This is a genomic window from Butyrivibrio sp. AE2032 (assembly GCF_000702965.1).
The window spans coordinates 288,357-346,027 of the sequence record NZ_JNLF01000002.1 but is presented as its reverse complement, the minus strand read 5'-3'; the positions used below and the strand labels follow the sequence as shown (position 1 = coordinate 346,027).

Below are 57,671 nucleotides of genomic sequence, written 5' to 3'. Positions count from 1 at the left end.
GATCGTCGAAGCATCTTACGACGTGGACTATCGCGTCACACTCTCTGATGTTCGAAAGGAATTTGTTGCCAAGACCTTCGCCTTTTGAAGCACCGGCAACAAGTCCTGCGATATCAACGAATTCGACTACTGCGGGAGTATATTTCTCGGGGTTATAGATCTCTGCGAGTTTATCAAGTCTCTTGTCGGGAACGGAGACGACGCCTACGTTGGGTTCGATCGTGCAGAACGGGTAATTGGCGGCTTCTGCGCCTGCTCTGGTGATGGCATTGAAAAGCGTGCTCTTGCCGACATTGGGAAGTCCTACGATACCAAGCTTCATAAAAACACCTCATAATTCGATTTTTGCCCCAATATTTTAGCACATTCAAATGCTATTGCTCTGTCGGTTCTTTGTCGGTTTTTGTATGGTCATTGAATGCTTCTTTGTAGGTTTTTGTAATATTCTGTCGGAATTGTCGGTTTTTGCGGGAAATCTTGTCGGAAAACGTGTCGGTTTCCTGCGATGATTTCGCCCTGATAATCCGGTTTTCAACAGTGTATCCTCACTTTATGAGGAGGTGATCAGCATGGCATCAAGACCAAATGTTGCACGGCTATATTCGTGCTTTGCCACGGGTACCGACGCGGTCCTGACACTGATAGAAGTATCGATATCTCCGGGTATCCCGACGTTCTCGGTAATAGGGCTTTGCGATTCAACAATAAGGGAATCCCAGGGAAGGCTGAGGTCTGCTTTTAAGTCAGCGGGATTTAACATGCCGAAAGGACATATCACGATAGGAATAAGTCCCGCTTACATGAGAAAAGCCGGTTCGGGCTTTGATCTTCCGATGGCTCTTGGGATACTGTTTGCTTCAGGTCAGCTCTATCTTCCTCCTGAAGCAAGGATATATGCGGAAGGTGAGCTTACCCTGGGCGGAGAACTCAAGGGAACACCGGGTTCCTGCATAAGGTTAAAGACAGTTAGGGATATGGATTTCGATTACAGGATAATACCCAACGGGGAAGCGGCGAGTGCAGGAGTCGCCGGATTTATTGGCCAGGGTGTTACGAGTCTTAATGAACTAAGCTCTATCTTTGACGGGAATCATTATATAGAGAGCAGGTTCCAGTTTTCGCGCGGAATTGGATCTGACGACCGGATCGACATCTCGATGCTCAAGGGGCAGGAGAAGACTAAACGCGCACTGCTCATCAGTGCCGCGGGGTTCCATAACATACTTCTGATGGGAAGCCCCGGCTGCGGGAAGACGATGGCGGGAAAGATCCTTTCCGGCATTCTTCCTCCGCTTAATGAGTCGGAACTTGCCGATGTTTATTCTCTGGCTGAACTTTCTGACGGGGAAACGCCTGAAGTCAGTTGTGACAGACCGGTAAGGATAATAGGACCGGGCATCACTGTCGGAAAACTTACCGGAAATCAGGTGTCATTACTGCCTGGGGAACTTGCGCTTGCAAATCACGGGATACTCTTTGCGGATGAACTTCCATTGTATAAGACGGAAGTTATAGATTTTCTTAGAAAGCCTTTGGAAGACCGTAAGATCAATCTCTTAAGACACGGTAATCTGTATTCTTATGACTGCAATTTTATATTTCTCGGTACCGGTAATCCCTGCAGATGCGGGATGCTCTATGAGAAAGGAAACAAGTGCAGGTGCTCGGGACCTGACATCAAAAGATACCTTTCGAAGATAAGCGGTCCGTTCCTTGAAAGGATAGACTTATTCAGCGAGATGCGGTCTATATCGGGAGATGACATGTCTGAGATCTACATTGGAGACAAAGGCAGTGAGAGCCTTGAATACCGCAATGCAGTTGAACGTTGCTGGCAGATGGAGCGTGAAAGATACGGCGGAGGATATCTCAACGGCACATTTCCTGACGGTGACATCAGGAATTCGATGAGGATACCATCAAGTGTAATAAGGTTTGCAACTGATATGTGCGAGAAAGGATTCTTTTCGGCAAGAGGATTCACAAAAATACTTAGAGTCGCAAGGACAGTCGCCGATCTGGATGATTCTGCTGATGTAACGGAAGCGCATGTTTCTGAAGCTGTCGCATTCAGGATGAAAGGTGTTTAGGTATTGAATATGGGAAATGCTTCTAATCAATATAACGATTGCTTTTACATAGCGGTAAAGATGAATACCGGGATCGATTACAGATGTTTTAACGATCTTATGGAGCATAAAGCTTTAAGGACATACAGGGACATTGCCGATAAAGAGATCCTTGAGAGGATTTCGAAAGAGGAAATGGAGCTGAGCCAGAATACTGTCGGCAAGGTCAGAAAACTTCTGGATTCATTCGGCGAGGTCGGACGCAAAGCCAAAGAATACTTAAAACTTGCCGAACAGAACGGTATCAGGGTCGTATCTTGCCTTGATGTTGATTATCCGTATAACTGGCGGGTTCTCGGTGGAATGCCTAAAGTCTTCTTTGCAAAGGGGCGGTATTCGCTCATAGATCAGATGACTTTGCACGGGGCAGCAGCCGTTGTAGGGTCCCGTAATCCGAGTAAGTATTCACAGTATGCGACTGACCGGATGTGCAGGGAACTTGGAGAAAAGGGCATTGCGATCGTGTCGGGAATGGCTTACGGCATCGACCGGCAGGCCCACCTGTCGTCAGTTGATACCAAGGGAGGGACCATAGCGATACTTGCAGGAGGAGCAGATAATATATATCCCCCTGCAAATAAGGATATCTATGACCTTATCAGTGCAAAGGGACTGATAATATCAGAGATGCCGCCCGGCCAGACCCCGCTCAGACAGTACTTTCCGTCACGTAACAGGCTTATCGCCGGACTTTCCGACTGCACGCTCGTCATGGAGGCTGGTACGGTATCGGGAACTTTGCATACGGCTTCATATTCCGCGGCTCAGGGCAAGGAGGTCTTTGTTCTGCCGAACAGCATCTACTATGAGAATGCCATGGGCGGACTGAAGCTCCTCGAGGACGGCGGGAATATACTTCTCGGCACGGACAATGTGATTGACAGCATTTCCCGTGCCATAATGTATAAGCGTATGGGACTTGCCTGTCCCGGTGAGATCAGATTTCACGATGACTGCAATGGGGAAGTAAGGAGCTCTGATATCGCGGTATTAAGGGAACTTGCGAAGGTCAGACCCGAAGAACTCACTGATGATAACTGGAAGTCTCTGCTTCTCGATGCGCTTACTCTGAAACCATTATGTGCGGATGAGCTTTGCAAAGCCACGATGCTCCCGTTTTATAAGGTTTCGGGCCTTTTGACCGAGCTGGAACTGAAAGGTTCGGTCTGTCAGGAGAAGGGAAAGTACTCGTTGACATTTGTATAATGATGATATATTTTTTATTAAAAATATATTAAAGGGGTACTTCATGAGTAAGAAACTGGTTATCGTTGAGTCTCCTGCCAAGTCAAAGACCATCGGCAGATATCTCGGAAGTGATTATATCATTACCGCTTCTCTGGGACACATAAGAGATCTTCCTTCAAGCAATCTCGGAGTTGACGTAAAGCATAATTACAAGCCGTTATACATAACTATGAAAGGAAAGGAGAAGGTCGTAAGAGATCTTAAGCTCATGGCTCAGGAAGCAGATGAGATACTGCTCGCGACCGACCCTGACCGCGAAGGTGAAGCTATCGCATGGCATCTTGCCAAGGTCCTGAAGATCGATCCCGATTCAAAGTGCAGGATCACATTTAACGAGATCACGAAGTCTGCAGTTCAGGAAGCCATCAAGAATCCAAGGGCCATCAATATGAATCTTGCCAACGCACAGCAGGCAAGAAGGATCCTGGACAGACTTGTCGGTTATGAGCTGAGCCCTCTGCTCTGGAAAAAGATCAGAAAGGGGCTTTCCGCAGGACGGGTACAGTCAGTTGCCACAAAGATCGTAATGGACAGGGATGCAGAGATCGATGCTTTCAATCCTGAGGAATACTGGCTCATCAAGGCTGTCGTTACACCCGGAAAGAATACCGATAAGTTCGTTCTCGGATATTACGGCACGGTTGACGGCAGCGGTAAAGTTAAGAAGGATGACTTGAAGTGTCTTGAAGACGCCCAGGTCGTTCTTGATGCTGTCGGAACAGGTCCTCTGACTGTTGATTCAATAAAGAAGGGTACAAAGGAGCGCAATCCTTATCCGCCGTTCACGACTTCCACGCTTCAGCAGGAAGCTTCAAAGAGACTCGGATTCTCTTCTAAAAAGACGATGTCCATCGCCCAGCAGCTCTACGAAGGTGTTGAGATCGCAGGTGCCGGCCAGACAGCTCTCGTTTCTTATATCAGAACAGACTCAGTACGTATCTCTGAGGAAGCCGTTGAAGCAGCAAAGAAGATCATCAAGGAAAGATTCGGCAGCGAATACTGTACATCTTTCAAGAGACAGTATAAGAACAAGAATTCAGCCCAGGATGCTCACGAAGCCATCAGGCCTACTCATTTCGATCTTGATCCCAGAGCAATCAGGTCATCACTTACGACCGATCAGTATAAGCTCTATCAGCTCATCTGGGACAGGTTTCTTGCAACACAGATGGCATCCTGCAAGCTCGACACGGTTACATGCCAGGCTTCCTGCAACGGCAGGGTTTTCAGAGCATCAGGCGAGACCGTTACTTTCAAGGGCTTCCTTGTGCTTTACGATGATGTTGCCGAAGATCAGAACAAGACAGACGATCAGGACGGCAAGGCTTCGATCCCGCCCCTCGAAGACGGCATGAAGCTCGAGCTCCTTGACATCAAGTCACTCCAGAAATTCACGACGCCTCCTCCGCATTACACGGAAGCTACGCTCATCAAGGCTCTTGAAGAATACGGAATCGGAAGACCTTCCACATATGCACCGACTATCTCAACGATACTCGAGCGTAAATACATAGAAAAGGACGGAAGACTCCTTCTGATAACCGATCTCGGAAAGATCGTTACAAACATGCTCTCCGAGAACTTCAGCGAGATCGTTGACCTGTCATTCACGGCTGAGATGGAGACAAAGCTCGACGAGGTCGAAGAAGGCAAGGAAGAGTGGGAGCATGTCCTGGACGGTTTCTATCCCGGATTCAATTCACAGGTCAAGGCTGCTCAGGAATCCATCGATAAGATCACGTTTGAGCCCGAGAAGACCGGTGAAGTATGCCCCCAGTGCGGCGGAGAACTTCTTTATAAAGAAGGAAGATACGGCAAGTTTATTGCATGCACCAATTTCCCTGAGTGCAACTACACCCAAAATATCGTTGTATATGCCAAGGGTACCTGCCCGAGATGCGGTTCCGGACTTCTTGTACACAGATCGAAGAAGTACAGAAACAAGACATTCTATACTTGCGATAAGAAAGGTGCGGATCCGAACTGCGATTTCATTTCCTGGGATCTTCCCATCGAGGGCAAGTTCTGCCCCGAGTGCGGCAGCTACATGGTATTAAAGCACTTCGGCAAGAAGGCTTATCCCAGATGTTCGAATAAGGACTGCACAACGAATGTAAGGAAGAGCAAGAAGTCTTCTTCCGGCAACAAGAAAGACAATGATGAAGAGTGATCCTGTAGTTACCATAATAGGTGCAGGTCTGGCGGGTTCGGAAGCCGCTTATATCTGTGCCAGAGCAGGCGTGTCCGTAAAGCTTTATGAGATGAAGCCGGTTAAGTACAGCCCTGCCCATCATTCGGAGAAATTTGCCGAACTTGTATGCAGCAATTCGTTAAGAGCTGCCGCCAGAGAGAATGCCATCGGACTTCTTAAAGAAGAACTGAGGCATTTAGGTTCGCTGATAATGGAATCTGCCGACAAGAGCAGCATCCCTGCAGGCGGCGCGCTTGCCGTGGACAGGGAAGAGTTCTCCGGATACATCACCGAAAAGATAAGGAATAACCCGCTGATCGAAGTCATACCCGGAGAAGTGACGAAGATACCTGAAGAGGGTATTGTCATCGTTGCCACGGGACCTCTTACCGAAGGTGAGCTTTTCGAGGATATCCTTAAGGTAACAGGCGATACTTCAGGCCTTCATTTCTTTGACAGTGCCGCACCTATCGTAACGGGCGATTCCATAGACATGACTAAAGCTTTCAGGGCTTCGAGATACGGCAAGGGCGGAGACGATTACATCAACTGTCCCATGAACAAGGAAGAGTATCTTGCATTCAGGGAAGCTCTGGTCAATGCCGAGAGGGCTGAGGTCAAGAATTTCGACAGGGAGATTGTCTTTGAAGGCTGCATGCCTATTGAAGTAATGGCACAAAGAGGCGTTGATACGATGCGTTTCGGACCTCTTAAGGGTGTCGGTCTGACCGATCCGAAGACCGGCAGGGAACCTTATGCAAATCTTCAGCTTAGACAGGATGACCGTGCCAAGACCATGTATAACCTCGTCGGTTTCCAGACCAGGCTCAAATGGCCTGAGCAAAAGCGTGTCTTCGGCATGATCCCCGGACTTGAGAATGCGGAATATACCAGATACGGCGTCATGCACCGCAATACGTTCCTAAATTCTCCTTTGTATCTTTCTTCGCATTACAGCTTAAGGGCAAAGCCTGATATCTTCTTTGCCGGTCAGATCACCGGTGTTGAAGGCTATATCGAATCGACGGCGTCCGGATTCCTGGCAGGTTTCTATGCCGCGCAGCGAGCTTTGGGAATAGACCTTTCATATGAACCCGATCCCTGCACGGTTATCGGTTCTATGGCTCTTTATGTTTCCGATCCGCACATAAAGAAATTCCAGCCGATGAATGCGAATTTCGGCATAGTAAGTCCGATCGAGGGCAGATTCAAAGGGAAGACCGGAAAGAAAGACAAGAATAACGCGATCGCGGACAGGGCTCTTGAACATCTTCAGCTTTTCGAAGCAAGCGTAAAAAGACTTACTGCCGGGTGATCTTATAAGATATGGATCCGGATAATTCAAACGTTGAGGAAATAAAAAGGCCCAGAGGTCCCGTCGCACGATTTTTCATGTCTGGCTGGACCAATATCGTAAGGCTTATGGCGGTGAACGTTCTGTTCATCGTCTTTAACATTCCTGCCATCATCATCTCATATTTCTATTCAATATTCGTGATACCGGCACTGTGGCCTTCTTTTAATCTGGGAAGCCTTCTTACCGTTACCGCCGAAGACGGCACGCAGGCTGTCTCATATCAGATGTTTATGCTGCTCATGGTGTTTTTCATAACGCTCATGGTCTCAAGTCTTTTGGTATGCGTCGGACCGTTTCAGGCAGGGTTTTCACAGGTATATAAGGATATGCGGAACGGAAGCATAGTCTCGGTTTTCTCGAGCTTTAAACAGGGACTTAAGGCTAACTGGAAAAAGGGCCTTATCGTTATGATCAACGGCATGCTCGTTTCAGCGGTAATGCTTCTGTCGATAAACTTCTATCTCCGTCTCGAACTGACGGTCGCAGTTATGATCGGCGGCCTTTTCATGCTGCTGTTAATTATGTTTATCCTTATACAGAATTATGTATACCAGCTTATGGTATCGACCGATCTCAGCGTCGGCAAACTTTATAAAAATGCCATACTGCTGGTACTGATAAAGTTCGGTAACAGCCTGGGATTTTTCATCATTATTACTTTGTTATACGTTTTAGTGCCGTTTTATCTTTTAATGTCGGCATCTTATCTGACTTTAGGCATCTTTTTGTTTTTCTATTCATTTCTCGTTATCGCGTGGGTACAGTATATGCTCTCATATTACTCCGGCTATCTTATCGATAAGTATGTTGCCGAAGATAATGCTGATCCCGAAGGACCATTTGTCCACAGGCATGACGATGAATACGAATTCTATATAGAGGATGAGAATGACTATACAAAAGAGGATAGTGCGATAGAATTAGATAGAGACAACGAAAACGATGAAGAGGATAATCCCTCAGATCCTGAACAATAACGATGTACGATTATAGTCTGTTATCCGATGAAACCGTCCGTGCACTCATCATCGCGCTGGTGCTTTTTTTGTTTGCCTTTATATCTTTCGTCGTTGTCGCTCTCTATGCGCTGATAAAGACAAACGCATACAGTAAAAAACATAAAGAGAAGTTAAAGCTCATATGTGATGTGGCATATTTCCATGAACGCGGAAAAAGAGAGAACCAGGAAGACTCACTCTACATCTCGCCTATGGACAAACTTGATGAATCAGGCCTCGTTGCAGCCTGTTCTGACGGCATGGGAGGTCTTCTTAACGGTGAGGTCGTTTCAAAGTTCGTTACCGATTCACTGAGTGAGAATTATCCGTACAGATTTGATGCCCAGCAGGAGAACAGCAGGATAATAACGGGGATATCCGATAAGATCTACGAACAATATCACCTCAGCGCTGGCGCGACTCTTGTCATGGTCCATATCTTCGATGACTACATGAATTTCTACAGCCTCGGCGACAGCAACATCATACTTATCCGCAATAACCGGGCCACCCTCCTTAATCACAAACAGAATTACATCACTCTTATGATAAAGAAACTTGCTGACGGCGGTCTTGATACCACTGATGCTTACAGGGATACAAGGGCGAAGGGGCTTATCGATTTTGTGGGGAACATCAACTGCAACGTTCAGAAGACTTCGCGTCCTATAAGGCTCATCGAGAATGATATCATTATCGTAAGTTCGGACGGCGTTACTGATTCGATGCCTTTGAACAGGATCGTAAGTCACATCCATTTCGATCAGAGTGCAACAGGTATTGCCAGGACTATTAAATACGGCGTAAAGGCCAGAAAGAATCCCAGGCAGGATAACTATTCCGCAGTCATCATCAAGATGAAGAGGAGCTACGTTTGATAGAGTATTACACATTCAAGCACAGGGGCGGTGCTGAGGAATACAGGGATGAGATCTTCTTAAGGCTTACCCCGACTCTTACTGTTGCCATATTCAGCGGCAGCAAGCTTGAATCCGCGCCGAAGAGCCAGTCGCTCCTGTTTTCGGAGATCCTGAGCAGTGAAGAGGGCAGCAAGAGCATGAACGAACTTCATTCCGTATTCGAAGAATGCCTTGATCACGAAGCCGAGTATCTGATCCTCAGGGTCGCGGGAACCGGCGTCGAATGTGTAAGACGGGGAGACGTCAGCGCCAAGATCGTATGTAACGGGCAGATAAGCCTGCTGCCGAACGGCTTTTTCGGACTGTCCCGTGAGGACTGGATAATATGCGCCACATCCAACTTCTATAAGCCGCTGTCTGATGAAGGTATCCTTGCGGATGCATTGGTCTCGAGTTCTTGCAGTGACTGGATGAACATGCTGGTAAGAAGGATCTCTGACCAGAATCAGTTAAAGTGCGGGAATCTTTCCGCTGTTACTTTGAAACTTGATGTTTAATCTTGCCTGTTCAGATGGCTTTTTAACGCAAGCCTGATTATCCTTCTGGCGCTGCGTTCGATGTCGTCTTTTGTTATCAAGCCTTTTCTGTATGCTTTCATTATCTTTGAAGGGATGGTTGGCATGCCCGGCATTATCAGGTCGGTTCCGGCTTTGCAGCAGAGTTCGTCAAGGCTCTCATGATGCCCTGTCGCGAACCAGTCTGTCATTACTATGCCGTCAAATCCCCATTCATTACGAAGGACTGATGTCTGGAGTTCGTAGCTCAGTGCGGTATATTTTCCGTTTATCTTGTTGTAGCTGCACATTACTCCTTCAGGAGTGGCCTTTTTGACGGCTATCCTGAAAGCCTTGAGATATATCTCACGGAGTGTTCTCTCGTCGAGATTGGAAGAAGATACGTTGCGCTTTGTTTCAAGGTTGTTTGCAGCGAAATGCTTCAGCGTCACAAAGCATCCTTCGTGAGACTGCACTCCAATACTTACAGCCGCTGCCATCTCTCCGGTCAGCAGGGGGTCTTCTGAATAGTATTCGTAGTTTCTTCCGCAAAGCGGGTTCCTGTGTATGTTCATTGCTGGGCCAAGCCAGAATACAACTCCGTATTCTTTCATCTCTTTGCCGATGGCATCGCCCATCTGTCTTGCGAGTTCAATGTCCCATGTCTGGGCTACAAGGGTCTCAGAAGGCCAGGAAGTGCAATACTGATAATAGAGTTCTTTTCTGGTGTCTTCCTTGAGTTCTTTTCTGACTATCTTGTGCGAGATCCTGATTGATTCAGGCATTGTGGGTATGGCAAACAGACTGTGCCACGGCTTTTTAGAGATCTTTGTAAGGTTCAGTCCCTGAGGTCCGTCAGCCATTGGCATTGAGTCTATGCCTTTTCCGAAAAGCTTTGAAGTGGTATATCCGACAGCACCGAAGACTCTGTGTCTGTAGGGACCGAAGTATGTCCTTCCCACAAGAAGTTTTGTCATGTCCTTTACTGATAATTTGGATACTATCTCATCGATACTGTCATCTCTGACCATTTCCGGCACACCGTATGAAAAGACGGTTGTATCTATGTCGGATGCGTTTATTCTGATGTGGGGAAGAACGGGGATCTCCTGTTCAGCTTTCCCGGTTATCAGGGATTCTATCTTGCGGTCTGACTTGAACAGTACTCCGGCCTTTTCTGTAACTGCGTCTGCATCGAGTTCGGCAATGAACAGGGGAGTGTCATTGAGTGCAACTGTATAGCATCCCTTTTCGAGCACGAATGAACCTGTCTCATTGTCGAATGCCGCATGATCCTTAAGATCGAATGACAAACTGACGTTGGCAGAATCACCGGGATTTATGACGGGTGTTTTTGCAAATGCGGCCAGAGCTCTTTTCTCTCTGATGAATCTGTGTTCCGGAAAAGATACGAAGAGCATAACGACCTCGCGTCCTGCAAGGTTGGCAGTGTTTTTTACGGAAGCGTTTACCGTTATGGTGGTGCCGTGTACTTCATAGCTTTCAGCGGAAGTATAAAACTCCGTATAGCTCAAGCCGTATCCGAACGGATATCTTGGGCGTATGCCTTTTTTGTCAAACCATCTGTAGCCTGTGAAGATGCCTTCTTTGTAGTCTTCCTGATACTGTTCGGGATTTCTCTCTGAAAAGGTATCTGCGCACGGATAGTCGCTGTATGAATATGCCCAGGTGTCGGTAAGTCTTCCCGAAGGATTTACTTTGCCCGAAATAACATCGACCAGGGCGTTACCGGTTTCCATGCCGCCCTGCATGAGAAGTATGACTGCGGAGAAATGTATCTCATCCAGGAAATTCAGATCTATTACCGAGCCTGTGTTGAGTACCAGGACCGTATCCTTATATCTTTCCGTAACAGAACGCATGACGGCCTTCTCGTCTTCGGTTATGTAATAATCTCCGGGGATGTCTTTTCTGTCCGCGCCTTCTCCGGCTTGTCTTGTAAGAATATAGAATGCGGTATCACAATGGATCTTTTCGTCTTTTTCGAGCACGCGTCCGGCAGGAAGGAGGAAAGGATGATCTGCCGCATAATCCATGTGCTCCATCAAGGGAACTTTCTTCAGGGCTTTGGAAAGCGAAGCGCAGTAAGCATCGTATTCTTTATAATATTGAAAGTCATAGCCGTTCAGCCATGGCTGGGAAGTGATACTGTAGCCGGCACGGAGCAGGCACAGTTCGATGTCCTGACAGTATCTGGGGTTGTTTTCTCCCGAGCCGGTTCCTCCGAAAGCCGTGTGTCTGGCGCCTGCTCCGTAAAGTCCGATCCAGGACGGCTTTAAAGGGAGGATGCCGTTGTTTTCGAGCAGGACGATGCCGTCTGCGCAGATCTTTCTTGCAAGCGCATAATGTTCTTTCTCACGTTCCGAAAACGTAGGGTCTTTTGATGCGTGGATCAAAGACTTCATGGTTTAGCCCAGGCGTTCGTAGAATTCTTTCCTGAAATCGCCGAGTCTGTCTTCGGCGATCGCCTGGCGGATCCTTTCCATGAGCATCAACAGGAAATAGATGTTGTGATACGTGCAGAGCCTTAGGCCGAACATCTCGTTTGCCTTGATGAGATGTCTTACATACGCCGCGGAGAAATTGGTGCATGCATAGCAGTCGCAATAGGGATCCATCGGACCGAAATCTTCAGCGAACTTCTTGTCTCTGATTATCTTCTTGCCGTAGTCAGTAAGGATCGTGCCGTGTCTGCCCATCCTGGTCGGGAGGACGCAGTCGAACATGTCGACGCCTCTGCAGGAACCTTCTATAAGATAATCGGGCGTACCTACGCCCATGAGATATCTGGGTTTGTCCTCGGGCATGAGGGGAACGGTGCAGTCTATCATGTCGATGAAAAGATCTTTGGGTTCGCCTACCGAGATGCCGCCTATCGCAAAGCCTGGCAGATCGAAAGACGTTATGGCATCGGCGCTTTTTTTCCTTAAGTCAGGATACATCGATCCCTGTATGATGCCGAAAAGAGCCTGCTCATCAGGTCTTTTATGGGCCTCGATGCAGCGTTCGAGCCATCTTGTGGTCTTAGCCTGTGACCTGTCGGCATAAGCGTGATCGCAAGGGTAGGGGCAGCATTCGTCGAAAGCCATTATGATGTCAGCTCCGAGATCGTTCTGGACCTGCATCGATATCTCAGGCGTAAGAAACAGTTTTCTTCCGTCGATGTGCGAGCTGAATTTTACGCCGTCTTCCTTGACGTCCTTGGGTTTGGCAAGTGAGAACACCTGGAATCCGCCGCTGTCCGTAAGTATCGCTCCGTTCCAGTTCATGAACTTGTGAAGTCCGCCGGCTTTTGCTACGATGTCGCTTCCGGGTCTAAGCCACAGATGATACGTGTTGGAGAGCATTATGCCTGCGCCCATGCCTGAGACTTCCTCAGGGCTCATGCCCTTGATAGAAGCCTGTGTGCCGACGGGCATGAATGCGGGCGTCATGAAAGTCCCGTGAGGCGTGTGTACCTTGCCGAGCCTTGCGCCCGTCTGAGCGCATGTGTGGATGTGTTCGTACCATACGGGATGATCAGCCATATCAGTTCTCCAGATCTGTGATGAACATTGCGTCACCGAAAGAGAAGAATCTGTATTCCTCTTCAACGGCGTGTTTATATGCGTTTAATACGTTTTCTCTGCCTGCTAAGGCTGATACCAGCATTATCAGTGTTGATTCAGGTAAATGGAAGTTCGTGATAAGTGAATTAACACACTTAAACTCATATCCCGGGTAGATAAAGATCTGCGTATAACCTGATGCAGGCTTCATATCAGGATCGTTAGAAGCAACGGTCTCAAGAGTTCTCGTTGAAGTGGTTCCGACAGAAATTATCCTTCTGCCTTCGCTTCTGGCTTTTCTAATGATGTCTGAAGCTTCCTTGGGGAAGTCATACCACTCGGAATGCATCTCGTGATCTTCTATTGTCTCAGCTTTAACGGGTCTGAAAGTTCCTAAACCTACATGAAGAGTAAGCTCTGCAATCTCAACGCCCATATCCTGCAATTCAGCCAGGAGTTCTTTGGTGAAATGAAGACCTGCAGTAGGAGCCGCTGCAGAACCCGCATCCTTGGAATATACGGTCTGATATCTCTCAGGATCGTCAAGTTTTTCGTGGATATATGGCGGAAGGGGAATGGTACCTGCCTTGTCCAGAACTTCCTCCCACACTCCGTTGAATTCAAATCTGATTATCCTGTTACCGCTCTCCAGAACCTGTTCGCATTCAGCTTCGAGTTCTCCGGGAATAAAGGTCATGCGCTTGCCTTCTCTGACCTTCTTGCCCGGACGTGCTAATGTCTCCCAGTGGTTGTCGTCGATCCTCTTTAAAAGAAGAAGCTCAACGGGACTCTGGGTATCAGATCTAACGCCTAAAAGTCTGGCAGGAATAACTCTGGTGTTGTTGATAACAAGAACATCTCCTTTTCTAAGGTATTTTTTGATATCAGGGAAGTGACCGTCAATTGTTCTGCCGGTCTTTTTGTCGAGTACCAAAAGGCGTGATGCCAGACGGTCCTTGGTGGGAACCTGGGCAATGAGCCTCTCGGGCAGATCGTAGTAAAAATCAGAAGTTTTCATATTCCATGCCTTATTAATTAAAATATAACGACAGAAGTTTATCACAAAATACAAGAAAATGCGGATTCACATATCGGTATTTGATATAACAAGAATCTTTAGTTTGCTAAAATTTTCGAAAATACAACATAAGGAGAATCCCTATGAGAGCATTATTCATCGGCGGAACAGGCACCATCAGCAGCGCTATTACAAGAAAACTCGCAAAAGATCCTTCATGGGAATTGTGGCTTATTAACCGCGGAAACAGGGCAGATACGGTTCCGGAGAATGTTCATCAGATCGTATGTGACATCAACGATGAGGATGCTGTCAAAAAGGCTCTTGAAGGCATGACATTTGACTGCATCGGTGAGTTTATCGGATTTACTGTAGACCAGGTCGAGCGTGACTTCAGGCTCTTTAAGGACATAACAAAGCAGTATATCTATATCAGCTCAGCTTCTGCATACCAGAAGCCTGCTGCAAGCTACATAATCACTGAAGGAACGGCTCTGTCCAATCCTTACTGGGAATACTCCAGAAACAAGATCGCATGCGAGCAATATCTGATGGAAAGATACAGGGAAGACGGATTCCCTGTAACGATCGTTAGGCCCAGTCACACATACGATGAGAGATCGATCCCTCTCGGAGTTCATGGCAAAAACGGCTCGTGGCAGGTTGTAAAGCGCATGATGGACGGAAAGCCCGTGATCATTCACGGCGACGGCGAATCCTTATGGCACCTGACATTTAACGATGATTTCGCGAATGGTTATACGGCACTTATGGGTAACCGCCATGCAATCGGTGAGGCTTTCCAGATCACGGGAGATGAGGTTCTCACATGGAATCAGATCTATCAAACCATTGCTGACGCACTTGGCGTTGAGCTTAAGGCTTATCACGTATCATCAGAGCTCCTTACAGCATTAGGACCTGATTATGACTTCGAAGGCAGCCTCACAGGCGATAAAGCTGTTTCTGTTGCTTTCGATAATTCGAAAATAAAGAGACTTGCACCTGATCTTAAGACAAATGTGCCATTTCATAAGGGTGTAAGGATCGCTTTAAACTACATTCTGGACCACAAAGAGTGCAGAAAAGAGGATCCCGAGTTCGATAAATGGTGCGACAAAGTCATCGAAAACATTGAGAATATGAAAAAGAACTTTTGAGATTGTTCGAAAACTATTGTGCAAAATAAATATATTTTGTTGTAAAATAAATCAGTTTTTTTGAAGGGAGACACAATATATGTCTGAGATTCCTTATAAGATCTATCTGTCAGAGAGCGAGATCCCCACAGCTTGGTATAACGTACGCGCTGACATGAAGAACAAGCCCGCACCGCTCCTCAATCCCGGCACAGGCGAGCCTCTCAAGGCTGAAGACCTCATGCCCATTTTCTGTGAAGAGCTCTGCAAGCAGGAGATGAACAACACCGACCATTGGATCGATATCCCCGGTGAGATCCTTGATTTCTACAAGATGTACAGACCTTCACCTTTGGTAAGGGCTTACTGCCTCGAAAAGGCATTGGATACTCCCGCTCATATATATTATAAATTCGAGGGTAACAACACCTCAGGTTCACATAAGCTCAATTCGGCGATCGCACAGGCTTATTACGCTAAGAAGCAGGGCCTCAAGGGTGTTACCACAGAGACCGGCGCAGGTCAGTGGGGAACAGCTCTTTCAATGGCTACAGCTTACTTCGGACTTGACTGCCAGGTTTACATGGTTAAAGTATCCTACGAGCAGAAGCCTTTCAGACGTGAAGTCATGAGAACATACGGTGCGACTGTTACGCCTTCTCCTTCAATGTCAACAAACATCGGTCGCAAGATCAATGAGCAGTTCCCCGGAACAGACGGTTCTTTGGGCTGCGCAATCTCTGAGGCTGTTGAAGCTGCCACATCCCAGGAAGGTTACAGATATGTATTGGGTTCAGTTCTGAACCAGGTACTGCTCCATCAGTCCGTTATCGGTCTTGAGGCAAAGGCTGCTCTCGATAAGTACGGCATCAAGGCTGACATGATCATCGGCTGCGCAGGCGGCGGATCCAACCTCGGCGGTCTTATCTCACCCTTCGTAGGTCAGATGCTCAGAGGCGAGGCAGATTATGAGATCATCGCTGTTGAGCCTGCTTCTTGTCCGTCACTTACAAGAGGTTCATATGTATACGACTTCTGCGATACAGGCCGTGTTTGCCCTCTCGCTAAGATGTACACATTGGGCAGCGACTTCATGCCTGCTCCCAACCATGCCGGCGGTCTCAGATATCACGGCATGAGCTCCATCGTTTCACAGCTCTACGATGACGGCCTCATCAAGGCAAGATCAGTTAAGCAGACAGATGTATTTGCTGCTGCTGAGCAGTTTGCAAGAGTCGAGGGAATCCTTCCCGCACCCGAGAGCTCTCACGCTATCAGAGTCGCTATCGACGAAGCGCTCAAGTGCAAGGAGACAGGCGAGGCAAAGAACATTGTATTCGGTCTTACAGGTACAGGTTACTTCGATCTCGTTGCTTACCAGAAGTACAACGACGGCGTTATGGATGACTACATCCCTACGGACGAGGACATCGCAGCGTCTCTGGCTAAGTGCCCCAAGCTCTGATAAGTCAGTATTTCGAAACCATACGGGACGTCTCAATTTTTTGGCAATGTCATTAAGTTAAGACAGTAATCCCGAAGATCCTCATACCGCAAAGGTATGGGGGTCTTTTTTTTGAGGATTTTTTTACTAAAGGGTTGACACGCACACCAAAGTGTGCGGCCTCTTTGAATCCTTATATGGAAGATTCAAAGAGGCCCTTGGAATTAGGAAAACCTGATTTCAAGGAGGTGCTACATGAAACCTAAACACGTAAAGAGACTGCTTTCATCAGCCGTAGCCGAAGTTGCCGGTACACCCGAAGCCTATTGCGTTAACCCTGATCGCGACTTTACCAGAACCCGGAAAATCTCTCTGCAAAAGCTTATTTCCGGAATAATCAACATGGAATGCAAGAGTTTGCCCAACGAACTGATCGATATGTTTAAAGGAACTTCGGATATACCGTCAGTTTCAGCATTTGTACAGCAACGGGACAAACTGAAGCCAGAAGCCTTCGAAGCAGTGTTCAACAAGTTTACTGCCAGACTTACAGTTAATTCTGGCGATATGCCGGTGCTTGCGGTAGACGGTTCTGATGTTCGTTTGCCAACCAATCCTGACGATAAGTTGACATATCTTCCGGGTTCAAGAACACAAGATCCCTATAACAGTCTGCATATCAATGCGTTATACGACCTAAACCAGCATCTTTACAGAGCCGTGGTCATCCAGAATGGTGCTCAGAGAGACGAGTGTTCAGCTCTGCAACAGTTAGTAGACCGTTCAGATATACATTTGGCACTGGTTATTGCAGATAGAGGCTATGAGTCCTACAACAATCTTGCTCATATTCAGGAGAAAGGCTGGTACTTTCTTATCCGTATAAAAGACGGTAATTATGGAATAAAGAACGGATTTGATCTTCCCAATGAGGATTGTTTTGACCAAAGCATAGTTTTGAACTTAACAAGAAAGCAAACGAATGAAGTTAAACAACTGATTAAAGACCGTAATCACTTTAGATACATTGCCAATTCCAGTCCTTTTGACTATCTCCCGCAATATTCCCGCAAGGCTGATCCGCTTGTTTTCTACACACTTAAATTCAGAATAGTCAGATTTAAGATATCTTCAAACACTTACGAAACAGTTATTACAAATCTTCCTGGAGATAAGTATCCTCCTGAAAAATTAAAGGAACTGTATGCTTCCAGATGGGGAATTGAAACATCTTTCAGGGATCTTAAGTACACAATAGGACTTCTTAAATACCATTCAAAAAAGACGGCGTGTATCCGGCAAGAGATCTTCGCACGGCTTACTCTGTACAACTTTGTTGAAGTGATTACCTCGCACGTAGCCATTTCAAAGAAACAAAGAAAGTACACTTACAAATGCAACTTTTCAGTTGCAACGCACGTATGTAGACTGTTCCTGCACGGACAAACATCGCCGCCTTATGTAGAATCCGCAATTGCCAAGTGTCTAATCCCAATAAGACCTAACCGTAAACGAAACAGGTTTGTGCTTGGTGAAGTATTGCAAAGATTCTTCTACCGCGTAGCATAGCACAGCAGACAATCGAAAGAAACCAAAAGGCAGACTCAATCTGTCTGTTTGCGCTGCCTGAAAAATGAAAAGAGACTGAAGATTTCACTTCTCCAGTCTCTTTTTTTATTTGTTTTTGTGATCTCTTTGAGTCAACGTCGTCTTAACTTAATGACATTGCTCAATTTTTTGGGGCGTCCCTTTTTTGTGGCTGATCTGCCGTTACGCATTTTAAACTGATATTGAAAACTTGCCGTATTATGTACTAAAATAAAATTTAGCGTATTGGGATAGGAGAATATACATGAGTGATTTCAATGAAAATTGGCAGTTGGTAGGCACACCGGATCCGGCAACACCTCAGGTCCAGCCTCATCAGTCACCGTTTCAGCCTGCACCTCAGGCCGCACAGCCTGTTCAACCGGTTCAGACGGCACAGCCGGTTCAGACTGCTCAGGCGGTTCCGGTTCAGTCTCAGCCTGTGCCCCAGGCTCCTGTCCAGGGATATCCCGCCAATAATCCCCAGGTTGGTGCACCTGCGGGAATGCCGGTCTATGGTCAGCCCGTTGCACAGCAGGCTGTTCCTGCATATCAGCAGCCTTTTGCTTCTCCCGCAATGCCGGCATATCAGCAGGCACCCGTATACGGACAGCCGATGCCCAATGCATACGGTTATTCTCCTGTTCAGCAGACATATCAGCAGGTAAATTACGCCACGGAGAGACAGAGAAATCTTGATGAATGCGGAAAGCTCATCAACCATTTTTCACCTAAGATTGATGTCTATCAGGCGTATGAGAAGTGCAATGCCGACATCAGGAAATTTTCAAAGACGAGCAATGCGCCTCTTATCTGGGGCATAATCGTTTCTGTTTTCAGTTTGGTTTTCGTATATGAATTTTTCTCATCGCATTCCGATGAGTCAAAACTTGCTAACGGCATTATAGCAGGCGTTCTCCTTCTCTTTGGCGCCGGACTCATCGCGCTGTTCATAATCAAGAAGAAGAGACACGCAAAGAAGATCGAGGAACTGTACGAGCAGCAGAAAGACCTGTCGGGACAGCTCAGGATAATCTATAACGGATACAGCAACTGTCCTTTGGGACCTGAATTTACCGATCCGAGGATCCTTTTCAAGATACAGTCGCTCCTGATCCAGGGAAGATGCGTTACCATTGCCACGGCAGTCAGTTCGATGCTCGCTTTTCACAACACTTATCAAATGGTGACTAATGCCAAAGCTACATTTGAAGCAGAGACTTCCGCAAGGTATGACGGAACTCCCGCATTCTTCAATGCAGTCCGTTATCTTGATCTGAGATAATCCGGAAAAGATATCAGTTCGTACTGTCGTTGTTCATCTTCGAGAGCTGTCTGCGGTAGAAAGTGACAGGGATGTTGATCTCGAAGCATGCGCCGCCCTCAGGCTTGTTATAGGCTTTGATGGATCCGCCGTGCTCTTCGGCTATGGCCTTTGCGAGTGCCAGACCGATACCGTGCTTACCGTCCGATCCCTTTGAGAATCTCTCGAAAAGATGGTCTATAACTTCAGGCGCGATGCCGGGGCCGTCATCGGATATCGTGAAGATTACATTTGAGCCGGTCTCGTCAGTCCTGCAGCCGAAGGTTACAGCTGTCTTACAGTATCTTAAGCAGTTGGAGAATATGTTTTCGAGACATCTGATAAGGTCGTTCTCATTTGCGTAGATATAAGTGCTCGAGATGTCGATGTCGTTGATTATGGATTTGTCTTCGTGTATGAAGTTTCCTCTTACTTTATCGATTATCGCGTCGCATATCTTTACGGCATCGATGTTCTGCTTCTTGACCTCAAAGGATCCGCTGCGGCTCATGTCCATCTTGGAGATGGAGAGCAGGTTTTCCACGAGGAGAGAGAGTCTCTGAGTCTCATCGATAATGACGTCTATGGCGTTATCCCTGTCTTCGTCGCTCTCGAAAACACCGTATTTCAGACCTTCCGCATAACCCTGAATGGACATTAGCGGTGTCCTTAATTCGTGCGAGGCGTTCTGGAAGAATGTCTTTTGCTCGATGTCTGATTCCTGCAGTTTATACGCCATCTGGTTCATGACGTCTCCAAGTTCCGAAAGCTCCTTACTGACGATGTGTCCGCGGACAGGTTTGAAATCTCCTTTTGCGATACGCTTCGCGAATCGGGCGAGTTTCTGAGAAGAGAAGATGATAGGGTAGGTCATTATCATACTGAGGACGCCCGCTATGATTATGGCAAGGAGAGCTGCCTGGATAAGGGCGAGCGTCATGGATGCCATGAATTTATAGTAGGAACTCGAACTGATAAAGATGCAAAGATAATAATTTGACAGATCGATGGTTTCGGTGATGGATCCTTCGGTCTGTGTATTGACCGTGTCGGTTTCCGGCCCTTCCGTATCGACCTTCCATTGGAAACCGGAGGAAAGGTAGTAGATCTTATCGCCGTCCAGATCCAAAGTCTGAGTCTTTGTCCAGTCGCTGTAACCGCCTTCTTCAACAACTCTGCCGATAACGTTGGAAGCTCTGTTTGCGTATGAAGTCGAAGTGTAGGGAGTAGGCCACAGGACCAGATATTCATTTGTCTCCGGATCCAGATAATAGAGCGCGATCGTTGCTTCGTTCGAGAGGTCTGCTGACGATGTGATGGAACTTGTCAGATAAGCTCTGATGTTCTCATCCGATCTCTCATCAGATTCATCGACCTGAAGCATGAATGCATCGGCGAATTTCTTGGTTGATTTCAGAGCTATCTGAAGACGGTCGTTGCATTCTTCCTCGATATATGTCTTGGTGATGGACTGGACATAGATGTTCATAATAAAAGCAACCAGAATGATGACCACGATCTCGACTGCATAGAAGTGCATCGAAATGGGTACTCTGATTGCCGATTTGTTCCTAAAAGACTTTTTGGCTTTATGCCTGGCCTGTTCAGGTTTTTCCGTCATTAGTCCTGATTGTCTCCGTCATCTTCATCATCATCCGAGTCTTCGGTGGTCTTGTCGACGAGCCTGAAACCGTAACCCCAGATAGTAGATATTTTAGCATTAGATTTGCTTATCTTCTTCCTTAATCTTTTTACGGTGTCGTCAGCAACCCTCGTCTCGACCTGAGTCTCGTAACCCCAGATCTTGTCCAGGAGTTCCGCTCTTGATACGGCTCTGTCCCTGTTGGAGATGAGGTAGGTGAGGAGCTGATATTCGTTGGGCGTAAGCGGCAAAGGCTTTCCGCTCATTGTAGTCTCTTTTGTCTTTCTGTTGATGATGATGTCCGCAAATTCATATACGGCGTCATTGTCGGGCTTGTCTCCGGTCTTACCGGTGATCTCTTCCTGTCTCTTAAGAATGGACTTTACTTTAGATACGAGCTTGACGGGTGAGAAGGGCTTGGTGAAATAGTCATCGCTTCCCATGTCTAGGCCCTGGATATAATCTGTGTCACTGTCTTTTGCGGTAAGCATTATTATCGGTACATTCGATGTCTTGCGGATCTCTTTAAGGATAAAGAAACCGTCGTGACCGGGCATCATTACGTCAAGGATTATAAGATCTGCAGGTGAATGTGAGAATACTTCGAAAAGCTTGTCGCCGGTTGAAAAACCTGTTACGTGAAAACCTTCGCGCTCAAGGAATGTCTTGAGAAGATTTCTTATATTGTCGTCGTCATCTGCGATGTAGATTAATTTGTTCATCAGGATCTCCAGTTTTTGCTTAAAATTTAACAGACATATTTTAACTGAAAACAGTTTGATGCTTCATTTGAAAATGGTGCAAATATGCGGAATTACTTTGAATTGTTTGAAATTCTCATTGTTTGTGGTTAAATGGTTTGCAAGATTAAATGACAGGGGAGAATATTATGTCTACAGTACTGGTAACGGGCGGTAACGGATATATTGGTTCACATACCGTTATATCATTGTTCGAGAACGGCTATGATGTTGTGGTAGTCGATAACCTTTCGAACAGTAAGATGGAAGTTCAGAACCGTCTCGAGAAGATAACAGGAAAGAGATTCAAATTCTACGATATCGACTGCTGTGATGCTGATAAGCTCAGAGTAGTATTCGAAGAAAACAAGATCGACAGCGTCATTCATTTCGCAGGACTCAAGGCGGTTGGCGAATCCGTAAGCATCCCTCTTGATTATTATTCCAATAATATCGGCAGCATGATCGCCGTATGCCGTCTCATGACCGAGTTCGGCGTCAATAATCTTGTATTCAGTTCTTCCGCGACCGTATACGGCTCGAGCGAGGATGTTCCTTTTACGGAGGAGAGCCCCCTCGGCACGTGCACCAATCCGTATGGCTGGACCAAGTGGATGATCGAGCAGATCTTAAGGGACTATGCCAAATCAGAGCCTTCAAAGAGGATCTGCCTTCTCAGGTATTTCAACCCCGTAGGCGCTCACGAGAGCGGACTTATCGGCGAAGATCCGAGAGGCATACCAAATAATCTGTTCCCGTATATTTCTAAGGTTGCAGGCGGCACTTTGGAGTGTCTTACTGTGTTTGGTGACGATTATAATACCCCTGACGGTACTTGTCTTCGTGATTATATACATGTCGTTGACCTTGCGGAAGGACATGTAAAAGCGATAAAATTCCTTGAGAAGACTGAGGATTCGGTTAGTGTATTCAATCTCGGTACGGGTAAGGGGACTTCCGTTATAGAAGCTGTCAAGGCTTTTGAGAAAGCATGCGGTCATGAGATCAAACATGTATTCGGACCGCGCAGACCGGGCGACATTGCCGTCTGCTATGCTTCGACCAAGAAGGCTGAAGAGGTTCTTGGTTTTAAGGCAAGATACGGCATCGACGAGATGTGTTCATCCTGCTGGAAATGGCAGACAATGAATCCCGAAGGTCTAAAAGACTGATAAGAGGCAAAGGATTATGGGTTTTGACGATAGTGACAACATGTATCTGTCCGTTCCGGACAAGAAAGCTCCCAGGGAGCCGTCTTCGGAATTTACCGATACATCAAAATATCCCGAAGCACGCGGAGGCATAGAAGATGTCATTGCCGATCTCGACGGAGATAATGATTCCGCGTTTGATTACGGTTTTTCCAGAAAGAAAGCGGGAGCCGCTTCACATTCAAATGCAGGCGGCATTTCAGGCGTAAAGAGGACCAGGCTCCGCATCATCCTCGGTGTTCTTGCCGGACTTTTGGGAATCTTTGTTGGAGTTGTATGTTTCGGTCTGTGGTATAAGGATTATCTCTTAAGCAAGATCACATATGAGACGACTGCATCCAATGCCGTCATTACGATCGTAAATGAGGAAGGAAACACCGTAGCTCTTACTGACGTTACTGAGTCAACACAGTATGAGATCATCCAGGATGAACCTATCAAGAACTTCCTGCTCATCGGAATCGACAGCAGATATAAGAGCTATAACTCATCCGGTACGGGCGACAGATCCGACGTTATCGTCGTAATGTCCGTGGATTCCAACAAGGGAACAATCAAGCTCCTTTCCATCGCGAGAGACTCTTATGCTTATTTCCCGGGCTATTCTAATCCTCACAAGATCAACGCCGCCATGTCCTACGGCGGACCTGATCTCCTTCAGGCCACAGTTGAGAGCTGCTTGAGGATCAAGATCGACGGATATGCTTACGTTAACTTCAGCCACATGGCTAACATCATCGATGCAGTCGGCGGCGTATACGTAAACATGACTTCCGGCGAGAAGAATGTCGCGAACAAGTACATCAGGGAAATGAATCCCAATGCCGCGCTTATCGACAGCACAGGCAACGGCACATGGCTCAACGGCATACAGGCCGTAGGTTATGCCCGTGTCAGATATGTCGGTAACGGCGACTACGAGAGAATGGAACGTCAGATAGAAGTCTTGCGCAGCGTAATGAAGCAGTATATGAGCCTTTCAGCAACCGGCAAGCTCGCTGCCATGGACGATGTGCTCGCGGCTGTCGTTACTAACATCGACAAAGCCGATATCGAGAAGTATGCGCTCGATTTCCTGCCGTCGCTGCAGAATGCCGAGATGCAGTATCTGCAGCTTCCGATCGAAGGATGCTACAACTGCGGCATGTACGGAGACGAGTGGAGCATGAGGTGTAACTGGAATGCGTTCATTCCTTATGTTCAGGAATATTTCTACGGCGAGACATGTGATTTTGACGAGGTAAAGATACCTAATCACGCGCCTTCTCTGAGCAACTGTGATACGGATATTCCGCTCGACCATCTCATTCACTGACGTTTTTGACTTTTTTTGATTTTCGCCTTGACAGGCAGGTGAATAAGAATTATATTTTGTTGTGGTTAGCACTTAGGGTATTAGAGTGCTAACCACAATTTCATTGTATTGGAGGTCTTTTTTATGACGATTAAGCCCTTAGCAGATAAGGTAGTAGTAAAGAAACTTCAGGCAGAAGAGACTACAAAGAGCGGTATCATTCTGTCCTCCGGAGCTCAGCAGAAGCCGCAGATCGCTGAGATCATTGCAGTAGGTCCCGGCGGAGTCGTTGACGGCAATGAGATCAAGATGGAAGTCCAGGTAGGTCAGAAGGTCATCATCCGCGATTATGCCGGAACAAACGTTAAGCTCGACGGCGAGGAATACATCATCGTACGTCAGGATGACATTGCTGCCATCGTTGAAGACTAATATGTAATAAATATTGGAGGCACATAATTATGGCTAAAGACATCAAGTATGCAGAAGACGCCAGAAAGTCATTGGAGACAGGCGTTAACAAGGTAGCCGATACAGTTAAGGTTACTCTTGGTCCTAAGGGAAGAAATGTTGTTCTCGACAAGAAGTACGGCGCACCCCTGATCACAAACGACGGTGTTACGATCGCTAAAGAGATAGAGCTCGAGGACCGCTATGAGAATGCAGGCGCTCAGCTCGTTAAGGAAGTAGCATCCAAGACAAACGATGTTGCAGGCGACGGTACGACAACAGCTACGCTCCTTGCTCAGGCTATCATCCGTGAAGGCATGAAGAACGTTGCAGCAGGCGCTAACCCGATCATCCTCAGAAAGGGTATCTCCAAGGCTGTTGAGACAGCAGTTTCCGAGATCCTCGCAAATGCAAAGCAGGTTGACGGTTCCAAGGATATCGCACGTGTTGCCGCTATCTCCGCAGGTGACGAGGAAGTCGGCAAGATGATCGCCGAGGCTATGGAGAAGGTTACGGCAGACGGCGTTATCACCGTTGAAGAGAGCAAGTCTATGCTCACAGAGCTTTCAGTAGTTGAAGGTATGCAGTTCGACAGAGGTTATATCTCACCTTACATGGCAACTGATACTGACAAGATGGAGACAGTATTCGATGAGCCTTATATCCTCATCACAGATAAGAAGATCTCCAACATCCAGGATATCCTTCCCGTTATCGAGCCTCTCGCACAGTCAGGCAAGCAGCTCGTTATCATCGCTGAGGACATCGAGGGTGATGCTCTTGCAACACTCATCGTAAACAAGCTCAGAGGCGTATTCACATGCGTCGGCGTTAAGGCTCCGGGCTTCGGCGACAGAAGAAAGGCTATGCTCGAAGATATCGCCATCCTTACAGGCGGTCAGGTAATCACATCCGATCTCGGACTCGAGCTCAAGGATACAACTCTTGACCAGCTCGGCCGTGCTCATCAGGTTAAGGTAAACAAGGACAATACGATCATTGTTGACGGTGAAGGTGAAGAGGGTGCTGTTAAGGCACGTGTCAACCAGATCAGGGCACAGATCGAAGAGACAAAGTCCGATTACGACCGTGAGAAGCTCCAGGAGCGTCTCGCAAAGCTTTCAGGCGGTGTTGCTGTTATCAAGGTCGGCGCAGCTACTGAGACTGAGATGAAGGAGAGAAAGCTCCGTATCGAAGATGCCCTCGCAGCAACAAGAGCTGCAGTTGAGGAAGGTATCGTTCCCGGCGGCGGCACGGCATACATCAATGCTCTTCCCGCAATCGCAAAGCTCCTCGATGAGACAGAAGGCGATGTACAGACCGGTGTTAAGATCGTTCTCCGCGCACTTGAGGAACCTATCCGCCAGATCGCTGCAAATGCTGGTCTTGACGGCAGCGTAATCTGCGAGAAGATCAAGAACTCTACTGCAGGCACAGGATATGATGCTCTGAACGACGTATATGTCGACATGTTCGAAGCAGGAATCGTTGATCCTGCAAAGGTTACACGTTCAGCACTCCAGAATGCGGCTTCCGTATCCTCAACACTCCTCACGACAGAAGCAGTTGTTACGGACATCCCTGAGAAGGAAACTCCGGCTATGCCTCAACAGCCGATGTATTAATAGACATCACTGACATAACGTAATTAACGGACTGCCTCATGAGCAAACGCTTGTGGGGCAGTCCTTTTTTCAAGTCCGTTTAAACCCGGGCACTTATCATATCAATAGTACAAGTATCCTGCTTTGTGTTACAATGTTGTTTGTTTGAGGTGAAGCATGTTACAAGACAGTTTTATTGAATCAATGGTGGTCCGCAAGAACGGCGGAAAAGGTGTGATATTTACAGTCACGGCAATTATTTTTTGCATATTTCTCGATGCCGCGATCATATACATACCGTATCTGTTCTTCGGAAAAGAGGTTTTCCCGATAACGAGTTTCATTGCGGTTGCACTTGTTTTCGGGCTGTTCTCTCTTCTTAAGTATCAGAAAAAAGAGTATGAACTCGAGATATCAAATGACCTTTTTGATTGCGCGGTCATCTCCGGTAAAGACAAGAGAAACGATCTTGTCAGCTTCTCGATAAAAGAATGTGAGTATATAGGGCCTGTTACTTCGGACCGGTATGCGGATGACAAGAAGAATGCCGATTTTGTTGTCAAACTGACCGATCTTATGGATTTTCCCATCGATGAGAAGTACTGGTACTGCTACCTGAGCCATGAAGGACGCAAGTTCGTTGTCGTCTTTATCTTTAAGCCTGAGATGTATCCTGTATTCAGGAGATACAATCCCAGAGCCACAAAAGTCATGCCCATCCCTGTAGGTGCTGCAAAGAAGGCGGACAACGATGGCTGAGACAGGCAAATATACGGAAATGGAAGTCTATTGCAAGGCTACTGAGTGCGGGATAGGAGATAAGCTCTACTGTTCCTCTCTTATCGGTGACCTTCAGGAAGCTGCCGAGCGGAGTTCCAATACCATCGGTTACGGCACGTCATTCCTGAAAGAGATAGATATCTGCTGGATAATCCTCAAGATGAGGCTGCATATCGATGAACTGCCTTCCTGGCACGAGACTTTCCGTATCAGGACATGGGCCAACAGCATCGAAAAGTTTTACTACGGACGTGATTTCGAGATATTTAATGCAGAAGGAAGACTGATAGGCCAGGCAACATCCACATGGATTCTTGCAGACTGGAATTCGCACAGGCCTGTCATTGCTAATAAGAGACCTGATCTTCCTCCGCCTGTGATACAGGATCCCAGGTTCGCGTTCGGTGAGAGCTGTCCCAAACTTGCTTTCCCCGCAAGGATCGACATAGCAGGTGAGACGGAAAAGCCCGTCATCATTAAGTATGCCGATTATAACGAACTCGACCGCAACAGGCACGTGAACAATTCTCGTTATACCGCCTGGGCTTATGATGCTCTTTTTAAGAACGGATATGATGTGTCGAAGATCGAAGATCTTGTTATCAATTACAACAGTGAGGTAAAGGCAGGGGAGAAGGTCGAGCTGTTTATCAGTTCTGATGGCCCGAAGGTAAGCGTTTTCGGGTATAAGAACATCGATACAAAGGTGTTTGCAGTTGAACTGACAATGCGTCAGTGATGACAGCGGATATCTGACTTTTGAAACTGCCCTGTCTTTGTACGCCTTTTTAACTAATATCAGCCTTTTTTGTTCTTCTTATTTTGTTATAATAATAAGTTGTACGCATTTTTCTGGAGGTTGCAATGATCGAGATTAATAATCTTGTGAAGAGATACGGCGACAAGAAGGCCGTCAATGGTATCTCATTCACGGTTAATGACGATGAAGTCCTGGGTTTTCTGGGTCCCAACGGTGCCGGCAAATCCACGACAATGAACATCATTACGGGATATCTTTCTTCCACATCAGGAACCGTTAAGGTAAACGGACATGATATCCTCGAAGAACCTGAACTCGCCAAGAAGGAGATCGGTTATCTTCCCGAGAATCCGCCTCTTTATACCGACATGACGGTTAAAGAGTATTTGGATTTTATCTGCGATCTTAAGGGCGTCTCCAAGGAGAAGCGCAAGAAGCAGCTCGACAGGATCATATCCCTCGTAAAGATCTCCGAAGTCTATGACAGACTCATCGGAAACCTCTCTAAGGGATATAAGCAGCGTGTCGGCATTGCTCAGGCAATGGTAGGCAACCCTTCGATCCTTATCCTTGACGAACCTACGGTAGGTCTCGATCCCAATCAGATCATCGAGATCAGAAAGCTCATCAAGTCACTTGCAAAATCTCATTCGATCATCATCAGCTCCCACATACTTTCCGAAATCCAGGAAGTTGCCGACAGAGTCGTTATCATAAACAAGGGAAAGGTTGCCGCGATCGACACGGTATCCGATCTTTCCAAAAGACTTTCCGGCCAGACAAAACTTCTTATGACTTTCAAAGGACCGCTTAAGGAAGGCATCGGAAAAGTCCGTACGATACCCGGTGTTCAGTCAGTCGTTCCGCGTCTGGCAGACAGTAAGTTCAGTCAGCTCGAGATCACTATCGTTTCTGACAGTTCTGCCGATATCCGTTCCGCCATCTTCTTCATGATGGCTCAGGAAAGCTGGCCTATCCTTGAGTTCCGCTCTCTTGATCCTTCGCTCGAGGAGGTGTTCCTCAGCATCACGGCACGCTGATTGGAGGATTTGATCAATGTACGCAATCTTTAAAAGAGAATTTTTATCTTACTTTAGATCTCCGGTTGGTTATGTTGCCATCTCGATATTTTCATTCCTTGCAGGATTCATCTTTTATTCGCAGTTCAGCTACGGAACTGTAAATATCGGAAGTGAAGTCATCTCGCTCCGTTCTTTCTTCGTCATCATTGTTCCGATCATTACGATGGGACTTCTTGCTGAAGACAAGAAGAGGGGAACGGACATCCTCTATTACACGACGCCCGTAAGTCTTTTCAATGTCGTTGCGGGAAAGGTGCTTGCGGCATTCGCTCTTTATGCCGTTATGTTCCTTAATGTTGTTATCCACATTATCGTAACACTTGCATGCGGCGGTCAATTCGGAGTCGGTGCCGTCGGAACGATAATCGTATTTTTCTTCATGGCATTCATGTTCATCACCATGGGAATGTTTGCATCTGCCATCACGGATAATCAGATCGTATCCGCCATCGTGGCATTCATCTTCATACTGATTACACAGCTCCTGACCATGATGTCCGAATATGCCGGGACTGCTGTTACATCATTAGCATCTACAATCGGGATCAAGTCGGAATCCGCTTCTTCTGCCGGAACAGCAGTAAAGAATTTTATCGGCTGGTTTGACCCTTTTGCCAAGACACAGGATTTCCGTCTCGGGGTGTTTTCTGTGTCGGCTTTGATCTTTCTTCTTTCGATTGGCATTCTCTTCCTTTACATGACCTACAGAGTGCTTGAAAAGAAGCGTTGGAGCCAGGCGTGACGGAGGTATGACAATTATGAGTAAAGATAATTCCAGCGAGAAGATAAACAGTGACGTAAGAGCTGACAGAATGAAGCTCTTCTCGATAGGTTCGGTTGTATTGCTTGCAGCGATAATACTTCTTGTTAATTTTCTCTTCGATAAGATCTTAGGCAAGGCGATGACATTCGATTTCTCGGATTCGTCGCAGAACTCCGTATCCAAAGAGACAATTGACTATCTTGATGCGCTGTCTCCCGATACACGCATAAGGATAGTAGGTCTTTTTAACCGTCCTGATAATGTAGCGTCAACCAAATATCAGTACATCGTGCCTTTGCTCGATGACTATGTAAAAGAGTCCAAGGGAAAAGTCACGGTGGAATATATCGATCCCACCGAGCATCCTTCGATCATAAGCCAGCTTGATCCGACAAATTCTTACGATCTTGCAAATCAGAGTGAGAATTATGTTGTTGAGTACAATGGCAAGATCAAGGTTATTTCCCCGATAGACTGTTATTCCTATGATGAGGAATACTTCAGGTCAACAAATAACTATCTTATCGTCGGAAACAATACCGAATACACGTTCACGAATGCAATGTATGTTCTGACAAACGGTTATTCTGCAAAGGCATATGTCGTAACCGGACTTAAGGAAGAAGGCAATGAATACATCACCAAGATCCTCAACTCCATGTCGATCGATGTTGAATCGCTTCCGGTTTCCGAGAACTTCGCGGTGCCTGCTGATTGCAGCCTCCTGATCCTGAACGGCCCCAATTCCGATATTTCCGAGAAGATGTATGTTGCAATGAGCGATTACATAAGCCGCGGCGGCAAACTGCTCGTTGCAGTTGATTACAGTACCGTCAATGTAAACGAGAACTTTGTAAGGCTGAATCTTCTGCTTAATCAGATGAACATCAATATCGATCCGCTTCTTATTTACGAGAACGATCCCGCATATCAGCTCAGCGGATACGCTTATGATTCAAATGTAACAGCAGTTGAGCCGTTCGATGAGTTTGCGTCTCTGCCGATCCTGCATGCCACATACTGCAGATCTGTAAGACAGGCTGATAACCCGAACTCGTCCTATAATACTTTGCCGGTTCTCGCAACCAGCGATAATGCCGCTACGCTCCAGGTTGATCCTGAAACAGGCAGGGCAGTGGACAACGGCATGATAACCACAGCTAAGTACTATGTCGGAATGTATTCATACGTCGACGGCGTTGACGCTTCCGAAGCCTTTGTTTTCGGTACTCTTAATTTCACATCCGATCTGTATATCAGCAATTACGGCCTCAACGACTACAATGTTGAATTCCTGAGGTCATGTGTTAGGGAACTTGTCGATGTCGAGATACTCGACGGTGTCAACGTACAGACAAAGATGATCGACAGCTTCTCGCTCGATACCACAAAATCAACAACATCAGCCTCTACAGCTGTTCTTGTTGTCTTCATGGTGCTGATCCCCGTCATTCTCATCGGAATGGCTGTAATCGTATATTCAAAGAGGAAGAATCTCTGATATGAAGTCTGTAAAGAACCTTCTGGTCCCGTTTATAATACTGATCGCGCTTATCATAAGCGTGATCGTGTATTTTGTTGTCGAAAATGCGACGGCTACGGATCCTGAAGAAACGTTCAGCGGTCTTATTGATGTTGTTTATATCAATTCAAATGACATCGATTCTGTCTCTGTCTATAACAGGGACACTGGCCATACTTCAATCGTGAAGTGTACTATGGACTCCAGCGGCATCGTTAATTACGAGTATCAGGGTGAGGATGCCAATCCTTCCGAGTATTATTCACAGATTGGCCTGTCAGATTACGTAGATCTGCTGTCTACGTTTTCGTGCAATTCAAAGGTTTCGGCCGTTGGCAATTATGCTGAATACGGACTTGATCACCCTAAATATACCGTCACCATCAAGGCGCTCAACGGTACCGTAACGACCGTGTTCCTTGGCAACAAGACACCTGACGGCATATATTGCTATATGTATGTTTCCGGCTCACAGGACATTTATACGGTCGCAGTCAGCAAACTCGAAATGGCTGACAAAACCGCGATCAGTTTCCTTGATACGCAGGTCCTTCAGATCGATTATTATGATCTCAAGACCGTACATTTCGACAGAAAGTCTGACGGGCTTTCTCTTGACGCGAATGTTGTTATGACTGATTCCGGCATTGCAGATTTCAAATTCTATAAGCCGTACAGCCACGGATCCAGTCCTTATTTCGGAAATATGATCGACAAGTTATCAAATCTTGAGATCTCGAAATATATTGAGATCGATTCCCAGGAACTATTGAAGTACGGACTTGACGATCCTGAGTTCCATTTTATCTTTACACTCAACAGCGGAGAGCAGAAAGAGCTGTATTTCAGCAAGAAGGTAAACGGATTCTTCTACGGTTTTCTTTCGGGAATGGACAATTATTTCATGATCTCTGAACTTCAGCTGGAAGGCATGGAGATGCCTGAGACAGTTCTCATCGATCCGTATATTGCTTATTGCTATGTTAAGGATATCTCCTCGATCACCTGCAAATACGGAGACAGATCATTCAAATTATCACTCGATGTTGCCGAAGGCAGACCTATCACAGCTGAGGAAGCCCGTGTTGAACTCGACGGCAGAAATGCCAAGATCTCTGATTCAGACGGCAGATCATATGCTTCGATCCTTTTTGAAAGCATCGCATGCATAAAGATCGGCGGTGCCGACGGAAGTGCCGTTCCCGACACATCGGCAGGTGCTGTTTTTTCATTGAGTTTTGTCGACAAGTCTTATAACACGACGCTCTACGATTTCTATACCAGGGACGATGATTCATTTTATGTGTTCAAGAACGGTGAATATATGAGCTTCTATGTATATTCAAGGGAATTATTCAATGACGGCGGAAGAGATACATACAGTTACGGTTGCTGGACTGCTTATGAGCTTTTGAGCCGCGCGATCTCAGACAATATAAACGGCATCTACGACATGCCTGCAGAAGGATAAAATGGAAAACAAGACAGACATTAACGAGAAAAAGAATACCAATATTACTGCTGATTCTTCCAAAGAGAATACAGTATCTCAGGCTGCAATCAGGAAGGGGCTTACAGTCGCTGTTACGATCTTTGCCACGATCCTTATCGTGAGCATAGCCTTGATCTTTGTAGTCTCCAAAAAGATCGATTCCATGGCGGGTGCCGATGCACAGATAAAGCTCTCGGCACAGGGAGGTTTTTCCTGCGAATATTCTGAAGCGCAGAAACTCTATCCGTACGGAGACGGTGTCATCAAGGTCACTTCAGAGAGAATCGCTTACCTGACACTCTCTGGTTCAGAAGTCTTTTCAACGACTATCTCATATCAGAATCCGCAGTGCGTTACTTACGATAAGTACGTTGCCGTATTCGACAGGGACGGCTACAGTTTCACGGTCCTCAACCAGGACGGCGTATTGTTCAGCAAACCCATGGAAAACCCCGTAAAGGCCGTTCAGATGTCTGACAGTGGGTTTATCGCGGTTATCAGCGGAAGCAGTGAATCTTACGGTGAAGTTGCTCTTTTCGACAACGAGGGAAACCAGCTTGCCGTATGGACATCTTATAACTCCGGATTCCCGGTCTGCTGCGCGTTTAATTCCGATTCCACGCTGCTCGCCGTATCGACGATCAACACGAGCGGTGCGGTCATAGTTCCTTTCGTCCGCGTGTTCTCCATAACAAAGAATGACAAGGGTTATGATGTTGTAGACAATGCGGTCTATACGACTGACGACAATGTAATCTTTGCATCAGTCTGTTATGTGGGGAAGAAGCTCTGCTGTTTTACTTCCAACGCTCTCTATGAAGTTCAGAACGACAATCTGTCCAAGATGAATTACGATTTCTCTGCCATCGGTTTCGTCAAGAATGTCGGCAACAATCTCTTTGTCACTTATTCCGACGGCATAAGCCAGCTCAATAAACTTGCGATAATTAATTCTTCGGACAGCATAATCTACAATTCCAACATCGGATCTAAGATCGTCTGCGTTGCCCAGAACGGCGGTTACTATGCGATCAGCGTTGACAGAAGAGTATTTATCTTCAACACATCGGGAATAATCACAGACGACTACTCGGTCGATGAGGACATAATCAGGATGAATTTCCTTTCGGGCAACAAATTGTGCGTTGTATCGACAGGCGGTGTACATACATTGAATTAAGGTGATCTTATGGAGTTGGAAGTTAAGCTCGGTTTTTCGGATAAGAAGAGTCTGACGAATTTCATGTCGTCGGACCGTTTCCTTAAGTACTGTCCCGAGCCCGAAAAAGCTTCCACATCACTTCTCGAAAACTCTTATCTCGATACGGCCGGTCTTACCGTAACAAAGAGAAGCGGCATGATCAGGGTAAGACATTATTCTTCAGATGATGACGACCGCTATGAATTCACGGTCAAGTACGGCGGCGGGATCTCAGCAGGGCTTCACAGACGTTATGAATGGAACGTTGACAGCGATAACGGTGTTTTTTCCATCGAAGAATTCAAAAAGGAAGCTGTATCTGAAAACGATGATTCCTCCGAACTCCTTGAAGAAGCATTTAAAGGTGTTAAAGACGGGGATCTCAGTGTAATCTGCTCGAATACTTTTACCAGGACTGTTTATACGCTGGTGTTCGGCAAAAGTACAGTTGAAGCCTGCTTTGACAGCGGTTTCATAACTGGAAGCAGCGGAACTGTCGCCGAAGAGATATGCGAACTCGAACTCGAATTGAAAGAAGGCAACATAAACGATATCAAAGCGCTTTCCGCAATTGTTATCGCGGAAGCCGACTGCGCACCTCTTGATAAGACAAAATACGGCAGGACACTGGCTTTGGCTATGGGGAACGGGGAAAACTGATGAAGAGCAATGTTTACGAATGCGTTATCATTGGCGGCGGAGCAGCGGGAATGTTCTGCGCGTCAAAACTGGCAAAATCTTTCTATCACGGTAAGAAGATCATGATCATCGAGTCCGGACCGAGAGTCGGACGGAAACTTGCGCTTACCGGAAGCGGAAGATGCAATCTTTCAAATTCCGATATCGATCCGGCGAAATACAATACTGACGATCCCGATAAACTCGCAGCCTGCCTTGAACGGTATGGTGAGACCGACACATGCGATTTTTTTGAGAATATCCTGGGCGTAGTGCTCGAGCAGAAGGGGTCTCTTATCTATCCGTCGACATATAAGAGTTCCACGGTCGTTGACGCGCTGAGATTCTATCTTGCCGACAACAACGTTGAGACCGCTTTGAAGGAACGCGTTAAGTCAGTCACCGAATCCAACCACATTTTCGAGATAAAAACGGAATCAAACAAGAAGTTCCTGGCTAAGAACATCGTCATCGCGACCGGCGGCATCACTTATCCTTCGACCGGCGCAAACGGCGATGCAGCGGGTATCCTGGAAGACCTTGTTGACGATTCATATTTCGTTCCTTTCAAGCCTGCGCTTACGTCTCTCACATCTGACATCTCCGGGATCAAAGGCCTTGCCGGGATAAGATGCAGGGGAGAAGTCAAGATCATTGATCACAAGGGCGAAGTCAAGGCGAAGTCTGAAGGCGAGATACTCTTCACCAAGGAAGGCGGTATCTCCGGTATCTGTGTAATGGATGTGTCCGATGTTGTTGTAAGGATGCTGGATAACGGCGAGGAAGATATTAAAGCCGTTCTGAACCTTACCGGTAAATCTGCGGGCGAGATATTCCAGATGATATATATCAGACGTCAGATGTATGCTCACCGCACATGCGCTGATGCCCTTTCCGGAATGCTGCTTCGTGGTATCACGGATTTCGTAATGAAGAAGATGGGCTTGAAGTGTGACAAGATGACATTAAGGGAACTGAACGATCAGCAGATAGCAGAACTCTCTAATCTCCTGTGTGCTTTCCCCGTCCCGGTAAAGGGATACGGCGATGTTGACAAGGCACAGGTGTCGTCAGGCGGATTCAAGCTCTTAAGACTTGATGACTCCATGCAGGTCAAGGATTTGCCCGGACTTTACATCATCGGAGAATCCGTTAACGTCAACGGTATCTGCGGAGGTTATAACCTGCAGTGGGCATGGACATCGGCGGCTCTTGCGGCAGAGGGGATATCCCGTAATGTTTGAGATAGCGGTAAGACCGGAAATATTCTCAGATAAAGTACAAAAAAAGACTCCTGATCCCGTCATCATCGTCAGGTATATAAAAAAGCACGGCAATAAGGCAATGAGGCAGGGGCTTCAGCGCCTTGAAGACGGTACTGCGTTACTTGATATCTCCAGGAAATTCATTGATGCCAGACACGGCAAAGTGACCGTCAATTACAGGTTTGATTTCATATCACCGGAGAAAAAGGAAGAGATCGAAAAAGAGGTCTTTGCAAATGCAATGCCTTATAAAGATGATTTTGAAAACACGGAACATTTCATGCGTCCGGTTGTTGTCGGAACGGGTCCTTCCGGACTTTATGCAGCGCTTATCCTCGCTAAGTACGGCTTGCGCCCGATAGTTCTTGAGCGCGGCGCAGAGATGGAACAGAGGATAAAGGATACCGAAGCTTTCAAAGAAGGAAAAGGGAAGATCCTTTCATCATCAAATATCCAATTCGGTGAAGGCGGTGCGGGCACATTCTCTGACGGGAAACTCTATTCAGGGATCAGTTCCGGTCTTAAGGACTTCGTGCTGAGGTCCCTTATCATTCACGGTGCGCCTTCAGACATCTTATACGATTCTCATCCCCATATCGGTACTGACAGGCTCAGAAAGGTCGTTACGGGCGTAAGAAAGGATATAGAATCGCTCGGCGGCGAAGTCAGGTTCAACACCACTTTTCTGGGATATGGCACCGAGAATGGTGCATTAAAGAACATTACTGTTCAGGACAGCACCGGGACATACGAGATCCCGTGCAATTCACTCATACTTGCAATAGGACATTCGAGCAGGGACACCTTCAGGGCGTTGAACAGGCTGGGACTCGAAATGCAGTCTAAGCCTTTCTCCGTAGGTGTCAGGATTGAACATCTCAGGTCTTCCATAGACATGTCCCAGTTCGGCTTCGATTCAGAATATTCACCTGATGTCACACCTGCGATATATAAGCTCTCATGTGATACCTCAACAGGCCGGAAACTCTATACATTCTGCATGTGTCCCGGCGGTGAAGTGGTTGCTGCCCAGTCTGACGGCCAGAGCATATGCACTAACGGCATGAGCTTCCGCGCAAGAGACATGGAAAACTCGAACAGTGCGATACTGGTCCCGGTCGATTCCAAAGACTACGGTGACGGCGTGCTCGACGGCGTAAAGTTCCAGGAAATGCTCGAGAACCTGGCTTTTATCGCCGGAGGAAGCAACGGAAATGCACCCGCTGTCAGATACGGCGATCTTATGGCGGACAGGACAACGGAAGATTTCGGCAGCGTAAAGCCTTCTTACAGACCTGGTGTTACCGGCGCCGATCTGTCTCAGGTATTTCCTGAAGAGATACTTGATACGATAAAGGAAGGTGTCGCGCTTATGGGCAGAAAGATCAAGGGGTTTGACGATCCCGATTCCGTTCTTACCGCAGTCGAAGCCAGAAGCTCTTCACCCGTAAGGCTTGTAAGAGATCCTGAGACCTGCCAGAGCATTAATGTCAAAGGCATATTTCCGTGCGGAGAAGGTGCAGGTTATGCCGGAGGCATCATGTCTTCGGCCATCGACGGTATAAAATGCGCCAATAAACTTGCCGTTTCTTTGCTCGATTCCTTAAAAGCAATATAATTAAGGCTGATTGAGTTATTATAGCTTCAGATATCAATTCTCTTTTTATAAGGAGGTTCCGCATATGAACAACGAAAAGAACACTGCTGTCGTTACAGTACTCGGCAGAGACCGCGTAGGCATCATAGCTGATGTTTCGAGGCTTCTTGCAGATTACGGTATCAACATCAAGGATATCTCGCAGACGATACTCGACGATATCTTTACGATGGTAATGATGGTTGACCTGAAGGATGTCGTTATCGAGGAATCCGACATTTCGGAAAAACTCGCAGAACTCGGTCAGAAGCTCGGCGTGCAGATCACGATCCAGCACACAGGCCTTTTCAATGCTATGCACACAATCTGATCTTTAATATTTCGAGAGGTTAATATGATCAACGATCACGAGATTATAGAGACGATGCAGATGTTCAACGACCAGCATCTCGACATCCGTACGATAACCATGGGCATATCACTCATGGACTGTGCCGCTCCGACCGTCGAAGAATCCTGCAACAGGATATACGACAAGATCTGCAGATATGCCGGAAGACTTGTCGAGACGGGCGAACTCATAAGCAAGAAATACGGCATTCCGATTATCCATAAGAGGATCTCTGTTACGCCGATATCGATAGTCGCTTCCGCCTGCGGAGCAAAGGACTACACGCCTTTCGCCCAGGTGCTCGATAAAGCGGCAAGGACATGTGGCGTCAACTTCATCGGCGGTTTTTCTGCTCTTGTCCAGAAGGGATACACAAATTCGGATAAGGTGCTTATCAATTCCATTCCTGATGCTCTTGCCGCAACCGAATTCGTATGTTCTTCGGTAAATGTCGCATCAACGAGAACAGGCATCAATATGGATGCCGTCCGTGACATGGGCGTCATCATCAAAAAGACAGCTGAAGCCACAAAGGATAACGGCGCCATCGGATGCGCAAAGCTCGTTGTCTTCGCTAATGCTCCTGAGGACAATCCGTTCATGGCCGGAGCTTTCTTAGGACCCGGAGAACCCGAATGCGTTATAAACGTAGGCATTTCAGGCCCCGGCGTCGTAAAACATGCGCTGGAAGGCGTTAAGGGAAAAGACCTTGGCGTCGTTGCAGAGACGATAAAGAAAGCCGCATTCAAGATAACCAGAGTAGGTGAGCTCGTTGCAAGGGAAGCATCAGAGAGACTTAAGGTGCCTTTCGGCATCATAGACCTTTCCCTTGCGCCGACACCTGCAGTAGGCGACTCGGTTGCACGACTTCTCGAGGAATTCGGTCTTGAAACATGCGGAACATGGGGCACGACGGCAGCGCTCGCCATGCTCAACGATGCGGTTAAAAAGGGCGGCATCATGGCATCCTCATATGTAGGCGGTCTCTCTGGCGCTTTCATTCCCGTATCTGAGGATGAGGGTATGATCGCAGCTGCAACGTCCGGCTCGTTAAAGCTCGAAAAACTCGAAGCCATGACCTGCGTATGTTCTGTCGGCCTGGACATGATCGCCATTCCGGGCGATACGACAGCCGAGACGATCTCCGGCATTATCGCGGATGAGATGGCTGTAGGAACATTCAATAACAAGACAACGGCTGTAAGGCTTATTCCTGTTCCCGGCAAGACCGTGGGAGACAGCGTGGAGTTCGGCGGACTTTTGGGAACCGCGCCCATCATGGATGTAAACCGTGCATCATGTGCGGAGTTCATCCAAAGAGGCGGAAGGATCCCGGCGCCGATCCATTCAATGCGCAACTGATCTTTTATGGGCAGACGCAAAGCGGTGATCCCGGAAGAAACTGAAGAGCTCGCTGAACAGAGCGTGCTTTCTGATGAGGAAGCACCGAAAAAGTCAAAGGCCAAAAGGTTTTGGGATTACGTAAACGACTATAAGCGCAAGACGGTAGCACTTACCCTGCCTTCGATTGCTTTCGACATAGTGTATTCCGGTTTCTGTTTCACTATGTCGCTCCTGTCCAGGTCTTTGTGGCTGTTCATAATGTCTATCTACTATTTTCTCCTGTGCATGCTCAGAGTCAACGTGCTCTACAGAGCGGGTAGGGGAGCGGTATTTAAGAGCAGAAGGTTTTCCGAGCGCGTCAATTACAGGAAGTTCTCGAGAAATCTCATCCTGCTCGATGTCGTTTTCGCTTATGCGGTGTATCTGATAGTTAAGATAAACATCATCCACGACTATCCGGGAATACTCGTATACGGATTCGCGATATATGTCTTCTATAAAGTAACGCTTGCGGTAATTAACCTGTTTAAAGCACACAGGGCAAAATCGCTTACAGCGCTGTCTTTGAGGAAGATCGGCATAGTCGAAGCAATGGTATCGACGCTTGCACTCGAGTGGGCACTGTCTCACAGGGACGAAGGCCATATTTCAGATCTTGCGAGATTATTGGAAAAATATGCGGGAATCGCAGTTGCACTGATAATATTCATCATGGGATTTGCAGGCTTTATCACCTGCATAAAGATGAAAGCTAAAGAAAAGAAAGAAAAGAAAGAAGGAAAAGCATAAATGTGGTTTGAAGAAGCGGTATTTTATCAGATCTATCCGTTGGGGTTTTGCGGAGCTCCCTTTGAGAATGACGGGGTTCCGGAATCCAGGATCCTTAAGGTGTTGGACTGGATCCCTCACATGAAGAAACTCGGTATTAACGCCATCTATTTCTCGCCCGTGTTCGAATCTGACACACACGGATACAACACCAGGGATTACGGACTTATCGATACGAGACTCGGTACTAACGAAGACTTCAAAAAGGTCGTTGACGAACTCCATAAAGAGGGAATAAAGGTTGTACTTGACGGTGTGTTCAACCATGTCGGAAGAGGCTTTTGGGCTTTTAAGGATGTTCAGGAAAAGAAGTGGGATTCGCCCTACAAGGATTGGTTCCATCTCTCTTTCGACGGCAATTCGAACTATAACGACGGCTTCTGGTACGAAGGCTGGGAAGGCAATTACGATCTCGTAAAGCTCAATCTCAGAAACCCCGCCGTCATCGACCACATCTTGGACAAGGTCAATTACTGGATCGATTATTTCGACATCGACGGATTAAGACTTGACGTTGCATACTGCCTCGACCGTGAATTCTTAAGAAGACTCCGTGAGTTCACTGACGGCAAAAAGAGTGAATTCTTCCTCCTGGGTGAAGTCCTTCACGGAGAATACGGCAGGATGCTGAACGAGATGCATCTGCATTCACTTACAAACTATCAGTGCTACAAAGGCATCTATTCGTCTTTTAATTCGAGCAATATGTTCGAGATCATGCATTCACTGATGAGACTTTTCGGTCCTGAGGACTGGACGGTATGCAGAGGTGCGCATCTGCTCTCATTTGCCGATAATCACGATGTCACGCGTATCGCGTCCATCCTTAACGATGAGAGATGCCTGCCGCTCGTATATACGCTTGTTTTCACTATGCCCGGAATCCCATGTGTATACTACGGATCCGAGTGGGGTGCAAAAGCCAGAAAGGAAGAAGGCGATCCTGCATTAAGAGCCTGCTTTGAAAAGCCTGAATGGAACGGTCTGTCCGATCACATCGCCAGACTCTCTGAAGCAAAGAAAAACTCGAGAGCACTCAATTACGGCGGATTAAGGATTGTCGTGCTCACAAACAAGCAGTGCATTTTCGAGCGCAACTGCGGCGATGAGAGAGTAATGGTTGCGATCAACATGGATTCAAATCCTTATACGGCTCACTTCGACGCCGGCTGCGGACAGGCAAAAGAACTTATCTCCGGCACTATCCATGACTTCGGCGGAGGTTCGACACTGCAGCCTTATTCATCAGAGATCTGGCTTATGGAGAGATAAGCATGCATCACAACTTCCTTTTCGATCTTGATCAGACATTGCTCGATTTTCACGCATCTGAATACATTGGTCTAAGAACCGTCGTCAATGACAACGGCTATGAGTTCAATGACGAACTTTACGGTGTTTTCAAGAAGCGGAATAAAGAACTCTGGCTTGATCTCGAAAAGGGAATCATAAGCAGGGAAGAACTGTTCAAGATGAGGTTCGGGTATCTGTTTGATCTTTGCGGTGCCGATACCGGAAAACTCGATCTTTTAAAGATCAATGACGACTTCATCAGGGCAATGGCCCAAAACGGCGTCGTCATGAAAGGTGCTATGGAGATGCTCGCTAAATTGAAGGAAAACATCCCTGACGCACGGATCTATATCGTCTCTAACGGTGTCGCTTTTAACGCAAACGGCAGGATAAATTCAACCGGGATGGACAGGTTCCTTGATGACGTTTTCGTCAGTGAAACGATAGGTGCCATAAAGCCATATACCGAATTCTTCGATCATGTTATCGGAAAGATCGGCGAGCCCGAAAGTTCATGCATCGTTATCGGTGATTCGCTTACATCCGATATGCTCGGCGCTCAGAACGCAGGTATCGATTCGTGCTGGTTCATGCCGGAAGGCGATATCGATGCCGCCGTCAAAAAGTACAACATCCGGTACACTGCTTCTGATTTTGAAGAGCTTTACGATGTGCTGAAGAACTGGGCATCTACGGTCTGATCAATTGATATCCGGGTTTTGAATATGAGCAAAAAGATATCCACGAAAACCAAAGTGCTTCTGATCGTACCGTCGGTCATAGTACTGCTCATAGCCGCTATATGGATAATCTCGATAAGTATCTATAACAGCATATTTAAGAAACGCTGCGAGTCATATGGTCCCCAAATGCTCAGGGTTGAAGACTTTGAAGGTCTTGAGAGGACAAGATATCATTTCGTGTCGGATAAAGGGCAGATGCTTACAGGCTATTTGTACAGCGCGTGTGAAGATCCTGATGCGATCATCGTATTTGCTCACGGTTACGGTGGAGGCGGTCACAACTCCTACATGAACTGCATAGACTATTTTGCTCAAAACGGATTTCTGGTCTTCGCATACGATGCTACAGGCAACGATGAGAGTCAGGGTCAGGGCGCCGGCGGCGTTCCCCAGGGCGTTATAGATCTTGATCACGCGATATCTTTTGTCGAAAACAGCGGTTATTTCCCTGAACTGCCTGTATGTCTTTTCGGGCACAGCTGGGGCGGATACAGCGTAAGCGCAGTGCTCACGTACCATCCTGAGGTAAAGGCTGTCATAGAATGCTGCGGTCCAAACAGTTCTGCCGATCTAGTCGAGAGCGGCGGCCTTACCATGGTCGGCCCCGCCGTATATGTCATGATGCCTTTTGTAAGACTGCATGAATACATCAGCTACGGTAAATATGCAACAAATACCGCCATGGACGGATTTGCAAACAGTGATGCTCGCGTCATGATCGTCCACAGCGCCGATGATAACACTATCCGGATTAGATACGGCTACGATATCTATTACGAAAAGTATAAGGATGATCCGAGATTCGAATTCATAAGGTTTGAGTCTAGAGGTCATAACAGCATATTCTTAGATCCCGATAACAATTATTCAGATGAATTCAATGCTGAATACAGTCACAGGATCGATGAAGAACTGTTTGCCGGGTTTGTGGATTTTTATTACGAAAGCCTTTGATCAGGGGAGGAGATCTTAATGGGTGATCAGTCTGCGCTCATCAAACCTGAAAGGAATTCTTCTCTGGAGCTCCTGAGGATCCTGGCGATGCTCGGGATCGTCATTCTTCACTATAATAATGACAGTTTTGGCGGTGCTCTGTTATATGTCCATTACGCAAGCGTCAACAGATACTACCTTATCCTGACTGAATGTATCAGCGTATGCTCGATCGATCTGTTTATCATGATCTCCGCATACTTCCTTTCAGCAACGAACAAGAGAAGATTATCCAAAGCAGTTGAACTATTTGTACAGGTGATACTTATCAGGTTTGCCGTGTATCTGATCCGGACTATTGCCGCCGGACGCAGCATTACCTTGATCGGGTTTATCCGTAATATATCTACGGTTTATTATTTTGTTTTTCTTTATTCCGCGCTATATCTTTTCTCGCCATTGATCAATCATCTGTTTGAAAGATTCGATGAGAAAAAGTGGGATATCATGCTTCTCATAGTTATACTCGGCTTTGCCGGCTGGTCATTTGCTGTGAATTATTCAGAAGACTTTATAAGAAACCTGCATCCTGTATATGGAAACAAGATCCTGTATGTGATCCAGTACGGCTGTACCATGTTTAACTTCCTCACAGTTTATTTCTTCGGGTCATGTATCCGTGCAACAAAGATAAAACCCGGCCTGAAAAAGTCATTATTATATTCAGTGATAATGATAACGATGCTGATTATTTTTACGCTTGTCAGTCTCAAAATAGGTTTCGGTCTTTCGATATGGAACTATAACTTTCTTTGGGTCACTTTCAGTTCTGCGGCTGTATTGCTACTGTTCCTGAATATCGATATCAGGAGCAAAGTCATCAATGAACTTGCAAAAGGAGCTTTTACCTGTTTCATTATTCAGGTTTATTTATTGGATTTTTTCTCTGTATATGAATATGCAAACAAGTCATACTATGTGCTGGCCATTCATCAGTTTATAACTGCGGGCGCTATTTATCTCATATCGTATGCAGTATATAAAGTGTATTCATTATGCACAGGCTGGCTGTTCAAAAAGATATCTCCTTTAATCGACAGACTGGATATCAGTTTATAACAATCCCGGCGGTTCATTGTGATGGAGCGAAGGAATCATCGATTTACAAAAAAGGCGTTCCCATCAAACAGGAACGCCTCTGTGATCGAATATATTAAATCTCAGGATAAGCTGTCCAGATAAGCCTTAACCGTCTCGGGTGCCGGGCCTCCGACAAGGCTCCTTCCTTCAACACATGTCTTAAGCGAGATCTCATCGTAGACGTCAACTTCAAACGCGGGAGAGAATTCCCTGAGCTTATCGAGCGGTACGTCGAGCAGAGAGATGTTATTCTCGATGCAGTAGTGTACGAGCTTGCCTGATATCGCGTGAGTCTCACGGAAGGGAAGGCCTTTCTTTACGAGATAGTCAGCGAGGTCCGTAGCATTTGTGAATCCGCCCAAAGCAGCCTTTTCCATGTTGTCCTTGCGGATCGTCATTGTCTTGATCATACCGGTGAATGGAGGAAGCACGGCCTTTACGGTCTCGATGCAGTCGAACATCGCTTCCTGAACTTCCTGCATGTCCTTGTTGTATGTGAGAGGGAGTCCTTTCATTATTACGAGCAGCGAGATAAGGTCGCCGTATACACGTCCGGTCTTGCCTCTCGTAAGTTCAGCAACATCGGGATTCTTCTTCTGGGGCATCATGGAAGAACCTGTGGAATAAGCGTCATCAAGTTCATAGAACTTAAACTCCTGTGAAGCGTAGAGGATTATCTCTTCACTCATCCTGGATAAGTGCATCATGAGTATTGAGCATGCAGAAGCGAACTCGATGGCGAAATCCCTGTCGGCAACACCGTCGAGCGAGCAGAGCGTAACGCCGTTCATTCCGAGTGCATCAGCAACTGCGGGACGGTCCAAAGGATATGTGGTTCCTGCAAGCGCACCGCTTCCGAGAGGAGAGACGTTTGCCCTGTCCTTAGCCTCGTTGATCCTGTCGATGTCTCGCTTGAACATCTCGATGTATGCCGTGAGATAGTGAGCATATGTGATGGGCTGCGCTCTCTGAAGGTGAGTGTATCCAGGCATGTATGTCGTAAGATTATCCTTGGCTATGTCTATAAGCGTATCAAGGAGCGTGTCGAGGAGCTCGATTATCTCGCCGGCCTCGTCAACGAGATAGAGGCGCTGGTCAAGTGCAACCTGGTCATTTCTGGAACGTCCGGTGTGCAGACGCTTTCCTGCGTCACCGATCCTGTTCGTGAGTTCCTCTTCGATGAACATGTGGATGTCTTCGGCATCAGAATCAAAAGTAAGCTTGCCGGATTCGATATCTTCCTTGATGGAAAGAAGTCCGCTCTTGATGTCTTCCGCATCTTTTTCAGATATAACGCCCTGCTTTGCGAGCATCTGGGAATGAGCTATAGAACCTTCGATATCCTGACTGTACATCTTGCAGTCAAAGGGAAGGGAAGAGTTGTAATCGTTTACTTCCTTGTCGGTTGCTTTTTCGAAGCGTCCGGCCCACATTTTCTTAGCCATATATTTACTCCTTTACGTAATCAGGATCTATCCTGACGAGTTCGGCAAGCGCTTTGTTCCTGTAGTTCAGATCCTCACGGAGAGTGAATCCCTGAGCTTCCCAGAATCTGTTGCCGCCTTCATTCTTTTTGAAAGCAACGAGAAGGACCTTGTTGATTCCTTCATCCTTGAGAGCATCCAGTCCGAGATCAACGAGCTTGGAGCCGATGCCGTATCTTCTGAAGTCAGGGGATACGCATGCATGCTGGATGATGCCGCGCCTGCCGTCATGACCACATAATAACACACCGACTATCTTTTCATCGCAAACGGCAACGAAAGAAGTCGTGGGATTACGCTTAAGGTATTTTTCGATTCCTTCTCTTGAATCGTCCTTGTCGTTAAGGCCGTTGCCGCACTCGATCCAGAGTGCGTATGCCTGATCGTAATCATCAATCGTCATTAGTCTGTATTGGATGTCCATGGTGAGTCTCCTTTAACTTCATTCTCAAACTATTTGCAATGCCGAAAAACAAAAGGGCTGCCTCCGCATAAGAGACAGCCCTGTAAGTTCAGATCAATTATCAGAGCAAACCGTTCTTCTGCTTCATCTTTGCATTGACTTTCATGGGGAGACCGAAGCAGTTGATGAATCCGCCTGCATCAGCCTGGTTGTAAACGTCATCAGCCTCGAAAGTAGCGATCTCGGGATCGTAGAGGGAGAAGGGTGATGTTGTGCCTGCAGGAGTGCAGTTGCCCTTGTAGAGCTTCATCTTGACTTCACCTGTAACAACTTCCTGTGTCTTGTCTACGAAAGCTGAAAGAGCTTCTCTAAGAGGGTGGAACCACTGACCGTAGTATACGAGTTCGGAGAACTTCTGTGCTACGAGATCCTTGTAGTGGATCGTGTCACGCTCAACTGTCAGGAGCTCCAATTCTCTGTGAGCTGCGAAAAGGAGTGTTCCGCCGGGAGTCTCATAAACGCCGCGGCTCTTCATACCTACGAGACGGTTCTCAACGATGTCTGCGATACCTACGCCGTTAGCTGCAGCAACCTTGTTGCAGTATCTCAAAAGGTCAGCAGGAGAGAGCTTCTGTCCGTCAACTTCTACGGGGATACCCTTCTCGAACTTGATCGTTACATATGTAGGTGTATCAGGTGCCTTCTCGGGAGATACCATGAGCTCAAGGATCTTGTCGAGGTTAGGCTCATTGGCGGGATCCTCAAGATCCATACCTTCGTGAGAAAGGTGCCAGAGGTTCTCATCCTTGGAATAGTTGTTCTCTTTTGTAACAGGAACATCGATGCCGCGTGCCTGAGCGTAGTCGATCTCTTCGTCACGTGACTTGATATCCCAGATCCTCCAGGGAGCGAGGATCTTCATGTCAGGATCAAGAGCCTTGATGGAGAGCTCGAATCTTACCTGGTCGTTACCCTTACCGGTGCAGCCGTGAACGATAGTTGTGCAGCCGTTCTCGTGAGCAGCTTCAACGAAGTGCTTAGCGATGACAGGACGTGCCATGGATGTGCCGAGGAGGTATTTGCCCTCGTAAACTGCATTAGCCTTGAGAGTAGGGAAGACGAAGTCAGAAACGAACTCCTCTGAAATGTCTTCGATGATGCACTTGATAGCTCCGCACTTAAGTGCCTTCTTCTCGAGATAGTCGTGATCGACGCCTACGCCGACCTCACCGCAGTAAGCAACTACTTCGCAGTCGTAGTGCTCGAGAAGCCACGGGATGATGATAGAAGTATCAAGTCCGCCTGAATAAGCCAGTAAGAATTTTTCTTTTGCCATAAGGCACCTCCGATTTATGAATATTTATGCAAAGTTCTGTATAAACTTGACATATCATACACTTGCTTCGAGAACAAGTCAACAACAAGATTTTAATAACGCTCCCTAATAAAAACAAGCAAGAAAAATTGAATATTTTTTGTGCATGTTTTCGTTCACTGTGTTTTGTAAAAAATTGCAAGTTTGTATACAATCATATGTGGCGTTATGCGCCTTGAATAATTCTCTGGGAGATCGAAGATAAATGGCGTACCCGTTGATGGAACATCTGAGCGGCCGCGGCTTTCTTTATTGCGGAAAATATTACAGGGTAAGCTCGGAACTGACCGAATCTCTCCAAAAACCCGTAGACATCAGGATCTATTATGAGACCATCAGAGTAAAGGAAGGAATACTTCTTTTTGCTGAGGATCATCTGGCAAGGCTCGTCAATTCCGTTAAGGGATTGGAAAACTTCCCGGTAGACACATCCAGGATACTGACCGAAGCATACAGCTTCATCGATCTTGAAGGCGTCAAGGACGGTTCGATAAGAATTGTTCTTACCAAAGAAAGTCTTCTCATTCATATTGCAGACATAGCCATTCCCGGGAGTGAACTTTTCGAAAAGGGCATAAATACGAGTCTCCTCAATTGGGAGCGCAAGACTCCCAACCTCAAGATATTCAGGGGTGATTATAAGACACGCGTGAATGAAAAGTTCAGGGAGGAAAACTCACACGGTCTTCCTTTCGAACTCGTGCTCTCCGATAATGAAGGCAGGCTCTATGAAGGTTCCATGTCTAATCTTTTTGTAATAAGAGACGGTCAGGTATATTCCGCGCCTGATGAAAAGATTCTTATAGGTATTACAAGGAAGAGGGTTATGGAGGCTTTGAAGCGTTCCGGGCTGGAACTTAAGACCGGAATGTTCAGGCCTGAAGAACTCGACACTTCAAAGGATGCGATCTTTGTCAGCAGCACTCCTTTTGACATCCTGCCTGTTAGGTATATAGATGATTACGAATTTGCATCTGCGGACAATGAAGTCCTTAAGATGATCTCGAAGATGTATCTCGGTTATACATCTGAATATATAGACGCCAACAAGCGTGCTTTGAACAGATAACTATTTGGAGGTGATATAAATGGAAGCAAAATCAGGAAAGATATCGGTTACCACCGAAAATATTTTTCCGGTTATCAGGCAATGGCTCTATGAGGATAAGGATATCTTCGTAAGAGAACTCGTATCGAACTGCGCGGATGCAATTGCAAAGCACAGAAGACTCGTCGAACTCGGCAAGGCTGAGAAAGAGCCCGACGGCGCCGAATATTCGATCAGGGTCGTTTACGATGACGATAACAAGACGATATCGTTCGAAGACAACGGTATCGGCATGACAGAGAATGAGGTCGAAAAGTACATCAACCAGATCGCATTTTCCGGCGCTCTTGATTTTGTTACCAAGTATCAGCAGGAATCAACGGACAAGACCGGCATCATCGGCCATTTCGGTCTCGGTTTCTATTCCGCATTCATGGTCGCTGATGAAGTAACCATCAATACCAAGAGTTTCATGGAAGATGCAGAGCCTGTCATCTGGAAGTCTGCAGACGGCATGGATTTTGAGATCCTGCCATCCGACAAGGAGTCCAGAGGTACGGTCATCACGCTGAAGCTCTCTGAAGATGCAATTAAGATCTTTGATTCCGCAACGCTCAGGATGACGCTCCGCAAGTACTGCTATTTTGCACCTGCCGACATTTATTTTGTCGACGTCAAGTCCGACAGACTCCACGAGGAGAGTGAGGAGAAGCGCAGGAAAGAAGCAGAGGAAAAGGGTGAGACATTCACACCTTCACCGGTTTCCTATGTGCCTGTCAACAACAAGTCGCCTCTTTGGACAAAGAAGCCTTCTGAGTGTACAGAATCTGAATATAAGCAGTTCTATCACAGCGTATTCAACGACGGCAGGGATCCTCTTTTCTGGATCCACCTCAACATGGATTATCCTTTTACTCTGCAGGGTATCCTTTATTTCCCGAAAACTGACAATGTTTACCAGTCTCTTGAGGGCCGCATCAAGATCTACAATCACCAGATCTTCGTAGCAGACAATATCGAGGAGATAATCTCTGATTTCCTGTTCCTTCTTCAGGGTTGCCTTGACTGTTCAGACCTGCCGCTCAATGTATCGCGTTCGGCACTTCAGCAGGATGAGTACGTAAAGAAGCTTTCCGGTCACATCATCAAGAAGGTATCAGACAAGCTCAACGAACTCTTCAAGAAGCAGAGAGAGGATTTTGAGAAGTACTGGTCTGACATCTCCGTATTCGTTAAGTACGGCATGATGAAGGAGGAGAAGTTCTATGAGAAGGTTGAGGGCATCTGCCTTTTCAAGACCGTCGACGGCGCTTTCAAGACCATAGAGGAACTCACTTCCGAAGAGAAGAAGACCATCAGATATACCACGGATCCCAAGGCTCAGGCAGCTTATGTCGAGATGAGCAAAAAGGACGGTTATGAAGTCGTCGTAATGGACGAAGAGATCGACAATAACTTCATGTCGTACTACGAGATGAAGAAACCCGATTACAAGTTCAAACGTGTTGACTCAGAACTTTCCGGTGAAGAATCAGACGAAGAGACAAAGGAAAAGCTCAAGGGATTCTTCAGGAGCGCGGTAGGTGATGATAAGCTCATCGTTTTCGCGCAGCAGATGGGCAAGGACAACCTGCCTGCTCTCATCAGGGAAGCAGAGCACAACAGAAGAATGAAGGAAATGCGTGCCCAGTATGAGAGAATGATGTCATCGATGGGTACGATGTCCGAAGAAGAACTTGCCGACATGTTCCCCGAGACCGAAGAGCTCGTTGTCAACACAGACAGCCCGCTCATCGTAAAGCTCCAGGCATTGGAGGACATGGGCACAAAGAAGGAAGAGGCAGACCGCCTTGCACAGCACATCTACGATCAGGCCAAGCTTGCTCACGGATCGCTCGACAGCGAAGGTCTCGAGAGATTCCTCAAATACAACACCGAACTGCTCTCAAAGAGCGCCGACAATCTGTAATTAAATTTCACAAGGAGAAACCTTATGAACGAGAATGATGTAAGACGCGTATTGTCCGAAAAGAAAGAGGGCTTCAATGTCGAAGCCGGCGGTATCCTTCATGATGTTAAGTACGATCTTAACGTATCAGGCATCGAAAAGGTCCGTGTCATCAACCGCTACGATGTTTCGGGCGTTACTGATGAAGAGTACGAAAACGCCAAGACCGTTGTCTTCAGCGAACCTCCGGTAGACATCCTTTACGACGAGACAGTTGATCTTAGTGATGCGGCTTATGTGCTCATCGTTGAGTCTTTGCCAGGTCAGTATGACCAGAGAGCTGATTCAGCTGCACAGTGCATCCAGTTCATGACAGCAAAGGAAAGACCTATCGTAAAGTGCGCACGTATCATCGCATTCTACGGTGCTGTCACTGAAGAAGAAAAGGATAAGATCAAGGGTTATCTCATTAACCCCGTTGAAGCACGTGAGGCATCGGCAGATAAGCCGGCAACACTTATCGACAAGTACGACATTCCTACAACAGTTCCCAATGTCGACGGCTTCCTTGATATGTCAGATGAGGATCTTGAAGCTTTAAGAAAGTCCATGGGACTTGCAATGAGCTTTGCTGATATCAAGTTCGTTCAGGATTTCTTCAAAGATCAGGGAAGAGTTCCTACAGTTACAGAGATCCGTGTTCTTGATACATACTGGTCAGACCACTGCCGTCACACAACATTCCTTACAAACCTTACAGATATTAAGTTTGAAGGCGATGACGAGCTTACGGCTGAGATCCGCGAAACATATAAGGATTACCTCGCAACAAGAGAAGATGTTTACGGCGAGAGGATTTCCAAGAAGCCTATCTGCCTCATGGATATCGGTACTATCGCAGGCAAGAAGCTCAAAAAAGACGGCAAGCTCGCTGACTTGGACGAATCCGAAGAGATCAACGCATGCTCGATCAAGGTAAGGATCGAAGTTGACGGTGAGCCTCAAGACTACATCTTCATGTTCAAGAATGAGACTCATAACCATCCTACGGAGATCGAACCTTTCGGTGGTGCTGCAACATGTTTGGGCGGCGCTATCAGAGACCCGCTCTCCGGAAGATCTTATGTATATCAGGCCATGCGTGTAACAGGCGCAGGCGATCCTACGGTACCTGTTGAACTTACACTCAAGGGTAAGCTCTCCCAGAAGAAGCTCTGCCGCACAGCAGCTGCAGGTTATTCTTCATACGGTAACCAGATCGGTCTCGCTACAGGTCTGGTCGATGAAGTTTACCATCCCGGTTATATCGCAAAGAGAATGGAGATCGGTGCCGTTGTAGGCGCTGCTCCTGCATCCAATATTGTCAGAGAAAGACCTCAGGCAGGCGATATTGTAGTTCTTTTGGGCGGCAGGACAGGCCGTGACGGTATCGGCGGCGCTACAGGTTCATCCAAGGCTCACGATACACAGTCAGTTGTCACATGCGGTTCAGAAGTACAGAAGGGTAATCCTCCGACGGAGAGAAAGCTCCAGAGACTTTTCAGAGATCCTGAAGTAACACGTCTCATCATCAGATGTAATGACTTCGGTGCAGGCGGCGTATCCGTTGCGATCGGTGAGCTCGCTGAAGGCCTTTCGATCAACCTCGATGCAGTTCCCAAGAAGTACGATGGTCTTGACGGTACCGAGATCGCTATCTCAGAGTCACAGGAGAGAATGGCTGTTGTAGTTCATCCCGCTGACCTTGATAAGTTCATGGCAGCTGCAGCTAAGGAAAACCTCGAAGCTACAGTAGTTGCTGAGGTTACAGCTGAGCCCATCATGAAGATGGTATGGAACGGCAATACGATCGTTGACCTCCCCAGATCTTTTATCGATACAAACGGTGCTACACAGTATGCAGAAGCTGATGTTGTACCGCAGGGAACAGGCGAGTTCCTTGATACACCTGCAAACGGCTTTGTAGCAGGAAACTTCGCCGAGAGCCTTAAGGGAACACTTAACTCTTTGGAAGGCGCTTCCAGAAAGGGCCTTATCCAGAGATTCGACTCTTCGATCGGCGCTGCCACAGTCGTATGGCCTTACGGCGGTAAGATGCAGAATTCACCTGAGGAGGGTATGGCTGCCAAGATCCCGCTCGATCACGGTACAACACACGACTGCTCAGTAATGACATATGGTTTTGATCCTTACTACATGGAATGGAACCCTTATGCTGGCGCTTACCATTCAGTAGTTGAGTCGCTTTTAAAGCTCCTCGCTATGGGCGTTGATCCTCTGAAGGCAAGACTCACATTCCAGGAATATTTCGAGAGAATGGGCAGCAACGAATCATGGGGTAAGCCTCTCGCTGCACTCTTAGGCGCTTACAAGGCTCAGCTCGATTTCGGCACAGCTGCAATCGGCGGTAAGGACTCAATGTCCGGTACTTTTAACGATATCCACGTACCTCCGACGCTCGTATCTTTCGCTGTAGGAATGTCCACAACAGATAAAGTCATCACAGCCACACTTACAGGCAAGGGCCAGAAGCTCTACCTCATCAAGTGTGCAAGAGACGGCAAGGGTTCATACAAGAAGGACCATGTCTTAAGAGTTATCAAGGCTGTAAAAGAACTCCTCGATAGGGGCGAGATCAAGAACGCAGCAGTAGTAAAGAGCGCAGGTGTTGCAGCAAGAGTTGCGCAGATGTGCTTCGGTAACAAGCTCGGTTTCGATTTCTCAGACAAGCTTACAGAAGCTGATCTCTTCTCCAAGACATTGGGTTCCATCATCGTAGCCATCCCCGCTGACGGCAATGCTGTCGATAAGGTTGAGATGGCAGGCGGTAAGTTCCTTGGTACAACTAACGATACAGGCGACTTCACATATGCAGGCGCTTCCGTATCCGGCAACGATGCTGTTGAAGCTTACGAAGGCAAGCTCGAAAGGATTTTCCCTACAGTTGCCAAGTCAGCTGAGATGCCTTTTGCAATCGACGTTTATACAGCAGGCGAGCCTAAAAAGGCTGCTCCCGGCGTTCTCAAGGGTGCCAAGCCGAAGGTAATCATTCCTGTATTCCCGGGCAATAACTGCGAGATTGACTCTGCAAGGGCTTTCGAGAGAGCAGGCGCTGATGCTGAAGTATTCGTAATCAGAAACAGAAACCAAAATGATATCAACGAGTCTTTTGCTGAACTCGCAGCAAAGATCCGTGAAGCAAACATCATGATGATCCCCGGCGGGTTCTCCGCAGGTGACGAACCTGAGGGTTCCGGTAAGTTCATTACAGCTTCCCTTAGAAACAGCGGAATCGCTGATGCCATCGCCGATCTCCTCGATAACAGGGACGGTCTTGCGCTCGGTATCTGCAACGGCTTCCAGGCTTTGATCAAGTTAGGTCTTGTTCCTTTCGGCAAGATCTGTGACATGACATCTGACAGTCCGACGCTCACTTTCAACAACATCGGCAGACATCAGAACGTTTATGCAAGAACAAAGATCATGACAAACAAGAGCCCCTGGCTCTCACTCTGCAATCCCGGCGAGATCTACGAGATCCCTCTTTCTCACGGTGAAGGTAAGTTCGTAGCTTCTGAAGAACTCGTCAGAAAGCTTGCTGCTAACGGTCAGATCGCTACATGCTACGTTGATCTTGACGGTAACTATGCATCCGATACACAGTTCAACCCCAACGGTTCCATCTGCGCCATCGAAGGCATCACATCACCTGACGGCCGTGTCCTTGGTAAGATGGGTCATACTGAAAGATACGAATCTGACCTTACAAAGAACATTCCGGGCAACAAGTACCAGAAGATCTTTGAATCAGGCGTAGCTTACTTCCTGTGATGAACAGAGAGACCATTAAAGAAATATTGCAAAACGAAGGAATTCTGCCCCAATCGAAGTTCGGGCAGAATTTCCTTTGTGATGAGGAAATAATCTCTTCCATAGTAGAGCTCTGTGAGATCGGCAGGGAAGACCGTGTGCTGGAGATAGGACCCGGATTGGGAAGCCTTACATATCCTTTGTCTGAGCTTACCTCAAATCTCACATGCGTTGAGATCGACCACGGACTTGCTGAATATCTGTCGGATAACATCACAAATGCAAGGATAATCAACGCTGACTTTATCAAGGCAAAAGATCTCGGATTTTTTGATGTCGTTGTCAGCAACATTCCTTACTATGTGATGACGGACATAATGAAGAAGCTCTTCGGTGAGTTTCCGAAAGCAAGGAAGATGGTATTTATGGTTGAGGACGAGGCCATTGCCAGGATCGACTGCGGTCCGAACACCAAACAGTATGGCCCTCTGGCGATACTCTGCAGTCTGTACGGCTCTTATACTTATGAGTTTAAGGTCCCTCACACGGCGTTTGTTCCGCAGCCGAGAACGACTTCAGCCGTTATCAGTTTCAGAAGGGAAGATACGGCTGACATATTATCTCCCGGATTCGTGAAGTTCCTGAACACATGCTTTGCAATGAGAAGGAAGATGCTCAAAAAGAATCTTTCCCAGATGTTTGCTGCAGATGTGATAGACGAAGCTTTCAGATCAGTCGGCATCAGCGAAAATGCCAGGGCAGAGGAGCTTGAACCTGAGACGTTCAGTTGTTTATATGCTGCACTGAAAAAATGATTTGAAAAGAAGTTTAATTTTTTTAGTTATCATGTATTTCTTCCGAAAAAATGCTTTGCAGGTAACTCGGGAGTTTAGTGATATACTATATTATCTTCTAATATGCGGAGGGTGATTACATGAGAAAATCCAATGCCAGTCTGCTCGGCAAATATTCTGACGGCTCTTACAAGCGTAAGGGTAAGAAGGACGCCCCCGCAATCGTCGAGTATAAGCAGCTCTATAAGGGTGAGATAAAAGCCAAGACCGTTACAGAGAAGAAGGAAATGACATTGGAAGAACGTATCCAGGCCAGAACAAAGCCTGCAACAGACCCGGATGCCAATGAGGAAAGTGCACAGATCACCATCGGCGGCGTACAGTATCTTGTCAGGAGCGGTGACGCCGGATATGAGCACATGATGAAGGTCGGAGCACTTGCCGACGAGATCTATAAAGACACAAAGAAGAATAATCCGTATATTGCCACGAACAAGACAGCGATAATGTCTCTTTTCGAAGCGTGTGACCAGATAATCTCTTTGAGAACAGAGAACAGCGCGCTCAAGACTGAGATAGCTTACTATAAGGCAAAGGAGAGGGCGGCAGCAGGTGAGAAGAAGCCTGACGTTAAGCCCACACCCATGGAAGAACTGGCTGAGAAGGTCAGTTCCGGTGGTTTATTCGACCATTTAAAGTTAAAGAGTACTGATGACGACAAAAAAGAAGATTGAACTACTGGCTCCGGCAGGCAACCTGGCGATCTTGAAGACCGCCGTTGACAGCGGAGCCGATTCCGTTTATCTCGGACTGAAAGAGTTTTCCGCCAGAGCGGGAGCTGAGAATTTCACCATTGAAGAACTTGAAGAAGGCGTTGATTATGCGCATGCCAGATCTTCAAAGGTGTTCCTCGCCGTCAACACATTGATGAGCGATATGGAATTCGAGACATTTTATCCGACCATAGCTGAAGCGGTAAATATAGGTGTGGACGGTCTGATAATCCAGGATCTGGCTGTGCTTACTAAACTTGCCAAAGATTTTCCAGATCTTACCATCAACGCGAGCACGCAGATGAATGTCTATTCGGCAGACGAGTTCAGCAATCTCGCAAAGATCGGCGTTAACCGCGTCGTACTTCCCAGGGAATTATCCTGTGATGAGATTGCTGCCAGAACAAAGATCGCTTCGGGATTTAATATCGAGACTGAAGTCTTTGCTCACGGTGCCGTATGTGTATGTGCATCAGGACTCTGTCTTTTCTCCGCAATGAACAGGAGCGGCACAAGGTCGGGAAACAGAGGATCCTGCGCCCAGCCCTGCAGGGAAGAGTATGGTCTTTATAATGACGGATTAAGACTCCGTGAAGGTCATCTTATCTCTCCCAAGGACAGGGATGTTACTGATTATCTGGCAAGCCTCATCAGGAGCGGAGTATCGAGCCTTAAGATCGAAGGCCGCATGAGGGATGCAAACTATGTCAGGTCAGCCGTTTACTGCTACAGAAGGATGATCGATGCATATTATGACGGTAAGCTCGGCAAAGACATCATCAAAGAGATAAAGAACGAACTCCTTGTTAACTTCAACAGGGGAGGTTCGTTTACTTCACAATATCTGAGCGGTAACAAGGATGATAACATCCTTTCCGGAGAATACCCGGGCAAATACGGCGTCAGGATAGGCCGTATAAGCCGTCTGGACAGTAAAACGGGAAAAGTATCGGTCGGCATAAAGCAGGGCGCCACAGAGCCTCAGAAGGGCGATTATCTGTCCATCAGAGAAAAGGACAGGGAGATCTGTTCTTTCCCGGTCGGCAAGACCAATCTCGGCCTCAACGGACTTGATATCAAGGGACTTCATCCTGACATGATCAAGAAGTTAAAGCCAGGTTATGAAGTCTTCCTGATGAATCATGAGACTGTAATTGACAGGAAGGATCTAAGAAGAACTCCTGTACGTATCACCATAATCAACAGAGGAAATGAGATTTCTGCAAAAGCTCAGATCATGCGCGGTATTGCCGCTAAGGCTGATGCGGAAGCCCGTACTGACATTCCCGAAGGATATGAGGGAAAGCCTCTTATAAAAGACCGTATAACCGAGCAGCTTGGAAAGACTCTTGATACTCCTTTTATGGTTGAATCTGTGGTCTTCGAAGGCGACGATACATTCTATTGTCCCGTCAGCGTCATCAATTCCCTGAGACGTGAACTCCTTGAGACGTTGGAGAGCAACGTCATTTCGATGTTTAAGAAAAACTACGGCATGGATTATGTCGAAGATTCAGAGTATTACGACGGATTGCCGGAGGACACGGGCGAGATCAGGAACATGTATACATATCCAGTCTTAAGGCTCAATGAGGACATCCTTGAAGAGGGCGCGGACATATATGCTTTCAGCGTTTATGACCTTGCGGTTCCCGAGCTTTATCAGAAGGCGACTGAATTCGTAATGGAACACGGTACCGAGATGGTACTGCTCCTGCCTGATTTCCATCACGACAAGCTCAATAAGGTGATCGAAAACGTAATAGCTTCATTGAAAGCCGATCTCGGCAGCGCTTTTAAAGCCGTGCTGACTTCAAGGCTCCTTACTGACAGGAAATTCATGAAGGATCTTGATCTTTTCGCATCTGCCGGGACGAACTTATACA

The 57,671-nt window shown here is 46.9% G+C and carries 47 protein-coding genes (2 of these 47 cut by a window edge); 38 read left to right on the top strand and 9 right to left on the bottom strand.

All coding sequences use genetic code 11. From position 1 onward, the window contains the following. Nucleotides 1–322: the start of a redox-regulated ATPase YchF gene (gene ychF, locus BO18_RS01465; RefSeq protein WP_034442680.1), read on the bottom strand. It extends 773 nt beyond the left edge of the window; only the first 322 of its 1,095 coding nucleotides appear in the window; it begins with the start codon at nucleotides 320–322; its stop codon lies off the left edge, out of view. A 247-nt stretch (nucleotides 323–569) separates the two neighbouring features. On the opposite strand from ychF, the gene BO18_RS01460 reads away from it, so the two are divergent. The 7 genes from BO18_RS01460 to BO18_RS01430 are packed head-to-tail and all read left to right on the top strand — an operon-like array spanning nucleotide 570 to nucleotide 9,340. Then, nucleotides 570–2,090: a YifB family Mg chelatase-like AAA ATPase gene (locus BO18_RS01460; RefSeq protein ID WP_034442677.1), complete on the top strand. Its 1,521-nt coding sequence runs from the start codon at nucleotides 570–572 to the stop codon at nucleotides 2,088–2,090. A 9-nt stretch (nucleotides 2,091–2,099) separates the two neighbouring features. After that, a complete protein-coding gene (dprA, locus tag BO18_RS32255; protein ID WP_051688417.1) occupies nucleotides 2,100–3,335 on the top strand; it encodes a DNA-processing protein DprA in 1,236 nt (411 codons plus the stop codon). 43 nt (nucleotides 3,336–3,378) lie between these two features. Beyond that, nucleotides 3,379–5,547, top strand: coding sequence for a type I DNA topoisomerase (topA, locus tag BO18_RS01450; RefSeq protein WP_034442673.1), 2,169 nt, complete (start codon nucleotides 3,379–3,381; stop codon nucleotides 5,545–5,547). Next, entirely contained in the window at nucleotides 5,534–6,883 is a 1,350-nt protein-coding gene (trmFO, locus tag BO18_RS01445; protein WP_242856500.1) for a methylenetetrahydrofolate--tRNA-(uracil(54)-C(5))-methyltransferase (FADH(2)-oxidizing) TrmFO, read from the top strand. The genes topA and trmFO overlap by 14 nt, the downstream gene beginning before the upstream one ends. Nucleotides 6,884–6,894: 11 nt before the next feature. Further along, entirely contained in the window at nucleotides 6,895–7,902 is a 1,008-nt protein-coding gene (locus BO18_RS01440) for a hypothetical protein (RefSeq protein WP_034442669.1), read from the top strand. A gap of 2 nt (nucleotides 7,903–7,904) precedes the next feature. Then, complete coding sequence (locus BO18_RS01435; RefSeq protein ID WP_034442666.1) at nucleotides 7,905–8,801, top strand: PP2C family protein-serine/threonine phosphatase; 897 nt, start codon at nucleotides 7,905–7,907, stop codon at nucleotides 8,799–8,801. Continuing rightward, complete coding sequence (locus BO18_RS01430; protein WP_034442663.1) at nucleotides 8,798–9,340, top strand: hypothetical protein; 543 nt, start codon at nucleotides 8,798–8,800, stop codon at nucleotides 9,338–9,340. The genes BO18_RS01435 and BO18_RS01430 overlap by 4 nt, the downstream gene beginning before the upstream one ends. Here BO18_RS01430 and BO18_RS01425 read toward each other — a convergent pair. From BO18_RS01425 to queA, 3 genes are read right to left on the bottom strand one after another with little or no spacing between them, the layout of a single operon-like run. Then, on the bottom strand, nucleotides 9,337–11,763 hold the full coding sequence (locus BO18_RS01425) for a glycoside hydrolase family 3 N-terminal domain-containing protein (RefSeq protein ID WP_051688416.1): 2,427 nt from the start codon (nucleotides 11,761–11,763) through the stop codon (nucleotides 9,337–9,339). The genes BO18_RS01430 and BO18_RS01425 overlap by 4 nt on opposite strands. 3 nt (nucleotides 11,764–11,766) lie before the next feature. Beyond that, nucleotides 11,767–12,885 (bottom strand): tRNA guanosine(34) transglycosylase Tgt, encoded by a 1,119-nt coding sequence (tgt, locus tag BO18_RS01420; protein WP_034442661.1) that lies wholly within the window; start codon nucleotides 12,883–12,885, stop codon nucleotides 11,767–11,769. Between the two features lies 1 nt (nucleotide 12,886). Beyond that, nucleotides 12,887–13,924, bottom strand: a complete 1,038-nt coding sequence (queA, locus tag BO18_RS01415; protein ID WP_034442658.1) for a tRNA preQ1(34) S-adenosylmethionine ribosyltransferase-isomerase QueA — start codon at nucleotides 13,922–13,924, stop codon at nucleotides 12,887–12,889. A 143-nt stretch (nucleotides 13,925–14,067) separates the two neighbouring features. On the opposite strand from queA, the gene BO18_RS01410 reads away from it, so the two are divergent. From BO18_RS01410 to BO18_RS32250, 4 genes are all read left to right on the top strand, one after another. Further along, nucleotides 14,068–15,084, top strand: a complete 1,017-nt coding sequence (locus tag BO18_RS01410; protein WP_034442656.1) for an NAD-dependent epimerase/dehydratase family protein — start codon at nucleotides 14,068–14,070, stop codon at nucleotides 15,082–15,084. A gap of 79 nt (nucleotides 15,085–15,163) precedes the next feature. Further along, a complete protein-coding gene (locus tag BO18_RS01405) occupies nucleotides 15,164–16,528 on the top strand; it encodes a TrpB-like pyridoxal phosphate-dependent enzyme (protein ID WP_034442653.1) in 1,365 nt (454 codons plus the stop codon). A gap of 234 nt (nucleotides 16,529–16,762) precedes the next feature. After that, nucleotides 16,763–18,076 carry an IS4 family transposase gene (locus tag BO18_RS01400; protein WP_034442651.1) on the top strand — a complete coding sequence of 438 codons (1,314 nt, stop codon included), beginning with the start codon at nucleotides 16,763–16,765 and terminating at the stop codon, nucleotides 18,074–18,076. 283 nt (nucleotides 18,077–18,359) lie between these two features. Further along, nucleotides 18,360–19,379, top strand: coding sequence for a hypothetical protein (locus BO18_RS32250; RefSeq protein WP_051688415.1), 1,020 nt, complete (start codon nucleotides 18,360–18,362; stop codon nucleotides 19,377–19,379). Nucleotides 19,380–19,392: 13 nt separating this feature from the next. Here BO18_RS32250 and BO18_RS32245 read toward each other — a convergent pair whose 3' ends face one another. Together BO18_RS32245 and BO18_RS01385 are read right to left on the bottom strand one after the other, a co-directional pair. After that, a complete protein-coding gene (locus tag BO18_RS32245) occupies nucleotides 19,393–21,018 on the bottom strand; it encodes a sensor histidine kinase (protein WP_051688414.1) in 1,626 nt (541 codons plus the stop codon). Then, entirely contained in the window at nucleotides 21,018–21,761 is a 744-nt protein-coding gene (locus tag BO18_RS01385; protein WP_051688413.1) for a response regulator transcription factor, read from the bottom strand. Before BO18_RS01385 ends, BO18_RS32245 begins: the two co-directional genes overlap by 1 nt. A gap of 167 nt (nucleotides 21,762–21,928) precedes the next feature. On the opposite strand from BO18_RS01385, the gene galE reads away from it, so the two are divergent. From galE to BO18_RS01280, 21 genes are all read left to right on the top strand, one after another. Then, complete coding sequence (gene galE, locus BO18_RS01380) at nucleotides 21,929–22,951, top strand: UDP-glucose 4-epimerase GalE (protein ID WP_034442648.1); 1,023 nt, start codon at nucleotides 21,929–21,931, stop codon at nucleotides 22,949–22,951. Between the two features lie 16 nt (nucleotides 22,952–22,967). Beyond that, complete coding sequence (locus BO18_RS32240) at nucleotides 22,968–24,305, top strand: LCP family protein (RefSeq protein WP_051688412.1); 1,338 nt, start codon at nucleotides 22,968–22,970, stop codon at nucleotides 24,303–24,305. A gap of 123 nt (nucleotides 24,306–24,428) precedes the next feature. Next, the gene (locus BO18_RS01370) at nucleotides 24,429–24,716 is read left to right on the top strand and encodes a co-chaperone GroES (RefSeq protein ID WP_034442645.1); all 288 of its coding nucleotides are present in this window, start codon (nucleotides 24,429–24,431) and stop codon (nucleotides 24,714–24,716) included. 29 nt (nucleotides 24,717–24,745) lie between these two features. After that, entirely contained in the window at nucleotides 24,746–26,359 is a 1,614-nt protein-coding gene (gene groL / locus BO18_RS01365) for a chaperonin GroEL (protein WP_034442640.1), read from the top strand. Nucleotides 26,360–26,515: 156 nt separating this feature from the next. Then, nucleotides 26,516–27,097: a hypothetical protein gene (locus BO18_RS01360; protein ID WP_034442637.1), complete on the top strand. Its 582-nt coding sequence runs from the start codon at nucleotides 26,516–26,518 to the stop codon at nucleotides 27,095–27,097. Then, nucleotides 27,090–27,857 carry an acyl-[acyl-carrier-protein] thioesterase gene (locus tag BO18_RS01355; RefSeq protein WP_034442634.1) on the top strand — a complete coding sequence of 256 codons (768 nt, stop codon included), beginning with the start codon at nucleotides 27,090–27,092 and terminating at the stop codon, nucleotides 27,855–27,857. The genes BO18_RS01360 and BO18_RS01355 overlap by 8 nt, the downstream gene beginning before the upstream one ends. Before the next feature lie 125 nt (nucleotides 27,858–27,982). Beyond that, entirely contained in the window at nucleotides 27,983–28,918 is a 936-nt protein-coding gene (locus BO18_RS01350; RefSeq protein WP_034442631.1) for an ABC transporter ATP-binding protein, read from the top strand. 16 nt (nucleotides 28,919–28,934) lie between these two features. Then, nucleotides 28,935–29,702, top strand: a complete 768-nt coding sequence (locus BO18_RS01345; RefSeq protein WP_034442629.1) for an ABC transporter permease — start codon at nucleotides 28,935–28,937, stop codon at nucleotides 29,700–29,702. Between the two features lie 16 nt (nucleotides 29,703–29,718). Next, on the top strand, nucleotides 29,719–31,224 hold the full coding sequence (locus BO18_RS01340) for a GldG family protein (protein ID WP_034442626.1): 1,506 nt from the start codon (nucleotides 29,719–29,721) through the stop codon (nucleotides 31,222–31,224). A 1-nt stretch (nucleotide 31,225) separates the two neighbouring features. After that, nucleotides 31,226–32,716: a DUF4340 domain-containing protein gene (locus BO18_RS01335; RefSeq protein ID WP_034442623.1), complete on the top strand. Its 1,491-nt coding sequence runs from the start codon at nucleotides 31,226–31,228 to the stop codon at nucleotides 32,714–32,716. Nucleotide 32,717: 1 nt separating this feature from the next. Further along, nucleotides 32,718–33,917: a DUF5711 family protein gene (locus tag BO18_RS01330; protein ID WP_034442620.1), complete on the top strand. Its 1,200-nt coding sequence runs from the start codon at nucleotides 32,718–32,720 to the stop codon at nucleotides 33,915–33,917. A 9-nt stretch (nucleotides 33,918–33,926) separates the two neighbouring features. Next, nucleotides 33,927–34,598, top strand: coding sequence for a CYTH domain-containing protein (locus BO18_RS01325; RefSeq protein ID WP_034442618.1), 672 nt, complete (start codon nucleotides 33,927–33,929; stop codon nucleotides 34,596–34,598). Then, entirely contained in the window at nucleotides 34,598–35,860 is a 1,263-nt protein-coding gene (locus BO18_RS01320; protein ID WP_034442615.1) for an aminoacetone oxidase family FAD-binding enzyme, read from the top strand. The genes BO18_RS01325 and BO18_RS01320 overlap by 1 nt, the downstream gene beginning before the upstream one ends. Further along, complete coding sequence (locus BO18_RS01315) at nucleotides 35,853–37,499, top strand: NAD(P)/FAD-dependent oxidoreductase (protein ID WP_051688411.1); 1,647 nt, start codon at nucleotides 35,853–35,855, stop codon at nucleotides 37,497–37,499. The genes BO18_RS01320 and BO18_RS01315 overlap by 8 nt, the downstream gene beginning before the upstream one ends. Nucleotides 37,500–37,563: 64 nt before the next feature. Continuing rightward, nucleotides 37,564–37,848 carry an ACT domain-containing protein gene (locus BO18_RS01310; RefSeq protein ID WP_034442612.1) on the top strand — a complete coding sequence of 95 codons (285 nt, stop codon included), beginning with the start codon at nucleotides 37,564–37,566 and terminating at the stop codon, nucleotides 37,846–37,848. Nucleotides 37,849–37,872: 24 nt separating this feature from the next. Further along, a complete protein-coding gene (locus BO18_RS01305; protein WP_034442610.1) occupies nucleotides 37,873–39,231 on the top strand; it encodes a PFL family protein in 1,359 nt (452 codons plus the stop codon). A 6-nt stretch (nucleotides 39,232–39,237) separates the two neighbouring features. Beyond that, nucleotides 39,238–40,002 (top strand): hypothetical protein, encoded by a 765-nt coding sequence (locus tag BO18_RS01300; protein WP_034442608.1) that lies wholly within the window; start codon nucleotides 39,238–39,240, stop codon nucleotides 40,000–40,002. Next, a complete protein-coding gene (locus BO18_RS01295) occupies nucleotides 40,003–41,313 on the top strand; it encodes an alpha-amylase family glycosyl hydrolase (protein WP_034442605.1) in 1,311 nt (436 codons plus the stop codon). Nucleotides 41,314–41,315: 2 nt separating this feature from the next. Further along, nucleotides 41,316–42,035 carry a YjjG family noncanonical pyrimidine nucleotidase gene (locus tag BO18_RS01290; RefSeq protein WP_034442602.1) on the top strand — a complete coding sequence of 240 codons (720 nt, stop codon included), beginning with the start codon at nucleotides 41,316–41,318 and terminating at the stop codon, nucleotides 42,033–42,035. A gap of 24 nt (nucleotides 42,036–42,059) precedes the next feature. Continuing rightward, nucleotides 42,060–43,031: an alpha/beta hydrolase family protein gene (locus BO18_RS01285; RefSeq protein ID WP_034442597.1), complete on the top strand. Its 972-nt coding sequence runs from the start codon at nucleotides 42,060–42,062 to the stop codon at nucleotides 43,029–43,031. A gap of 18 nt (nucleotides 43,032–43,049) precedes the next feature. Next, nucleotides 43,050–44,129, top strand: a complete 1,080-nt coding sequence (locus BO18_RS01280; protein ID WP_034442594.1) for an acyltransferase family protein — start codon at nucleotides 43,050–43,052, stop codon at nucleotides 44,127–44,129. 101 nt (nucleotides 44,130–44,230) lie between these two features. On the opposite strand, the gene argH is transcribed toward BO18_RS01280, so the two are convergent. The 3 genes from argH to BO18_RS01265 all read right to left on the bottom strand — a co-directional run bounded on the left by argH (nucleotide 44,231) and on the right by BO18_RS01265 (nucleotide 47,373). After that, the gene (gene argH / locus BO18_RS01275) at nucleotides 44,231–45,595 is read right to left on the bottom strand and encodes an argininosuccinate lyase (protein WP_034442591.1); all 1,365 of its coding nucleotides are present in this window, start codon (nucleotides 45,593–45,595) and stop codon (nucleotides 44,231–44,233) included. Nucleotides 45,596–45,599: 4 nt separating this feature from the next. After that, nucleotides 45,600–46,058 (bottom strand): GNAT family N-acetyltransferase, encoded by a 459-nt coding sequence (locus BO18_RS01270; protein WP_207643564.1) that lies wholly within the window; start codon nucleotides 46,056–46,058, stop codon nucleotides 45,600–45,602. Between the two features lie 100 nt (nucleotides 46,059–46,158). Continuing rightward, nucleotides 46,159–47,373, bottom strand: a complete 1,215-nt coding sequence (locus BO18_RS01265) for an argininosuccinate synthase (protein ID WP_034442588.1) — start codon at nucleotides 47,371–47,373, stop codon at nucleotides 46,159–46,161. Between the two features lie 244 nt (nucleotides 47,374–47,617). On the opposite strand from BO18_RS01265, the gene BO18_RS01260 reads away from it, so the two are divergent. From BO18_RS01260 to BO18_RS01235, 6 genes are all read left to right on the top strand, one after another. After that, the gene (locus BO18_RS01260; protein WP_034442585.1) at nucleotides 47,618–48,481 is read left to right on the top strand and encodes an aminotransferase class IV; all 864 of its coding nucleotides are present in this window, start codon (nucleotides 47,618–47,620) and stop codon (nucleotides 48,479–48,481) included. A gap of 19 nt (nucleotides 48,482–48,500) precedes the next feature. Continuing rightward, nucleotides 48,501–50,429 carry a molecular chaperone HtpG gene (gene htpG / locus BO18_RS01255; protein WP_034442582.1) on the top strand — a complete coding sequence of 643 codons (1,929 nt, stop codon included), beginning with the start codon at nucleotides 48,501–48,503 and terminating at the stop codon, nucleotides 50,427–50,429. A gap of 24 nt (nucleotides 50,430–50,453) precedes the next feature. Then, entirely contained in the window at nucleotides 50,454–54,239 is a 3,786-nt protein-coding gene (locus BO18_RS01250; protein ID WP_034442579.1) for a phosphoribosylformylglycinamidine synthase, read from the top strand. After that, the gene (rsmA, locus tag BO18_RS01245; protein WP_051688410.1) at nucleotides 54,239–55,033 is read left to right on the top strand and encodes a 16S rRNA (adenine(1518)-N(6)/adenine(1519)-N(6))-dimethyltransferase RsmA; all 795 of its coding nucleotides are present in this window, start codon (nucleotides 54,239–54,241) and stop codon (nucleotides 55,031–55,033) included. The genes BO18_RS01250 and rsmA overlap by 1 nt, the downstream gene beginning before the upstream one ends. A 119-nt stretch (nucleotides 55,034–55,152) precedes the next feature. After that, a complete protein-coding gene (locus BO18_RS01240) occupies nucleotides 55,153–55,746 on the top strand; it encodes a cell division protein ZapA (RefSeq protein WP_034442577.1) in 594 nt (197 codons plus the stop codon). Continuing rightward, nucleotides 55,724–57,671 carry the 5' portion of a peptidase U32 family protein gene (locus BO18_RS01235; RefSeq protein ID WP_034442575.1) on the top strand. The gene runs 431 nt beyond the window's last position, so the window shows 1,948 of its 2,379 coding nt (coding positions 1–1,948); it begins with the start codon at nucleotides 55,724–55,726; its stop codon lies off the right edge, out of view. Before BO18_RS01240 ends, BO18_RS01235 begins: the two co-directional genes overlap by 23 nt.

What these genes read in the sequence shown, in the direction of transcription:
- BO18_RS01325 (WP_034442618.1), top strand. Translation starts at nt 33,927, where the DNA reads ATGGAGTTGGAAGTTAAGCTCGGTTTTTCGGATAAGAAGAGTCTGACG.
- BO18_RS01370 (WP_034442645.1), top strand. Translation starts at nt 24,429, where the DNA reads ATGACGATTAAGCCCTTAGCAGATAAGGTAGTAGTAAAGAAACTTCAG.
- galE (WP_034442648.1), top strand. Translation starts at nt 21,929, where the DNA reads ATGTCTACAGTACTGGTAACGGGCGGTAACGGATATATTGGTTCACAT.
- BO18_RS01385 (WP_051688413.1), bottom strand. Translation starts at nt 21,761, where the DNA reads ATGAACAAATTAATCTACATCGCAGATGACGACGACAATATAAGAAAT.
- BO18_RS01360 (WP_034442637.1), top strand. Translation starts at nt 26,516, where the DNA reads ATGTTACAAGACAGTTTTATTGAATCAATGGTGGTCCGCAAGAACGGC.
- groL (WP_034442640.1), top strand. Translation starts at nt 24,746, where the DNA reads ATGGCTAAAGACATCAAGTATGCAGAAGACGCCAGAAAGTCATTGGAG.
- BO18_RS01440 (WP_034442669.1), top strand. Translation starts at nt 6,895, where the DNA reads ATGGATCCGGATAATTCAAACGTTGAGGAAATAAAAAGGCCCAGAGGT.
- BO18_RS01460 (WP_034442677.1), top strand. Translation starts at nt 570, where the DNA reads ATGGCATCAAGACCAAATGTTGCACGGCTATATTCGTGCTTTGCCACG.
- BO18_RS01300 (WP_034442608.1), top strand. Translation starts at nt 39,238, where the DNA reads ATGGGCAGACGCAAAGCGGTGATCCCGGAAGAAACTGAAGAGCTCGCT.
- BO18_RS32250 (WP_051688415.1), top strand. Translation starts at nt 18,360, where the DNA reads ATGAGTGATTTCAATGAAAATTGGCAGTTGGTAGGCACACCGGATCCG.
- BO18_RS32245 (WP_051688414.1), bottom strand. Translation starts at nt 21,018, where the DNA reads ATGACGGAAAAACCTGAACAGGCCAGGCATAAAGCCAAAAAGTCTTTT.
- BO18_RS01330 (WP_034442620.1), top strand. Translation starts at nt 32,718, where the DNA reads ATGGAAAACAAGACAGACATTAACGAGAAAAAGAATACCAATATTACT.
- BO18_RS01310 (WP_034442612.1), top strand. Translation starts at nt 37,564, where the DNA reads ATGAACAACGAAAAGAACACTGCTGTCGTTACAGTACTCGGCAGAGAC.
- BO18_RS01240 (WP_034442577.1), top strand. Translation starts at nt 55,153, where the DNA reads ATGAGAAAATCCAATGCCAGTCTGCTCGGCAAATATTCTGACGGCTCT.
- BO18_RS01315 (WP_051688411.1), top strand. Translation starts at nt 35,853, where the DNA reads ATGTTTGAGATAGCGGTAAGACCGGAAATATTCTCAGATAAAGTACAA.
- BO18_RS01425 (WP_051688416.1), bottom strand. Translation starts at nt 11,763, where the DNA reads ATGAAGTCTTTGATCCACGCATCAAAAGACCCTACGTTTTCGGAACGT.
- BO18_RS01345 (WP_034442629.1), top strand. Translation starts at nt 28,935, where the DNA reads ATGTACGCAATCTTTAAAAGAGAATTTTTATCTTACTTTAGATCTCCG.
- BO18_RS01335 (WP_034442623.1), top strand. Translation starts at nt 31,226, where the DNA reads ATGAAGTCTGTAAAGAACCTTCTGGTCCCGTTTATAATACTGATCGCG.
- BO18_RS01350 (WP_034442631.1), top strand. Translation starts at nt 27,983, where the DNA reads ATGATCGAGATTAATAATCTTGTGAAGAGATACGGCGACAAGAAGGCC.
- BO18_RS01320 (WP_034442615.1), top strand. Translation starts at nt 34,598, where the DNA reads ATGAAGAGCAATGTTTACGAATGCGTTATCATTGGCGGCGGAGCAGCG.
- topA (WP_034442673.1), top strand. Translation starts at nt 3,379, where the DNA reads ATGAGTAAGAAACTGGTTATCGTTGAGTCTCCTGCCAAGTCAAAGACC.
- BO18_RS01355 (WP_034442634.1), top strand. Translation starts at nt 27,090, where the DNA reads ATGGCTGAGACAGGCAAATATACGGAAATGGAAGTCTATTGCAAGGCT.
- rsmA (WP_051688410.1), top strand. Translation starts at nt 54,239, where the DNA reads ATGAACAGAGAGACCATTAAAGAAATATTGCAAAACGAAGGAATTCTG.
- BO18_RS01400 (WP_034442651.1), top strand. Translation starts at nt 16,763, where the DNA reads ATGAAACCTAAACACGTAAAGAGACTGCTTTCATCAGCCGTAGCCGAA.
- BO18_RS01285 (WP_034442597.1), top strand. Translation starts at nt 42,060, where the DNA reads ATGAGCAAAAAGATATCCACGAAAACCAAAGTGCTTCTGATCGTACCG.
- argH (WP_034442591.1), bottom strand. Translation starts at nt 45,595, where the DNA reads ATGGCTAAGAAAATGTGGGCCGGACGCTTCGAAAAAGCAACCGACAAG.
- queA (WP_034442658.1), bottom strand. Translation starts at nt 13,924, where the DNA reads ATGAAAACTTCTGATTTTTACTACGATCTGCCCGAGAGGCTCATTGCC.
- BO18_RS01305 (WP_034442610.1), top strand. Translation starts at nt 37,873, where the DNA reads ATGATCAACGATCACGAGATTATAGAGACGATGCAGATGTTCAACGAC.
- BO18_RS01340 (WP_034442626.1), top strand. Translation starts at nt 29,719, where the DNA reads ATGAGTAAAGATAATTCCAGCGAGAAGATAAACAGTGACGTAAGAGCT.
- BO18_RS01295 (WP_034442605.1), top strand. Translation starts at nt 40,003, where the DNA reads ATGTGGTTTGAAGAAGCGGTATTTTATCAGATCTATCCGTTGGGGTTT.
- trmFO (WP_242856500.1), top strand. Translation starts at nt 5,534, where the DNA reads ATGATGAAGAGTGATCCTGTAGTTACCATAATAGGTGCAGGTCTGGCG.
- BO18_RS01290 (WP_034442602.1), top strand. Translation starts at nt 41,316, where the DNA reads ATGCATCACAACTTCCTTTTCGATCTTGATCAGACATTGCTCGATTTT.
- BO18_RS01260 (WP_034442585.1), top strand. Translation starts at nt 47,618, where the DNA reads ATGGCGTACCCGTTGATGGAACATCTGAGCGGCCGCGGCTTTCTTTAT.
- BO18_RS01435 (WP_034442666.1), top strand. Translation starts at nt 7,905, where the DNA reads ATGTACGATTATAGTCTGTTATCCGATGAAACCGTCCGTGCACTCATC.
- dprA (WP_051688417.1), top strand. Translation starts at nt 2,100, where the DNA reads ATGGGAAATGCTTCTAATCAATATAACGATTGCTTTTACATAGCGGTA.
- BO18_RS01280 (WP_034442594.1), top strand. Translation starts at nt 43,050, where the DNA reads ATGGGTGATCAGTCTGCGCTCATCAAACCTGAAAGGAATTCTTCTCTG.
- BO18_RS32240 (WP_051688412.1), top strand. Translation starts at nt 22,968, where the DNA reads ATGGGTTTTGACGATAGTGACAACATGTATCTGTCCGTTCCGGACAAG.
- tgt (WP_034442661.1), bottom strand. Translation starts at nt 12,885, where the DNA reads ATGGCTGATCATCCCGTATGGTACGAACACATCCACACATGCGCTCAG.
- BO18_RS01270 (WP_207643564.1), bottom strand. Translation starts at nt 46,058, where the DNA reads ATGGACATCCAATACAGACTAATGACGATTGATGATTACGATCAGGCA.
- BO18_RS01250 (WP_034442579.1), top strand. Translation starts at nt 50,454, where the DNA reads ATGAACGAGAATGATGTAAGACGCGTATTGTCCGAAAAGAAAGAGGGC.
- BO18_RS01265 (WP_034442588.1), bottom strand. Translation starts at nt 47,373, where the DNA reads ATGGCAAAAGAAAAATTCTTACTGGCTTATTCAGGCGGACTTGATACT.
- BO18_RS01410 (WP_034442656.1), top strand. Translation starts at nt 14,068, where the DNA reads ATGAGAGCATTATTCATCGGCGGAACAGGCACCATCAGCAGCGCTATT.
- BO18_RS01405 (WP_034442653.1), top strand. Translation starts at nt 15,164, where the DNA reads ATGTCTGAGATTCCTTATAAGATCTATCTGTCAGAGAGCGAGATCCCC.
- htpG (WP_034442582.1), top strand. Translation starts at nt 48,501, where the DNA reads ATGGAAGCAAAATCAGGAAAGATATCGGTTACCACCGAAAATATTTTT.